This window comes from Dechloromonas sp. CZR5, assembly GCF_008711155.1.
In the GTDB taxonomy this organism is placed as follows: Bacteria; Pseudomonadota; Gammaproteobacteria; order Burkholderiales; family Rhodocyclaceae; genus Azonexus.
Genome location: NZ_VUYQ01000011.1, coordinates 1 through 55,859, shown reverse-complemented (window position 1 = coordinate 55,859; position 55,859 = coordinate 1). Strand labels below are relative to the sequence as shown.

The 55,859-nt window shown below is 63.1% G+C and carries 56 protein-coding genes (1 of these 56 running past the window's edge); 44 read left to right on the top strand and 12 right to left on the bottom strand.

Annotation, left to right across the window (positions count from 1 at the left end):
• The 4 genes in view from F1002_RS19305 to F1002_RS19290 are tightly spaced (at most 11 nt apart) and all read left to right on the top strand, a layout consistent with a single transcriptional unit that may run on beyond the window.
• Positions 1-466, top strand: partial view of a methylamine dehydrogenase light chain gene (locus F1002_RS19305; RefSeq protein WP_150430679.1) — the 3' portion only. It extends 83 nt beyond the left edge of the window; only the last 466 of its 549 coding nucleotides appear in the window; its start codon lies beyond the left edge, outside the window; its stop codon occupies positions 464-466.
• Positions 463-909, top strand: coding sequence for a cytochrome c (locus tag F1002_RS19300; RefSeq protein ID WP_150430678.1), 447 nt, complete (start codon positions 463-465; stop codon positions 907-909). Before F1002_RS19305 ends, F1002_RS19300 begins: the two co-directional genes overlap by 4 nt.
• Positions 910-919: 10 nt before the next feature.
• On the top strand, positions 920-1,366 hold the full coding sequence (locus F1002_RS19295; RefSeq protein WP_150430677.1) for a cytochrome c: 447 nt from the start codon (positions 920-922) through the stop codon (positions 1,364-1,366).
• Positions 1,367-1,377: 11 nt separating this feature from the next.
• Positions 1,378-2,436: a hypothetical protein gene (locus F1002_RS19290; protein WP_150430676.1), complete on the top strand. Its 1,059-nt coding sequence runs from the start codon at positions 1,378-1,380 to the stop codon at positions 2,434-2,436.
• Positions 2,437-2,693: 257 nt separating this feature from the next.
• On the opposite strand, the gene F1002_RS19285 is transcribed toward F1002_RS19290, so the two are convergent.
• The 4 genes from F1002_RS19285 to F1002_RS19270 form a co-directional block, all read right to left on the bottom strand.
• On the bottom strand, positions 2,694-3,158 hold the full coding sequence (locus tag F1002_RS19285; RefSeq protein WP_150430675.1) for a hypothetical protein: 465 nt from the start codon (positions 3,156-3,158) through the stop codon (positions 2,694-2,696).
• Between the two features lie 58 nt (positions 3,159-3,216).
• On the bottom strand, positions 3,217-3,882 hold the full coding sequence (locus F1002_RS19280) for a hypothetical protein (protein ID WP_223879691.1): 666 nt from the start codon (positions 3,880-3,882) through the stop codon (positions 3,217-3,219).
• Complete coding sequence (locus tag F1002_RS19275; protein ID WP_150430674.1) at positions 3,875-4,369, bottom strand: hypothetical protein; 495 nt, start codon at positions 4,367-4,369, stop codon at positions 3,875-3,877. The genes F1002_RS19280 and F1002_RS19275 overlap by 8 nt, the downstream gene beginning before the upstream one ends.
• Positions 4,370-4,622: 253 nt before the next feature.
• Entirely contained in the window at positions 4,623-4,847 is a 225-nt protein-coding gene (locus F1002_RS19270) for a hypothetical protein (protein WP_150430673.1), read from the bottom strand.
• Positions 4,848-5,168: 321 nt separating this feature from the next.
• Between F1002_RS19270 and F1002_RS19265 the strand changes: the two genes are divergently transcribed.
• From F1002_RS19265 to F1002_RS19160, 22 genes are all read left to right on the top strand, one after another.
• Entirely contained in the window at positions 5,169-6,557 is a 1,389-nt protein-coding gene (locus F1002_RS19265; protein ID WP_223879690.1) for a DUF1329 domain-containing protein, read from the top strand.
• 30 nt (positions 6,558-6,587) lie between these two features.
• Positions 6,588-8,225, top strand: a complete 1,638-nt coding sequence (locus tag F1002_RS19260; RefSeq protein ID WP_150430672.1) for a DUF1302 domain-containing protein — start codon at positions 6,588-6,590, stop codon at positions 8,223-8,225.
• An 81-nt stretch (positions 8,226-8,306) separates the two neighbouring features.
• Complete coding sequence (locus F1002_RS19255; RefSeq protein ID WP_150430671.1) at positions 8,307-10,700, top strand: RND family transporter; 2,394 nt, start codon at positions 8,307-8,309, stop codon at positions 10,698-10,700.
• A 13-nt stretch (positions 10,701-10,713) separates the two neighbouring features.
• Positions 10,714-11,712, top strand: coding sequence for a YCF48-related protein (locus F1002_RS19250; protein ID WP_223879689.1), 999 nt, complete (start codon positions 10,714-10,716; stop codon positions 11,710-11,712).
• Between the two features lie 33 nt (positions 11,713-11,745).
• A complete protein-coding gene (locus tag F1002_RS19245; RefSeq protein WP_150430670.1) occupies positions 11,746-13,173 on the top strand; it encodes an aldehyde dehydrogenase family protein in 1,428 nt (475 codons plus the stop codon).
• 80 nt (positions 13,174-13,253) lie between these two features.
• Positions 13,254-13,784, top strand: coding sequence for a GNAT family N-acetyltransferase (locus F1002_RS19240; RefSeq protein ID WP_150430669.1), 531 nt, complete (start codon positions 13,254-13,256; stop codon positions 13,782-13,784).
• Between the two features lie 104 nt (positions 13,785-13,888).
• Positions 13,889-14,908 (top strand): TRAP transporter substrate-binding protein, encoded by a 1,020-nt coding sequence (locus F1002_RS19235; RefSeq protein WP_150430668.1) that lies wholly within the window; start codon positions 13,889-13,891, stop codon positions 14,906-14,908.
• Between the two features lie 22 nt (positions 14,909-14,930).
• Positions 14,931-15,470 (top strand): TRAP transporter small permease, encoded by a 540-nt coding sequence (locus tag F1002_RS19230; protein WP_150430667.1) that lies wholly within the window; start codon positions 14,931-14,933, stop codon positions 15,468-15,470.
• Positions 15,471-16,799, top strand: coding sequence for a TRAP transporter large permease (locus F1002_RS19225; protein WP_150430666.1), 1,329 nt, complete (start codon positions 15,471-15,473; stop codon positions 16,797-16,799).
• Positions 16,800-16,814: 15 nt separating this feature from the next.
• The gene (locus F1002_RS19220) at positions 16,815-17,459 is read left to right on the top strand and encodes a fumarylacetoacetate hydrolase family protein (protein ID WP_150430665.1); all 645 of its coding nucleotides are present in this window, start codon (positions 16,815-16,817) and stop codon (positions 17,457-17,459) included.
• Entirely contained in the window at positions 17,456-18,229 is a 774-nt protein-coding gene (locus tag F1002_RS19215; RefSeq protein ID WP_150430664.1) for a fumarylacetoacetate hydrolase family protein, read from the top strand. The genes F1002_RS19220 and F1002_RS19215 overlap by 4 nt, the downstream gene beginning before the upstream one ends.
• Positions 18,230-18,248: 19 nt before the next feature.
• The gene (hpaE, locus tag F1002_RS19210; protein WP_150430663.1) at positions 18,249-19,703 is read left to right on the top strand and encodes a 5-carboxymethyl-2-hydroxymuconate semialdehyde dehydrogenase; all 1,455 of its coding nucleotides are present in this window, start codon (positions 18,249-18,251) and stop codon (positions 19,701-19,703) included.
• Positions 19,704-19,726: 23 nt separating this feature from the next.
• A complete protein-coding gene (hpaD, locus tag F1002_RS19205; protein ID WP_150430662.1) occupies positions 19,727-20,575 on the top strand; it encodes a 3,4-dihydroxyphenylacetate 2,3-dioxygenase in 849 nt (282 codons plus the stop codon).
• A 70-nt stretch (positions 20,576-20,645) separates the two neighbouring features.
• Positions 20,646-21,542, top strand: coding sequence for a 3,4-dihydroxyphenylacetate 2,3-dioxygenase (hpaD, locus tag F1002_RS19200; protein ID WP_150430661.1), 897 nt, complete (start codon positions 20,646-20,648; stop codon positions 21,540-21,542).
• 19 nt (positions 21,543-21,561) lie between these two features.
• On the top strand, positions 21,562-21,957 hold the full coding sequence (locus F1002_RS19195) for a 5-carboxymethyl-2-hydroxymuconate Delta-isomerase (RefSeq protein WP_150430660.1): 396 nt from the start codon (positions 21,562-21,564) through the stop codon (positions 21,955-21,957).
• Between the two features lie 16 nt (positions 21,958-21,973).
• Positions 21,974-22,777, top strand: coding sequence for a 2-oxo-hept-4-ene-1,7-dioate hydratase (gene hpaH, locus F1002_RS19190; RefSeq protein WP_150430659.1), 804 nt, complete (start codon positions 21,974-21,976; stop codon positions 22,775-22,777).
• Between the two features lie 22 nt (positions 22,778-22,799).
• Positions 22,800-23,591 carry an aldolase/citrate lyase family protein gene (locus F1002_RS19185; protein WP_223879697.1) on the top strand — a complete coding sequence of 264 codons (792 nt, stop codon included), beginning with the start codon at positions 22,800-22,802 and terminating at the stop codon, positions 23,589-23,591.
• A 21-nt stretch (positions 23,592-23,612) separates the two neighbouring features.
• Positions 23,613-25,067: an NAD-dependent succinate-semialdehyde dehydrogenase gene (locus F1002_RS19180; RefSeq protein WP_150430657.1), complete on the top strand. Its 1,455-nt coding sequence runs from the start codon at positions 23,613-23,615 to the stop codon at positions 25,065-25,067.
• A gap of 68 nt (positions 25,068-25,135) precedes the next feature.
• The gene (locus F1002_RS19175) at positions 25,136-26,332 is read left to right on the top strand and encodes a Bcr/CflA family multidrug efflux MFS transporter (RefSeq protein WP_150430656.1); all 1,197 of its coding nucleotides are present in this window, start codon (positions 25,136-25,138) and stop codon (positions 26,330-26,332) included.
• A gap of 24 nt (positions 26,333-26,356) precedes the next feature.
• Positions 26,357-26,749: an MAPEG family protein gene (locus F1002_RS19170; RefSeq protein ID WP_150430655.1), complete on the top strand. Its 393-nt coding sequence runs from the start codon at positions 26,357-26,359 to the stop codon at positions 26,747-26,749.
• 31 nt (positions 26,750-26,780) lie between these two features.
• Entirely contained in the window at positions 26,781-28,046 is a 1,266-nt protein-coding gene (locus tag F1002_RS19165; RefSeq protein WP_150430654.1) for an MFS transporter, read from the top strand.
• Entirely contained in the window at positions 28,036-28,464 is a 429-nt protein-coding gene (locus tag F1002_RS19160) for a heme-binding protein (protein ID WP_150430653.1), read from the top strand. Before F1002_RS19165 ends, F1002_RS19160 begins: the two co-directional genes overlap by 11 nt.
• A gap of 67 nt (positions 28,465-28,531) precedes the next feature.
• Here the strand turns inward: F1002_RS19160 and F1002_RS19155 are convergent, their stop codons facing one another.
• On the bottom strand, positions 28,532-28,750 hold the full coding sequence (locus tag F1002_RS19155; RefSeq protein ID WP_150430652.1) for a hypothetical protein: 219 nt from the start codon (positions 28,748-28,750) through the stop codon (positions 28,532-28,534).
• A gap of 121 nt (positions 28,751-28,871) precedes the next feature.
• Here F1002_RS19155 and F1002_RS21080 point away from each other — a divergent pair, with 121 nt between their 5' ends.
• From F1002_RS21080 to F1002_RS19135, 5 genes are all read left to right on the top strand, one after another.
• The gene (locus tag F1002_RS21080) at positions 28,872-29,036 is read left to right on the top strand and encodes a hypothetical protein (protein WP_191090476.1); all 165 of its coding nucleotides are present in this window, start codon (positions 28,872-28,874) and stop codon (positions 29,034-29,036) included.
• A 232-nt stretch (positions 29,037-29,268) separates the two neighbouring features.
• Positions 29,269-30,600 (top strand): hemolysin family protein, encoded by a 1,332-nt coding sequence (locus F1002_RS19150; protein ID WP_150430651.1) that lies wholly within the window; start codon positions 29,269-29,271, stop codon positions 30,598-30,600.
• Between the two features lie 116 nt (positions 30,601-30,716).
• Positions 30,717-31,898 carry an acetylornithine transaminase gene (locus F1002_RS19145; protein ID WP_150430650.1) on the top strand — a complete coding sequence of 394 codons (1,182 nt, stop codon included), beginning with the start codon at positions 30,717-30,719 and terminating at the stop codon, positions 31,896-31,898.
• A gap of 364 nt (positions 31,899-32,262) precedes the next feature.
• Entirely contained in the window at positions 32,263-33,228 is a 966-nt protein-coding gene (locus tag F1002_RS19140; protein WP_223879688.1) for an ABC transporter substrate-binding protein, read from the top strand.
• A 29-nt stretch (positions 33,229-33,257) separates the two neighbouring features.
• Positions 33,258-35,939 carry a PhnD/SsuA/transferrin family substrate-binding protein gene (locus F1002_RS19135; RefSeq protein WP_191090475.1) on the top strand — a complete coding sequence of 894 codons (2,682 nt, stop codon included), beginning with the start codon at positions 33,258-33,260 and terminating at the stop codon, positions 35,937-35,939.
• A 53-nt stretch (positions 35,940-35,992) separates the two neighbouring features.
• Here the strand turns inward: F1002_RS19135 and F1002_RS19130 are convergent, their stop codons facing one another.
• From F1002_RS19130 to F1002_RS19100, 7 genes are all read right to left on the bottom strand, one after another.
• The gene (locus tag F1002_RS19130) at positions 35,993-36,535 is read right to left on the bottom strand and encodes an isochorismatase family protein (protein ID WP_223879687.1); all 543 of its coding nucleotides are present in this window, start codon (positions 36,533-36,535) and stop codon (positions 35,993-35,995) included.
• A 114-nt stretch (positions 36,536-36,649) separates the two neighbouring features.
• On the bottom strand, positions 36,650-37,969 hold the full coding sequence (locus F1002_RS21550; RefSeq protein ID WP_150430647.1) for an ATP-binding cassette domain-containing protein: 1,320 nt from the start codon (positions 37,967-37,969) through the stop codon (positions 36,650-36,652).
• A 14-nt stretch (positions 37,970-37,983) separates the two neighbouring features.
• On the bottom strand, positions 37,984-38,745 hold the full coding sequence (locus F1002_RS19120) for an ABC transporter ATP-binding protein (protein ID WP_191090474.1): 762 nt from the start codon (positions 38,743-38,745) through the stop codon (positions 37,984-37,986).
• A gap of 2 nt (positions 38,746-38,747) precedes the next feature.
• Entirely contained in the window at positions 38,748-39,680 is a 933-nt protein-coding gene (locus F1002_RS19115; protein WP_150430646.1) for a branched-chain amino acid ABC transporter permease, read from the bottom strand.
• A gap of 2 nt (positions 39,681-39,682) precedes the next feature.
• Positions 39,683-40,558, bottom strand: coding sequence for a branched-chain amino acid ABC transporter permease (locus F1002_RS19110; protein ID WP_150430645.1), 876 nt, complete (start codon positions 40,556-40,558; stop codon positions 39,683-39,685).
• A 268-nt stretch (positions 40,559-40,826) separates the two neighbouring features.
• Entirely contained in the window at positions 40,827-41,876 is a 1,050-nt protein-coding gene (locus F1002_RS19105; RefSeq protein WP_150430644.1) for a 2Fe-2S iron-sulfur cluster-binding protein, read from the bottom strand.
• 96 nt (positions 41,877-41,972) lie between these two features.
• On the bottom strand, positions 41,973-43,001 hold the full coding sequence (locus F1002_RS19100) for a hypothetical protein (protein ID WP_150430643.1): 1,029 nt from the start codon (positions 42,999-43,001) through the stop codon (positions 41,973-41,975).
• A gap of 373 nt (positions 43,002-43,374) precedes the next feature.
• Here F1002_RS19100 and paaN point away from each other — a divergent pair, with 373 nt between their 5' ends.
• The 13 genes from paaN to F1002_RS19035 all read left to right on the top strand — a co-directional run.
• Positions 43,375-45,042 (top strand): phenylacetic acid degradation protein PaaN, encoded by a 1,668-nt coding sequence (gene paaN, locus F1002_RS19095; RefSeq protein ID WP_150430642.1) that lies wholly within the window; start codon positions 43,375-43,377, stop codon positions 45,040-45,042.
• 130 nt (positions 45,043-45,172) lie between these two features.
• The gene (paaG, locus tag F1002_RS19090; RefSeq protein WP_150430641.1) at positions 45,173-45,967 is read left to right on the top strand and encodes a 2-(1,2-epoxy-1,2-dihydrophenyl)acetyl-CoA isomerase PaaG; all 795 of its coding nucleotides are present in this window, start codon (positions 45,173-45,175) and stop codon (positions 45,965-45,967) included.
• A gap of 61 nt (positions 45,968-46,028) precedes the next feature.
• Entirely contained in the window at positions 46,029-47,501 is a 1,473-nt protein-coding gene (paaH, locus tag F1002_RS19085) for a 3-hydroxyacyl-CoA dehydrogenase PaaH (RefSeq protein WP_370452202.1), read from the top strand.
• Positions 47,494-47,958, top strand: coding sequence for a hydroxyphenylacetyl-CoA thioesterase PaaI (gene paaI / locus F1002_RS19080; RefSeq protein WP_150430639.1), 465 nt, complete (start codon positions 47,494-47,496; stop codon positions 47,956-47,958). The genes paaH and paaI overlap by 8 nt, the downstream gene beginning before the upstream one ends.
• Positions 47,959-47,987: 29 nt before the next feature.
• Positions 47,988-49,313 carry a phenylacetate--CoA ligase PaaK gene (gene paaK, locus F1002_RS19075; RefSeq protein ID WP_150430638.1) on the top strand — a complete coding sequence of 442 codons (1,326 nt, stop codon included), beginning with the start codon at positions 47,988-47,990 and terminating at the stop codon, positions 49,311-49,313.
• Between the two features lie 10 nt (positions 49,314-49,323).
• Positions 49,324-50,529, top strand: coding sequence for a 3-oxoadipyl-CoA thiolase (pcaF, locus tag F1002_RS19070; protein ID WP_150430637.1), 1,206 nt, complete (start codon positions 49,324-49,326; stop codon positions 50,527-50,529).
• A 69-nt stretch (positions 50,530-50,598) separates the two neighbouring features.
• Positions 50,599-51,744, top strand: a complete 1,146-nt coding sequence (locus F1002_RS19065; RefSeq protein ID WP_150430636.1) for an ABC transporter substrate-binding protein — start codon at positions 50,599-50,601, stop codon at positions 51,742-51,744.
• Positions 51,745-51,846: 102 nt separating this feature from the next.
• The gene (paaA, locus tag F1002_RS19060) at positions 51,847-52,860 is read left to right on the top strand and encodes a 1,2-phenylacetyl-CoA epoxidase subunit PaaA (RefSeq protein ID WP_150430635.1); all 1,014 of its coding nucleotides are present in this window, start codon (positions 51,847-51,849) and stop codon (positions 52,858-52,860) included.
• Complete coding sequence (gene paaB / locus F1002_RS19055) at positions 52,857-53,150, top strand: 1,2-phenylacetyl-CoA epoxidase subunit PaaB (RefSeq protein ID WP_150430634.1); 294 nt, start codon at positions 52,857-52,859, stop codon at positions 53,148-53,150. The genes paaA and paaB overlap by 4 nt, the downstream gene beginning before the upstream one ends.
• Positions 53,150-53,932, top strand: a complete 783-nt coding sequence (gene paaC / locus F1002_RS19050; protein WP_150430633.1) for a 1,2-phenylacetyl-CoA epoxidase subunit PaaC — start codon at positions 53,150-53,152, stop codon at positions 53,930-53,932. Before paaB ends, paaC begins: the two co-directional genes overlap by 1 nt.
• A 3-nt stretch (positions 53,933-53,935) precedes the next feature.
• On the top strand, positions 53,936-54,436 hold the full coding sequence (gene paaD / locus F1002_RS19045) for a 1,2-phenylacetyl-CoA epoxidase subunit PaaD (protein ID WP_150430632.1): 501 nt from the start codon (positions 53,936-53,938) through the stop codon (positions 54,434-54,436).
• A gap of 13 nt (positions 54,437-54,449) precedes the next feature.
• Positions 54,450-55,547 carry a 2Fe-2S iron-sulfur cluster-binding protein gene (locus F1002_RS19040; RefSeq protein WP_150430631.1) on the top strand — a complete coding sequence of 366 codons (1,098 nt, stop codon included), beginning with the start codon at positions 54,450-54,452 and terminating at the stop codon, positions 55,545-55,547.
• 70 nt (positions 55,548-55,617) lie between these two features.
• The coding region (locus tag F1002_RS19035; protein ID WP_191090473.1) for an enoyl-CoA hydratase-related protein at positions 55,618-55,859 on the top strand (242 nt) is incomplete at its 3' end.

Sequence of the window (55,859 nt, the reverse complement as noted above, 5' to 3'; positions counted from 1 at the left end):
GGTCGGTGTCAGCAAACTGCTGGTGGCCGGCGCCTTCGCGCTGCCGGTGCTGCCCTTCGATCGCACCAACAATGCCCACGCCGCCGGCGGCCACGGCAGCGCCCCGAAAAAGCGCGAACCGACCGAGACCGATTGCGACTACTGGCGTTATTGCAGCGTCGATGGCTTCCTGTGCTCCTGCTGCGGCGGCACGATGACGACCTGCCCGCCGGGCAGCACGCCTTCCGCCGTGTCCTGGGTCGGCACCTGTCACAACCCGGCCGACGGCCGCGACTATCTGGTCAGCTACAACGATTGCTGCGGCAAGACCTCCTGCGGCCGCTGCTTCTGCAATACCAACATCCGCGAACGGCCGGGCTACCGGATGGGCGTGCACAACGACATCAACTGGTGCATGGCCAACCAGAGCAGCCACTACCACTGCACGGTGTCGATCATCGTCGGCCTGGAAGAGGGGCAGTCATGAAGCGCCTGATGGTTGCCGTGGCCTGCGCGCTGCTCGCCGGCATGGCCTCCGCCCAGGATGGCAAGGCGGTCTACGACGCCAACTGCGCCGCCTGCCACCAGCCGGATGGCGTCGGTGCGCTCGGCCTGGCGCCGCCGCTGGCCGGCACGCTGGGCAAGCGCATGGCGGTGCCCGAAGGGCGCAAGTACCTGCCCGGCATCGTCATCGCCGGCCTGGCTGGCAAGATGGAATCGAAGGGCGTGCTCTACGAAGGCATCATGCCGAACTGGCAGCAGTTCTCCGATGCCGAACTGGCCGCCGTGCTCAACTACGTGCTGACCACCTTCAACGCCGCCGAACTGCCGGCCGACTTCAAGGCCATCGACGCCGCCGAACTGGCCGCCGCCCGCGCCAAGAAGCCGACCGCCAAGGAACTGCGCGCCTGGCGCGCCGCGTCCCAGTAAGGAAAACGCCATGCGCCTCGCTTCCATCACCCGCAGCGTCCTCCTGCTCGCCGGCCTGACCGGCTTGCTGTCCGGCGAGGCCATGGCCGATGCCGCCAAGAAGAACTACCGTCTGTACTGCATGGGCTGCCATCAGGCCGACGGCACCGGCTCGCCGGAAAACGGCATCCCCAGCATGCGCGACGAGGTCGGTCATTTCCTGCGCGTGCCGGAAGGCAGGGCCTACCTGTCGCAGGTGCCGGGCACGCTCAACACGCCGCTCGGCGACGGCGAAACGGCCGACCTGCTCAACTGGGTGATGAGCAATATCGGGCGCAGCAGCATCCCGGCTGACTTCAAACCCTATACCGCCGACGACGTCCGCAGTTATCGCGCCAGCGTGCCGCAGGACATTCCCGGCATGCGGGTGCGGCTGGTCAAGCAACTCGAAAGCATCCAACTCGGCGCGGTCCGCTAACCGGAGTTTCCATGAACGCTTTGCAATCCTTGCGCCGTGGCGTCATCGCCACGGCGGGGGCGGTCTTCGCCTCGCTTTTCTTCTGCCTGCAGGTCAGCCCGGAATGGCTGACCGGTTGGGGTACCGTTATCCTCGTCGCCATGGTGCCGGCGCAGATCGTCATCAGCCTCGTGTGGCAGTCCAGCTATCCCAAGCGGCTGGCCGATTTGCCGCAACCGCTGCGCGGCATCGCCTTCACCGGGCTTAATGTGCTGGTCGGCGCTGCCGTCGCCTATCTCGCCTGGCGGACGGTCGGGGGCGGCATGGATCTGCCGACACCCTTCCTGATCATGTACCTGATCTTTTCCGTGGCGGTGATGCTGGTCCTCGTCGTGCCGCTGCAATGCTGGCCCTTCGCTCCGGCAATCCGCCACCCCGGCCTGATGGGCGGGGCGCTGCTGCTCGCCGCCTATGCGCTGGCCTACGCCTTGTTCCGCGGCTTGTTCGATTTCGGTTTCCTGGCCGAAGCACCGTTCTACCGCCCCGAACTCGACCCGCAGGGCCTCTTCATGGCCTGGATTCCGCTGGTCTTCAGTATCGCCATGCTGGTGCCGGTACTCGGGCTGGTGCTGTTCGATTTCTGGCCGGTGAGTGCGCTCGCCGGCAAGGTGGCGTTGCTGGGCAAACAGCCGGTATTCGGCCTGCTCGCCCTGGCCCTGATCGTCGCCGTGGCCGGCGGCCTGTGGACGGTTTTCGTCGGGCAGGGCATGGACCAGGTGCTGTTCATGGTCCGCATTTGCGTCACCGTCAATTTCGGCTACTTCATCCTGCTCGTCATGTTTGATGGCGTGCCGGCACTGAAACTGCCGCAACCGTGGCGCGGCCTGATCCTCAACGGCGCCGCCGTCGGGCTGGCAGTCGCCATGCTGAGCCTGTACGAATCGCTGGCCCAGCGCCACTTTGCGCTGCCGTCAGGCGGCCCGACCTACCCGCTGGAACTATGGCTCGCCTCCGCCATGCTCGCCGTGACCTTTCCGCTGATGGTGGTGGTTGGGAGCTATTTCAAGCGGGTGTCCGCAATTCGTGGTTGATTTGCTTCTGGAGTGCTGTGTCGCGAGAGGGAAATGGAAGTTTTTTGCTCGACTCAGCTAAGTCAAGGGGCCCTGTCTTCGAGCTTTGAAAGACCCGACTCTCAGGAATGCTAGGTGAGGAGCGAGAGCCGACTTACCGCCTGAGCATCCAAACTACTAAAGACCGCGCCTTAGCCTAGATGTTGGGCAGTAGGTAAGGCGCGATGTGAAGAGATATTTTCACGGTGCTAACGTCGGCTGCAACGATGGGGTAGGCCTCAAGGGCGAAAAGGCTCAGCAATTGCCCAGCCCTTATTGAATGCGTATTCGGGCTTGAGCTTCGCGACGACGATTCCCACCCACTGCGAGCGAGGGTCTTTCGCAAGCTCCGCTGTCTCATGCTCAATCGGTTGGCCGGCGTGCCACGCTACGAGATCGCCGGGGTGCAGCGAAGGGCCGTTGGCGGAGAGTGAACCAGCTAGGACAAGGAAACCGCCATCTTTGGAGGCGACGCGCAGAGCGAGCATTTGCGTTCTATTGGGCAGGATGACAACGGGATTTTCGGCTCCCAAGGCCTCGACTGCGTTTAGGACCAACGCAGGGAGCATGGCCTTTGCAAATAACTCGCATTGCAGTGATGTGCAGGCGAACCTGAACGCAGCCGCACCATCCGTGAAGTAGAGCGATTGCGGTGTAGTTGGGCTTGGAGCGTTCGAGAAGAGTTTCTTGAGAAAGCCTGCCATAGGTGCTTGGATGAATGAGGCCTAGTTGTGGAAGTGAGCGGCCTGTGCGACTGCAAGGCTATGCATCAGTGGCATCTGGCTCGATTTTCCATGTCATTCGATTGCGTGTGCCGCCTTCAGCGTTAAACCGCTCAACTCGGCATCTCTTGTCGGCGGGATGTTCAACGATCGCAACATGGTCGAGGTCAATGTCGCGAGCGATGATGTAACAGAACTGCCCCATGTAGGGCCTTCCAACCAAATGCTCACAGCCGTCGTAATCCCGACGACAAATAGAGCACTCCTGGAACCCGACAAGCATTCCCGAACTAACGAATACTTGGCGAGGAAACACCAAGTGTTCAATTGCCTCTAGTCGCTGATGGTGGTGCTCAAGATGGCGGAAACCATCGTGAGCGCGTGCCGCATAGATCGATGCCATCTGAGCGTCCACGAGATGATTCCAAGCTTCGTCGGGCTTCTCTTCTTTCAAGAGAAGCCACATGTTTAGTTCCGCTAAAAGGGCGTGAGCAACAGACTCGCAGCCGAGAAGCAAGTTTGCGTAGTCCTCGTCGAAACGGGCAATGGCTTTCTGCTTTTCGATATGCGTACGTTTAAGAGCATCCTCTAAAGCTGAGCAAGCTGCACGTTGTAGCTCACTATCCCGTGTAATCAAAAGCATATTTTCCGATTCCTTGACCAGTTCATTGAACTCGGCCACGAATGCCGGTAATGAGCTATTCATCGGCAATCTCTCGGATGATTTCTGGAAGGTTTTTTAGCCCGTCAACATCTCCCTGGTATGTAATCTTCTTGCACGTCTTCGACTTGGTCTTTTCTATTACAACTTCGAGTTTGATTGACTTACCACCAGATATTCCCTTGAAGAAGTCAGTGGCGTAATTCGAGATTACGTTCAATGCGACCGAGATGTAGTTTGCGTCTCCAGATATCAGCCCAGCTGAGACAAATATCGTTGGAGCGATCCACTCAAACGAGTTGTTTTGGACGTATGGTGGCTTCTTGGATCTATCGAAAATCTCGCCATATGGGATAGAGGCATTTCGAAGTAGTGTTTTTACTGTCGAAGCCTCTGAAACCTGCTTGAATTCGGCGATTGATGTGGCGGACTCAAAATTTATTGGCAATAGAGCTACGCCCTCTGGATAGGTACATCCGAGATTTGCTAGCAGTTCGGCAACGTTTGGGTAATCAGAGATAGTGGTAGTCATGATGTATAACGGTTATTAAACGGACCCGCTGGGGCCGTATAACGATAAATATTTATCGCCAATTATGCTTTCCGAATTGCGCGTGGCGCAAGGAAGGAGCATCGGTGAGGTTGTAAAAAACAACTCCACCACAATGGATACCGGGAAGGATGCTGGAATGTTCACTTTTTGGGGCAATTTTCAGTAACCGGTTTTGGCTATCGGCGCTGCGTCATTTGGAAGCGGGCGTTCTTGCTGAAGAAATTTCCTCCGCTTAGGTGCCAGCATTCCCGAGCGCAATGCCCATGGTCGCGGCGACGCAGGCTTCCTCGATCCCTTCCAGTTCCGCATGGCGGGGCTTGTTTTCCGAGATGAGCAGCATCAAACCCTCGATCTGCATGGCGATGAGGGCGGCGCGTAGGTGAACCTCCTTTTCCGCCAACGCCGGGTTGGCGGCGGCGATCAGGCGGGCCAGGTTGGCGCGGTGGTGGCTGTACATCCTGTCGAATATTTAGCGGCCGATCGGGTCGCGGGTGGCGAGTGCCCCGATTTCGACGAACAGTTTTTCCGATTCCCCTTTCTTCGTATCAGCCAGCAGCTAGCGAATGGCCGCTTCCAGCTTGTCGTGGCTCGGCTTGGGTCGCGACAAGCCGAGCCGTTCATCCCCCGTGCCGCCAAGCCCGATCTGATCTGGATCAATAAAAGTTGCCGATTTTTGATAACGGGCAGCGGGGGGCAATTTCTACACTGCCTCCAACCAGTGAAATTGGTTGCGGCCGGCCGGAGGGGTTGGTCTCTGTTCACCACACAGGAGGTTGAAATGATCATGTTCAAGAAGGCCGGGGCCGCAGCGATCCTGGCTACCGTATTTTCCGCGTCGTTCTCCGTCCAGGCCGGGACGGACGCCGATGCCGCCAAGCTCGGCAAGGAACTGACCCCGGTCGGTGCCGAGAAGGGCGCCAACAAGGATGGTTCCATTCCCGCCTGGGGCGGTAACGAGCCGCAGGCTTCCGGCTGGAGCTACGGCAAGAGCCGCGCCGACGCCTGGAAGCACAAGGGCGACAAGCCGCTGTATTCGATCGATGCGAGCAACGTCGACAAGTACGCATCGCAACTGTCGCCGGGCCAGGTTCAGCTGATCAAGCAGAACAAGGGCTACAAGATGGATGTCTATCCGTCCCGCCGCACCTGCGGCAATCCCGACTTCGTGGCCGACAACACCAAGAAGAACGTCACCACCGCCAAGATCGGCGCCGACGGCTGGAGCCTGAAGGAAGCCACCGTGCCGGGCATCCCCTTCCCGGTGCCGCACTCCGGTACGGAGGCGATGTGGAACGTGAAGATGAAGTACGCCGGTGTCGGTTTCGAATGGCCGACCTTGTACACCGCGCTGTCGCCGCGCGCCGGTTCCAGCGAGTGGATTGCCGCAACCTCGACGCAGACCTACTTCTTCCCATGGGGCAAGAAGGGTTCGACCCAGTTCTCCAGTATGCCGCCGGTCGAGTACTACACCTACTTCGCCTACAAGTCGCCGACCGCGCTGGCCGGTCAGTCGTTGGCGATCACCGTGTTCACCGACAAGACCAACGAGGTCTTCTACTACTTCCCGGGTCAGCGCCGCGTCCGCCGCATGCCGACCTACGCCTATGACGCACCGCAGATTGGCTTCGAGAACCAGTACACGATGGACGAGCCGCGCATGTTCAACGGCACCATCGATCGCTTCGACTGGAAGCTGGTCGGCAAGAAGGAAATGATCGTCGGCTACAACGCCTTCGGCATGTACGACCCGAACGTGAAGTTCAACGACGTCGCCAAGGAAAATGCCGTCGATAGCACCCATCGTCGTTACGAGCTGCACCGCGTGTGGGTGGTCGAGGCCACCGTCAAGTCGGGCGTCCGCCACGTTGCGCCGAAGCGTACCTTCTACATCGACGAGGACAGCTGGGCCATCGTCGTCGCCGAGGACTACGACGCCCAGGGCAAGCTGTGGAAGCTGCGCGAAGGCTTCGTCATCCCGGTTTACGAGACGGGCAGCTGCGACAACCCCGCATTCGTTCAGTACAACCTGATCGACAACCGCTATCTGGTCGACCAGAGCTCGCTGGGTGGTGGCAAGGACATGAAGTGGTTCGTCGATGCCAGCGATCCGAAGCTGAAGGAAGGGTTCTACACGTCGGACAACCTGCGCGCCATCAGCGAGCGCTAAGCCAACTGAACGGAAATAGAGGGTAAATCCATGCACAATATTTTCAAGAAAACCGTTCTGGCAGCGCTGATCGGCTACGCGGGGGCGGCCTCCGCCTTCACCTTCGAAACGGGGAGCATTTCCGGCAGCTTCGACTCGACCGTCTCGCTGGGCACCGGTATCCGGGCCCAGGGGCCGTCCAGCGACCTGGTCGTTGCCGGTGCTTCCGGCAACGGTGCGCCGACCGGCAATACGACTTATCAGGGCGTCGGCGATCAGGGCAACATCAACTACAAGAAGGGCGACGCTTTCACGACCTACCTGAAGGGCACGCACGAACTGCTGCTCAAGATGCCGGACGACTGGAAGTTCATGGGCCGCTTCAGCTGGCTGCGCGACTTCACGGCGACCAAGACGACCGGCTTCGTCAGCGCGGCGACCGGCCCCAACGGCTACGCCGCCTCGCTGTCCGACGACGCCAGGGACGACCTGGAGTTCAAGACCCGCCTGCTCGACCTGTGGGTGAGCAAGGAATTCTCGGTCGGCGAGCAGCGCGCCCGCGTCCGTGCCGGTAACCAGGTGATCAGCTGGGGCGAGAGCCTGTTCCTGCCGGGCGGCATCAACCAGACCAACGCGCTGGACATCATGCGCCTGTCGCAGCCGGGCACGCAGCTGAAGGAAGTCTTCCTGCCGGCGCCCATTGTCAGTTTCGCGACGGGGCTGGGGCACGGGGTGAACGTCGAGGCCTACTATCAGGCGGCCTGGAACGCCAACTACTTTCCGCCGACCGGCAGCTACTGGTCGCAGGTGAACGGCCTGGGCGTTGGCGACAGCACCTACGGCATCAACCGCGTCAAGGCCAAGGACTCCGGCCAGTACGGCGCGGCCGTGCGCTGGCAGCCGTCGGGCACCCAGCTGAACCTCGGCTTCTATGCCATGGCCTACCACGACAAGGCGCCGCAGCTTTTCATCAACCCGAACCAGTCTACCGACCTGCAGTGGCGATATGCCGAAGACCGCCGGATGTACGGCGTTTCCGCCAACATGCCGCTGGGCGACTGGGCGGTCGGCACCGAGCTGTCCTACCGTCCGAAGGATGCCGTATCGCTCAATCCGGCCCTCGGCTGTGCGTCGAACGACGGCCGCTGCTGGGTGGACGAGAAGAAATTCCAGTGGCACCTGACCGGCCTGCTCAGCATGACGCCGGGCGACTACGGCGGCATCCTGAAGGCGCTGGGCAATGCCTCGACGGCGACGCTGATGATCGAAGGCGTGGCGACCTACTATCCGAAGCTGAAGAAGTTCTACGGCAACGATCCGGTGGGCGCCGGCGTCTGGGCCTGGGGCCAGGAGTTCAACACCAGCAACAGCGCGGAAGCCGTGGGCGACAAGCTGTCCTGGGGCTACAACCTGGACTTCAGCTGGACCTACGACGGCAACCTGATCCCGGGTTGGCAGGTCACGCCGGAGATCTACTACTTCCAGGCGGTGAGCGGGCGGACGCCGAATTCGGCGGCGCTGTTCATGGAGGGGGCGAAGTCGGCCAACTTCATCGTCAGCTTCACGCAGAACCCGGCCAAGTGGCAGGCGGGCGTGAACTACGCCAAGTTCTGGGGCGGTTCGCGCGTCTATGACCAGCCGTACAAGGACCGCGATTTCTTCGGGATGTACGTGTCGCGCAACTTCTAAGGCGATCGATGGCCAGGGGGCGGTTCGCCGCGCCCTGGTCCGCACCATAAGAACAAATCATCTCCCGCAGGACAGCACATCATGCTCAACCTTTTCAGCGTCGACGACGTCGACAAGTATCTGACCCGTACCCTCGGCGGGCTGGAGAATTTCTGTTTCAAATACCGCACGCCCTTCCTGATCTGGCTGGCCGTGTTCACCGCCGTGATGGGCTACTTCGCGCTGCAACTGCGCATGGAGGCCGGTTTCGAGAAGCAGATGCCGACCGGCCACGAATACATCGAGACCTTTCACAAGTACCGCAACGACGTGCTCGGCGCCAACCGCCTGAACGTCGTGGTCAAGGCAAAGAAGGACACCATTTGGACGCAGGCCGGCCTGAAGCGCCTGTACGACGTGACCCAGGCGGTGATCTACCTGCCGGGCGTCGACCGCCTCGGCGTGCAGTCGCTGTGGACGCCGAACAGCTTCGTCAATGAGATCACCGAGGAAGGCTTCCGCGCCGATCCGATCATTTCCGGCACCGTGACGCCGGACCAACTGAATTCCGAAATCATCGCCGGCATCCAGCGCTCGGCCAGCCAGGGCGGCTTCGTCGGCACGCTGGTCTCGCGCGACCAGACCAGCGCGATGATCGTCGCCGAACTGGCCGAGGTGGACAAGGACGGCAACAAGATCGACTACGTGTCGTACAACGACAAGCTGGAAGGCTTGCGCAAGCAGTTCGAGGACGCCGATTTCGAGATCCAGATCATCGGCTTCGCCAAGCAGATCGGCGACATTGCCGACGGGGCCTCGTCGGTGCTCGAATTCTGCGCGGTGGCCCTCTTGCTGACGGCGGGGGCGGTGTATTGGTACTGCCATTCGCTGCGCTTCACCATCCTGCCCATCGTCTGTTCATTCACCTCGCTGGTCTGGCAGTTCGGCGCCCTGCGCCTGCTCGGCTTCGGCCTCGATCCGCTGGCTGTGCTGGTGCCTTTCCTGGTCTTCGCCATCGGTGTCTCGCACGGCGTGCAGCAGATCAACTTCATCGTGCGCGAACTGGCGCACGGCAAGACCACCGAACAGGCCGCCCGCGCCAGCTTCTCCGGCCTGCTCATTCCCGGCGTGCTGGCCCTGGTCACCGCCTTCGTCTCGTTCATCACGCTGATCCTGATCCCCATTCCGATGGTGCGCGAACTGGCGATCACCGCTTCGCTCGGCGTCTTCTTCAAGATCACCACCAACCTGGCGATGCTGCCGATTGCCGCCTCGTACTTTACCTTCACCAAGGAATACGCCGACAAGGCGATGATGAAGCGTGACAAGCGGGCCCGCTGGCTGCGTGCCCTGGCCCGCGTCGCCGAGCCGCGCAATGCCGCCATCGTCATCGCGCTGACCATCGCAGTCTTCGGCGTATCGGTCTGGCAGAGCAGCGACCGCGTCATCGGCACCTTGCAGCCTGGCGCCCCGGAACTGCGTCCGGAAGCCCGCTTCAACCGCGATGCGGTGGCCATTTCGGAAGCCTACGATACCGGCCTCGACTGGCTGACCGTGGTCTTCGAGACGGCACCGGATTCCTGCGAGAACGTCGCGCTCGGCCTTTACCAGGACCAGTTCGTCTGGCACATGCAGAACACCGAGGGCGTGCTGTCGGCCATTTCCTTCTCCGGCCAGTTGCGGACCTATAACGAGGGCTACAACGAGGGCAATCCGAAGATGAACGCCATCCCCATCGATCCGGGCAACTACGCGGCGCTGGCCACCGAAATCGGCCGGATGCGCGGCTACATGCGCAAGGATTGCAGCATGACGGCGGTGCACCTGTTCCTCAACGACCACAAGGCGACGACCATCAATCGCGTCATCGACAAGGTCAAGGACTTCCGCACCGAGCACAAGCTCGATGGCGTCACCATCCGCCTCGCTTCCGGCAACGCCGGCGTGCTGGCCGCGGTGAACGACGAGGTCGAGAAGAGCGAAATGCCGATGATGATGTACGTCTATGCCGCCATCGTCTTCCTGGTCGCCATGGTCTATCGCGATTTCCGCGCCGTGCTCGCCTGCTGCCTGCCGCTCACCGTCGGCACCTTCATCGGCTACTGGTTCATGAAGGAGCTGGAGATCGGCCTGACCGTCGCCACGCTGCCGGTCATGGTGCTCGCCGTCGGCATCGGCGTCGATTACGCCTTCTACATCTACAACCGCCTGCAGCTGCACCTGTCGCAGGGCGAAAACATCGTCAAGGCGCTCGAGCATTCCATCCTCGAAGTCGGCACGGCGACCATCTTCACCGCCATCACGCTGGCCATCGGTGTCGCCACCTGGGCGTTCTCCGACCTCAAGTTCCAGGCCGACATGGGCAAGCTGCTCGCCTTCATGTTCATGGTCAACATGGTGATGGCCATGACCGCGCTGCCGGCCTTTGCGGTGTGGCTTGAAAAACTGTTCCCGCGCAAGACGCCCGTCCGCGCGCCGGGCATCCTCAACCACTAATCGGGAGCCGACCATGAACAAGCAACCCATGACGCTCCGCGCCACCTCCCTGATCGCCGCCTTGCTCGGCAGCCTGATCACTATCCCGGCCATGGCCCAGGCACCGGCTGCTCCGGCACCGCTGCAGGCCCAGCCGGCCAAGAAGAGTGCCGCCGCCACGCTGGCCCCCATCCAGGGCGCCGCCTACGCCGGCAAGCGCCTGGTCACGGTCGGTGACTACGGTACCGTCCTGCTCTCCGACGACGGGGGCAAGACTTTCCGCCAGGCCGCTTCCGTGCCGGTCTCCTCGACCCTGACCGCCGTGCATTTCGCCGACGACAAGAACGGCTGGGCGGTCGGCCAGTGGGGCGCCATCCTTCACACGGCCGACGGCGGCGAGAACTGGAGCATCCAGCGCCTGGAAACCCAAGAGGACCGGCCGTTGTTCTCGGTCCATTTCCTCAACGCGCAGGAAGGGCTGGCTGTCGGCCTGTGGTCGCTGGTGCTGCGTACGCAGGATGGCGGCAAGACCTGGGCTCCGCTCGATCTGCCGGCGCCGCCGGATGGCGGCAAGGCCGACCGCAACCTGTTCAGGATTTTCGCTTCGGCCAAGGGCGAGCTGTTCGTCGCCGCCGAGCGCGGCATGGTCTTGCGCAGCGGTGACCGCGGCCAAAGCTGGCAATATCTGAACACCGGCTACAAGGGTTCGCTGTGGACCGGCGTCGCACTCAAGGATGGTACGCTGCTCGTCGGCGGCCTGCGCGGCACGCTCTATCGCAGCCAGGACGATGGCCGTAGCTGGCAGCCGGTGGTCAGCGGCAGCAAGAGTTCGGTGACCGATCTGCTTGAAGGCGGCGGCCATGTGTACGGCACCAGCCTGGACGGCGTGCTGCTCGACAGCACCGACGGCGGGGCCAGCTTCACCTGGAAGCAGCGCGACGACCGGCTGTCGCTGACCGCGGCGTTATGGACGGGGCAGGGCCTGGTCCGCTTCTCGCGGCACGGCGTGATCACCGACGGGCAGGGCTTGTAAACCGGCAACACGAACAATCAAACAGGAGACGACATGCAAACCATTTCCATGCTGATCGACGGTCAGGCCGTTCAGGCGGCCACCACTTTCCCGGTCATCAACCCGGCCACCGGCGAGGCCTTTGCCCAGGCCCAGGCCGGCAATGCCAGCCACGTCGATGCCGCGGTCAAGGCTGCGCAGGCCGCTTTCCCGGCCTGGAGCCGCAAGCCGGATGCCGAACGGCAACAGCTGCTGCATGCGCTGGGGGCCGCCCTCGAAGCGAACATGCCCGAGCTGATGCGCCTGGTCACGCTGGAAACCGGCAAGCCGCAGGGCGGGCTGAACGGCGTGGGGGCGGGCATGGAAGTCGGCGGTTCGATCGCCTGGACGCATGTCACCGCCGACCTGCAACTGCCGGTCGAAGTCATCCAGGACAACGCCGAGGCACGCGTCGAGGTGCATCGCAAGCCGCTGGGCGTGGTCGGCTCGATCACGCCGTGGAACTGGCCGCTGATGATCGCCATCTGGCACGTCATTCCCGCGCTGCGCGCCGGTAACGCGGTGGTCATCAAGCCCTCCGAGATGACGCCGGTGGCGACCGCCCGCTTCGCCGAGCTGGCCAATGCCATCCTGCCGCCGGGCGTGCTCAACTTCATCACCGGCGCCGCCGGTTCCGATGTCGGCCCGGCCATGACCGGCCATCCGGGTATCGCCAAGATCGTGTTCACCGGCTCGACGGCGACCGGCAAGCGCATCATGGCCAACGCCTCGGGCAACCTGAAGCGCCTGACGCTGGAACTGGGCGGCAACGACGCCGGCATCGTGCTGCCCGATGTCGACGTCAAGGCCGTCGCGCCCAAGCTGTTCGGCGTTACCTTCCACAACAATGGCCAGACCTGCGCCTGCCTGAAGCGCCTGTACGTGCATGACAGCATCTACGACGAACTGTGCGCAGAGCTGGCCAATCTGGCCCGCAATGCGGTGGTCGGCGACGGCATGAATGCCGACACCCAGCTCGGCCCGATCCAGAACGCGATGCAGCTGGCCAAGGTCGAGGAACTGGCCGAGGACGCCCGCGCCCATGGCGCCCGCTTCCTGTGCGGCGGCAAGCGCAAGGCCGGGCCCGGCTATTTTTACGAGCCGACCGTAGTCGCCGACGTGACCGATGGTCTGCGCCTGGTCGATGAGGAGCCGTTTGGCCCCATCCTGCCGGTCATCAAATACAGTGATCTGGATGAAGTGATTGCCCGTGCCAATGCCAATCCGGCGGGGCTGGGTGGCTCGGTTTGGTCCCGCGACCCGGCCAAGGCGGCCGAGGTGGCCCTGCGTCTCGAATGCGGCAGCGCCTGGGTCAACGAGCATGGCGCCATCCAGCCGGATGCCCCGTTCGGCGGCGTCAAGCAGTCGGGTATCGGTGTCGAGTTCGGTCGTTACGGGCTGGAGGAATACACCTCGATCCAGACCCTGAAGATCATGAAGTAATCCCGTTTTTTCTGAGTTCATCTCTCCTTGCGGAGTTTCCCGGCCGCCTCGTGCGGCCGGTTTTTTTTGGTGCCCCTGCCATGAGCGAATTTCAGATACCGACCCGACTCGAAACCGAGCGCCTGGTGCTGCGCATGTTTCGTGAAGACGACTGGCGCCGTATGCATCTCCATTACGGCAACCCCGACTGCACGCGCCATACCCTGGGCCGGGTGCTGAGCGAAGGCGAAAGCTGGCGCCTGACGGCGACGCTGGCCGGGCACTGGCTGCTGCGCGGTTATGGTCCCTATGCGCTGGAGGAAAAGGCGGGCGGCGCAATGATCGGTGCGGTCGGCCTGTGGTACCCCGCCGATTTTCCCGAGCGCGAGATCAAATGGGCGCTGTTGCCTGAATGCCAGGGGAAGGGGTTCGCCAGCGAAGCCGCCCGGGCGGTGCAGGCCATGACCGCCGAGGTGTATCCCGGACAGCAGCCGATCAGCTTTATTCACCGCGACAACGCGGCCTCGATCCGCGTTGCGCGGGCTGTCGGCGCGCATCTCGAAAACGAGATCGATTTTCGCGGCGGCCGCTTCCAGATTTATCGCCATCCGGCCCCGGGAAAAAAAGCGTAAAAAATTCGAAGAGCAGTTGACTCACTAACATCCTAGTGATTTAATTTGATCACTAACATGTTAATAAATGTGGGTCCGACCCACACCCTTCGAGGAGATGTCGAATGAACACACGTCACTTTGCCCTGCTTGGCGCCATGGCCGTTTCCATCCCGGCTTTTGCTCAGGAAGTCACCTTCAAGATCGCCCACTTCCTGCCGTCGGCCGCGCCGACGCAGCAGAAGGTGCTGCAGCCGTGGTGCGAGGAGATGGGCAAGCTGTCCAACGGCCGCATCAAGTGCCAGTTCTACCCGGCCATGCAGCTCGGCGGCACGCCGGCCCAACTGGCTGACCAGGTGAAGAACGGCGTCGCCGACGTGGTGTGGACCGGCCCGGGTTATTCCGCCGGTCGCTTCCCGGCCATCGAGGCCTTCGAACTGCCGTTCATGGTCAAGGATTCAACTTCCAGTTCCAAGGCACTGTGGAAGTACTACCAGCAGCACGCGCAGCAGGAATTCGCGGCCTACAAGGTGCTCGCCTTCCACACCGACGGCGGCCAGGCGGTACATACCGCCAGCAAGCAGATCGCCGGCCTGACCGGTTTTTCCGGCCTCAAGCTGCGCACCTCGACCCGTGTCGGTGCCAAGACCCTGGCTGCGCTGGGCGGCCAGCCGGTGGCCATGCCGCCGGCCCAGGTGACCGAAGCGATTTCCAAGGGCGTTGTCGATGGTTCGCTCGGCGCCTGGGAACTGGTCTATCCGACCAAGCTGTCCGAAGTCACCAAGTTCCACCTGCAGCCGGACAATGGCGTCGCCTATCCGACCGCCACGGTGCTGACCGTGCTGATGAACAAGCAGAAATACGACGGCCTGCCGGCCGACCTGAAGGCCATCGTCGACAAGACCACCGGCGAAGTGATGGTCGGCAAGTTCGGCGCCATGTTCGATGAGGTCGCCGCCGATACCAAGAAGCGCATCGCCGCCCAGGGCAACAAGATCACCACGCTGAGCGCGACCCAGGTGACGGCCATGAAGCAGGCGACGGCCAGCGTCGAGGACGAGTGGGCCAAGCAGGTCGGCGAAAAGGGCCTCGACGGCAAGAGGCTGATCGCCGCGGCCCGCGAGCTGAGCGGCACGACCAAATAAAAAAAGGATCGAGGAGAACAGCATGCAAGATCCGATGGGTATGCCGCATGATCTGGTGGAGCACGACAAGGTCGAGCACTACCTGATCATGGCCGGCAAGGCGATGGCGATTTCGGGCGGTGTCCTGTTCATCGCCCTGATTGCGATGTCGCTGGTGTCGATCATTGGTCGCAAACTGGGCTTCGGCTCGGTGAACGGCGACATCGAGCTGATGCAGGCCGGCACGGCCGTTGCCGCGACGGCCTTCCTGCCGTATTGCACCCTGCTCGGCGAGCACATCAAGGTCGACTTTTTCACCGAGAACATGCGCGATTCGCTGAAGCGTCCGATCGATGGCATTGCCGAAATCCTGTTTGCCGTGGTTTCGGGCTTGCTGGTCTGGCGCACCATCCTGTCGGCCATCGCGACCCGCGAGTCGGAAGAGGTGACGACGCTGGTCTCGTTGCCGCTGTGGATCCCGACGGCCCTGCTCGTGCCGGGGCTGTTCCTGATGATGGTCTGCGCGATCTACCGCGCCTATGCCCACTTTCATCCGACCAAGAACATTCCGGGGAGCAGATAAATGAGCGGTACCTCTATCGGCTTGATCGGTTTCGGCTGTCTGCTGGCCATGCTGGCCGTGCGCGTGCATATCACGATGGCGATGTTCGTCACCGGCGCCGGCATCTATCTGGTCATGAATGCCGGCGAAACGTCCGGCCTGTTGTACACCCTGAACAACCTGGTCTATGCCCGGGTCTCCAACTACGATCTGGCGGTGATCCCGCTGTTCATCCTGATGGGCCAGTTCGCCACGCACGGCGGGCTGTCCAAGGCGCTGTTCAAGGCGGCCGGCACGCTGATCGGCCATTGGCGCGGCGGTCTGGCCATGGCCTCGACGGCGGCTTGCGCGGCATTCGGTGCCATTTGCGGCTCTTCGCTGGCGACGGCGGCCACCATGGGGCAGGTTGCCTTGCCGGAACTGAAGGCCAATGGCTATTCCGGCAAGCTGTCGACCGCCACGCTGGCCGCTTCCGGTACGCTGGGCATCATGATTCCGCCGTCGGTGCCGCTGGTCATCTACGCGGTGCTGACCCAGGAATCCATCGGCAAGCTGTTCGTCGCCGCCGTCGTGCCGGGCATCATCGCGGCGCTCGGTTACATCCTGGTCATCGCCCTGGTGGTCCGGCGCGATCCCAGCGCCGGTCCGGCTGGCAAGAAGGTGCCGTTCGGCGAAATGATCAAGGCCCAGATCAACATCATCCCGGTGCTCTGCGTTTTCCTCGTCGTCATCGTCGGCATCTACGGTGGCTGGGCCAACCCGACCGAAGCCGCCTCGATTGGCGCGGCAGCCTGCGGCATCATCGCGGCGGTGTCGGGCGGCATGCGCACCAAGGATTTCCTGCAGAGCGTCTATGGCACGGCCCACGCCACCGGCATGATCTTCATGGTGCTGATCGGCGCCGACCTGCTGAACTCCAGCCTGGCCCTGTCGCAAATGCCGACCGAGCTGGCCCTGTGGGTGCAGAACAGCGGCCTGCCGGCGCTGGTCGTGCTGTTCTCCATCCTGCTCATCTATATCCTGCTCGGCTGCGTGATGGATTCGCTGGCCATGATCCTCTTGACCATCCCCATCTTTTATCCGATGGTCATGGGGTTGGATTTCTTCGGCATGAGCATCGAGGACAAATCGATCTGGTTCGGTATCCTGGCCCTGATGGTTGTCGAGATCGGCCTGGTCCACCCGCCGGTCGGCATGAATCTCTACGTGATCAACAAGATCGCCAAGGATGTGCCGATGAAGGAAACGGCCTGGGGGGTGATGCCCTTCCTGGCTTCGGATTTCCTGCGCATCATCGCCCTCGTTTTCTTCCCTGTCCTGTGTCTCGGTCTGGTTCATTACCTCGGCTGAGCGGAGTCTAGAAACATGATCAAACAGCAAGTGTGCGGTACGGTTTTCGGCGTCATCCTCAATGACACCGTTTCCGTCCAGAAAATCGGTTCGCTGGAGGAGGCCCCGTACAAGGGTGCTCCCAAGGCGCCGGTGCTCTATCTCAAACCGGCCAATACCCGCGTTGCCTGCGGCGCCGCAGTCAGCCTGCCGGCCGGTGCGGACAGCGTCGAAGTCGCAGCCACCATCGGTCTGGTCATGGGCCGTGCCGCCGGGCGACTGGCAGCGGGCAATGCCCTGGAGGCGGTCGCCGGCGTCGTGCTGGCTGCCGACCTGAGCCTGCCGCATACCAGCTACTACCGTCCCGCCATCCGCGAGAAGTGTTTTGATGGATCGTTGCCGATTTCCTCGGTCAAGCCGCTGGCCGATCTGGCCGGCCTGACGCTGACGACCGAAATCGACGGCCAGGTGGTCGACACCCGTTCATTGAACGATCTGATCCGTTCGCCGGCCAAACTGCTGGCGGATGTGACGGAGTGGATGACCCTGAGCCAGGGCGACGTCCTGCTCGTCGGCGTGCGCTACATGGCGCCGCAGGCCAAGGCCGGCAGCACCGTTCGTATCAGTGCCGAAGGTCTCGGCAGCCTGAATTTCACCATTGCCGAAGGAGTCGCAGCATGAAGCGCGGTCGCATCGCCTACAACGGCGCCGTTCATCAAGTCACCGACGCCGGTGTTGAAAACGCGGGCAAGGTTCGCCTGGCCGATGGCCGCCTGCTCAACGACGGCGACTTCCAGTGGCTGCCGCCGGTCGAAGCCGGCACCGTCTTCGCCCTCGGCCTGAACTACGCCGACCACGCCAAGGAACTGGCTTTCAAGGCACCGGAAGTGCCGCTCGTCTTCCTCAAGGGACCGAACGCCATTACCGGCCACAAGGCCAACACCCGCCGCCCGGCCGACGCCACCTACATGCACTACGAGTGCGAGCTGGCCGTCGTGATCGGCAAGACCGGCAAGAACGTCAAGAAGGCCGACGCCATGGACATGGTTGCCGGCTACACCGTGGCCAACGACTACGCCATCCGCGACTATCTCGAGAACTATTACCGTCCGAACCTGCGCGTCAAGAACCGCGATGCCTGCACGCCGCTCGGTCCCTGGCTGGTCGATGCCGCCGACGTGCCAAACCCGATGGCGCTCAAGCTGACGACGCGGGTCAACGGCAAGACGACGCAGGAAGGCACGACTGCCGACATGATCTTCGACATCCCGACGCTGATCGAATACCTGTCGTCCTTCATGACCCTGAATCCGGGCGACGTCATCCTGACCGGCACGCCGGAAGGCCTGGCCGACGTCAAGGCGGGCGACGTGATCGAAACCGAAGTCGAAAACGTCTGCTGCCTGGTCAACACCATCGTCGACGACGCCACCTATTTCGCCAACGCTTAAGAGAAAGCGAGAACAGCACATGATCCAGCACATCATCAACGGCCAGAAGGTCGGCAGCAAGGAAAGCTTCGAGACCATCAATCCGGCGACCGGCGAGGTGATCGATACCGTCGCCAGCGGTGGCCAGGACGAGGTCAACGCCGCGGTGGCCGCGGCCAAGGCTGCCTTCCCGGGCTGGGCCGCGACGCCGGTCAAGGAGCGCGCCCGTTTGGTGCGCAAGCTGGGCGAACTGATCGCCGCCAACGTCGAGCCGATCGCTGACCTGGAAACCGCCGACACCGGCCAGGTTACCCACCAGACCAAGAAGGTGCTGGTGCCGCGCGCCTCCGACAACTTCAACTACTTCGCCGAGTTGATCCAGCACATGCACGGCGAAACCTACGATTCCGACACCGGCCACCTCAACTACACGCTGTGGCAGCCGGTCGGCGTCTGCGCGCTGATCTCGCCGTGGAACGTGCCGTTCATGACCGCCACCTGGAAGACCGCGCCCTGCCTGGCCTTCGGCAACACGGCCGTGATGAAGATGTCCGAGCTGTCGCCGCTGACCGCCAATCGCCTCGGCGAATTGGCCCTCGAAGCCGGCATTCCTGCGGGCGTGTTCAACGTCGTGCATGGTTTTGGCCACACCGCCGGCGAACCGCTGGTCGCCCACCCGGATGTCCGTTCGATCTCCTTCACCGGCTCGACCGCCACCGGCAACCGCATCGTCAAGTCGGCCGGTCTGAAGAAGTTTTCGATGGAACTGGGCGGCAAGTCGCCGTTCATCATCTTCGACGATGCCGACTACGAACGTGCCCTCGACGCCGCCATCTTCATGATCTTCTCGAACAACGGCGAACGCTGCACTGCGGGGTCGCGGATCATCGTCCAGGCCGGCATCTACGACAAGTTCGTCGCCGATTTCGCCGCCCGCGCTGCGAAAATCAAGGTCGGCGACCCGACCGACATGAGCACCATCATCGGCCCGATGATCTCCAGGGGCCACCAGGAAAAGGTCAATTACTACATCGAACTCGGCAAGCAGGAAGGCGCCGAAGTCGTCTTCGGCGGCGGCACGCCGGTGGTCGACGACAAGTTCAAGAATGGTTTCTGGGTCCAGCCGACCGTCTTCGCCGGCGTCGACAACAAGATGCGCATCGCCCAGGAAGAAATCTTCGGGCCGGTGCCGTGCATCATCCGCTTCAAGACCGAAGAGGAAGCCGTCGCCATCGCCAACGACACCATCTACGGCCTGTCGTCGTACTTGTGGACCAACAACACCGGCCGCGCCATCCGCCTGGCCAAGGCCATCGAGTCCGGCATGACCTTCGTCAACAGCCAGAACGTCCGCGACCTGCGCCAGCCCTTCGGCGGCAGCAAGGCTTCCGGCACCGGCCGCGAAGGCAACCACTACAGCTACGAAGTGTTCTGCGAAGCCAAGAACATCGCCGTGTCTTACGGCAGCCATCACATCCCGCGCTGGGGCATCTGAGGCAGGGAAGGAGGAGACATATCATGGGAAAACTCGTACTTGCCGCCAAGATCACCCACGTTCCGTCGATGTATCTGTCGGAACTGGACGGGCCGCACAAGGGCTGCCGCCAGGCGGCCATCGACGGCCACAAGGAAATCGCCCGCCGCATGCGTGAGTTGAACGTCGACACCATCGTCGTCTTCGACACGCACTGGCTGGTCAATTCCGGTTATCACATCAACTGCGCGCCATCGTGGGAGGGCATCTATACCTCCAACGAACTGCCGCACTTCATCAAGAACATGCCGTTCTCGTATGAAGGCAACCCGGCACTCGGTCACGCCATCGCCGACGTGGCGACCGCCGCCGGCGTGCATACCCGCGCCCACGATGCGACCAGCCTGGCGCTGGAGTACGGCACGCTGGTCCCGATGCGCTACATGAACGAGGACAAGCAGTTCAAGGTCGTCTCGGTTTCCGCGCTGTGCACCGTGCATAACCTGGCCGATTCGATCCAACTGGGCCGCGCCGTGCGCAAGGCCATCGAGGAAAAGTTCGAGGGTAATGTCGCCGTGCTGGCTTCGGGTTCGCTTTCGCACCGCTTCGCCCAGAACGGCGTGTCCGAGCAGTTCCTGCACAAGGTCTGGGACCCGTTCCTGGAAACCATCGATCACCATGTCGTCGAACTCTGGAAGAACGGCGACTGGAAGACCTTCTGCGGCATGTTGCCGGAGTACGCGGTCAAGTGCCACGGCGAAGGCATGATGCACGACACCGCCATGCTGCTTGGCGTACTCGGTGCCGAGGATTACCAGGGCAAGGCGGAAGTGGTCACCCCGTATTTCGGTTCGTCCGGTACCGGCCAGATCAATGTCGTCTTTCCCGTCTAACTAAAGAGCGTAAAGCCACCTTCACCCCCAACCGTGAACACTTTCCACACCATCAAAGGGAGACAGCAACATGGGTGAAATCGTCATGGCCATCAAGTGCACACATGTGCCTTCGATGCTTATTTCCGAACAACCGGGTCCGGCCCACGGCTGCCGCCAGGCCGCCATCGACGCCGAGCGCGAGCTCGGCCGTCGCGCGGTCGAGCTCGGCGTCGACACCTTCATCGTGTTCGACACGCACTGGCTGGTCAACGCCGGCTACCACATCAACAACAACGCGGTGCACAAAGGCAACTACACCAGCCACGAGTTCCCGCACTTCATCCAGGACCTGCCCTACGAATTCCCGGGCAACCCGGAACTCGGGCGGATGATCGCCGAGGAAGCCACGGCCATGGGCGTCAAGACCCGCGCCCACGAAGTCGCTTCCCTCGACCTTGAGTACGGCACCATCCTGCCGATGCGCTACATGAACCCGGAAGGCAAGATCAAGGTTGTCTCGATCGCCGGCTGGAGCACCTTTGGCTCGCTGGAGGAGTCGCGCATTCTCGGTGAGGCGCTGGCCAAGGCCGTCGCCCGTAGCAACTGCCGCGTCGCCATCGTCGCCAGCGGCTCGATGTCGCACCAGATCTGGGAAAACCGCCTGGTCGAGCAGGGCTTCAATACCATCAGCCGCGAATTCAACAAGCAGGTCGACCTGCGCGCCCTGCAACTGTGGGAAGGCGGCGAGTGGGATACCTTCCTGCGCATGCTGCCCGAGTACGCCCAGTACTGCACCGGCGAAGGCAAGATGCACGACACCGCCATGCTGTTCGGCGCCATCGGCTGGGACAAGTACGAAGGCAAGGCCGAGATCGTCTGCCCCTACTTCGAAAGCTCGGGGACCGGCCAGGTCGTCGTCAATCTGCCGGTCGCCGGCATCCCGCCGCTGGCCCGCGGCGTCGGCATGGAAATGCCGGTTTCCTGATTCGCGCAAGGAGCGAGGAATGCCCCATCTGATCTATGAAATCACCGACAACCTCGATGTGGCGGAAGCCGACATCAAGGGTTTGCTCCGGAAATCCAACCAGGTGCTCATTGACCAGGGTGGGGTCTATCCGACCGGGGGCATCCGCTCCCGCGTCATCTGGCTCAAGGACTACTGCGTGGCCGACGGCGCCCAATCGAGCGACGCCTTTGTGCACGCCACGCTGAAGATCGGCGCCGGGCGTTCCGACGAAGCCAGGAAAAAGACCGGCGACGAACTGTTCGCGATGTTGAGCGAACACTTCGCCGCCTTCTTTGAACGCCACGGACTGGCCTTGTCGATGGAAATCGCCGAGTTCAGCGAGGCCGGCACCTGGAAGAAAAACAACATTCACCCCCGCTACAAGAAAAACTGACAGAGGAGAGATAAAGATGCTCAGCCAAGACATCATCGAAGCGGCTGCGCGCCGCCTGCACGAAGCCGAAAAGGCCCGCAAGCCGGTGCGCCAGATTTCGCTGGACCACCCGGAAATCACCATCCCCGACGCCTACGCCATCCAGAAGGCCTGGGTGCAGATGAAGCTGGCCGAGGGCCAGAAGATCGTCGGCCACAAGATCGGCCTGACCTCGCGCGCGATGCAGATGTCGTCGCAGATCAACGAGCCGGACTTCGGCACGCTGCTCGACGAAATGGTCTACAAGGACGCCGCCGAGATTCCCTGTTCCCGCTTCATCGATCCGATGGTCGAGGTCGAGCTGGCCTTCATCCTCAAGGATCGCCTCGAAGGCGAGAACGTCACCATCTTCGACGTGCTGTCGGCCACCGACTACGTGACCCCGGCAGTCGAGATCATCGACGCCCGCTGCCACCGTATCGATCCGGAAAGCAAGCGGCCGCGCAAGGTGATGGACACTATTTCGGACAATGCCGCCAACGTCGGCATCATCCTCGGCGGCCGCCCGATCAAGCCGCTCGACATCGACCTGCGCTGGGCGGCCGCGCTGCTCTACAAGAACGGCATCATCGAGGAAACCGGTGTCGCCGCCGGCGTGCTGAATCACCCGGCCAACGGCATTTCCTGGCTGGCCAAGAAGTTCGCGCCGCACGGTGTCGCGCTGGAACCGGGCCAGATCATCCTGGCCGGCTCGTTCACCCGTCCGGTCAAGGTCGCGCCGGGTGATACCATCCACGTCGATTACGGCCCGCTGGGCAACATCACCGCCCGTTTCGTCTGACAAGGAAGCAAACTCCGTGGACATGCCTCTCAACACCTTCAAGCGCGCCCTGGCAGCCGGTGAAACGCAGATCGGCCTCTTTCTCGGCATGGCCAACGCCTACGCCGCCGAAGTGGTCGGTACGGCCGGTTTCGACTGGCTGCTGATCGACGGCGAGCACGGCCCCAACGACCTGCGCTCCATCATCGAGCAACTGCAGGTGCTGGGTCAGTACCCGGTGCGACCGGTGGTGCGTACCGTCGACCACGACGTCGCCCGCATCAAGCAACTGCTCGACGGCGGCGTCCAGACGCTGATGGTGCCGATGGTCGAAACCGCCGAAGAAGCCGAATCGCTGGTGCGCGCCATGCGCTATCCGCCGCACGGCATCCGCGGCGTCGGCACGGCGCTCGCCCGTGCCGCCCGCTGGAACGGCGTGGACGGCTATTTCGCCAAGGCCGACCAGGAAATGTGCCTGATCGTGCAGATCGAGTCCGTCGCCGGTTTGGCCGGTCTCGCCGACATCCTCAAGGTCGATGGCGTCGACGCCGTGTTCATCGGTCCGTCCGATCTGGCCGCCTCGATGGGGCATCTCGGCAATCCGGGGCATCCGGACGTTAAGGTGGCGGTCGAAGGCGCCATTCGCCAGATCGCTGCTGCCGGCAAGGCCGCCGGTGTTTTCTCGGCCGATCCGACCATCGCGGCCGGGTATCGCGAGATGGGCGCCAGCTTCCTGCTGGTCGGTGTCGATGCCTTGCTGCTGCGCAATGCCTCGGTCGCCCTGGCCGACAAATTCAAGCAGGCCGGCTCCGCCAAGAGCGGCGCGGCTTACTAAAACATTCAAGGAGAACAGTCCATGCTGGCATTGAAGGATCCCAACCTGCTGCGTCAGGCCTGCTATATCGATGGTGCCTGGGTCGGTGCCGACAACGGCGAAACCATCGCCGTCACCAATCCGGCAACGGGCGAAACCATCGCGACCGTGCCGCGCTGCGGCGCCGCCGAAACCGAGCGCGCCATCCAGGCCGCCGACAAGGCGCTCAAGACCTGGCGCGAAACCACAGCAGCCGAGCGCGCGCGCATCCTGCGCCGCTGGTTCGACCTGCTGATGGCCAACCAGGACGACCTCGGCGCGCTGATGACGGCCGAGCAGGGCAAGCCGCTGGCCGAAGCCAAGGGCGAAATCGCCTACGCTGCCGCCTACGTCGAATGGTTCGCCGAGGAAGCCAAGCGCGCCTACGGCGAAGTCATCCCGTCACCGTTCAAGGATCGCCAGATCGTTGTCACCAAGGAGCCGGTCGGCGTTTGTGCCGCCATCACGCCGTGGAACTTCCCCTCGGCGATGATCACCCGCAAGGTCGCTCCGGCGCTCGCCGCCGGTTGTACCATCATCCTCAAGCCGGCCGAGCAGACGCCGCTGTCGGCGCTGGCTCTGGCCGAGCTGGCCGAGCGTGCCGGCGTCCCGGCCGGCGTGTTCAGCGTGGTGACCGGCAAGGCCTCAGCCATCGGCGGCGTGATGACGTCCAGCCCGATCGTCCGCAAGCTGACCTTCACCGGTTCGACCCCGATCGGCCAGTTGCTGATGCAGCAGTGCGCCGGCACGGTCAAGAAGATGTCGCTGGAGCTGGGCGGCAATGCGCCGTTCATCGTCTTCGATGACGCCGATGTCGATGCCGCCGTGGCGGGTGCCCTGGCGTCCAAGTACCGCAACGCCGGCCAGACCTGCGTCTGCTCCAACCGCTTCCTGGTCCAGGACGGCATCTACGATCTGTTCGCCAGCAAGCTGGCTGCTGCCGTCGCCGGTCTGAAGGTCGGCAACGGCATGGAAGAGGGCGTCACGCAAGGCCCGCTGATCGACGATGCGGCGATCAACAAGGTCGAGGAACTGGTCAAGGACGCCACAGACAAGGGTGCCCGCGTGGTGACCGGCGGCAAGCGCCATGCGCTGGGCCGCACCTGGTTCGAACCGACCATCCTGGCCGACGTGACGACCGGCATGGCCGTCGCCAAGGAAGAAATCTTCGGGCCGGTGGCGCCGCTGTTCCGCTTCAAGACCGAAGCCGAGGCCGTGCAGATGGCCAACGACACCGAATTCGGCCTCGCCGCCTACTTCTTCTCCAAGGACCATGGTCGCGTCTGGCGCGTGTCGAAGCAGCTCGAATACGGCATGGTCGGCGTCAACACCGGCCTGATCTCGACCGAAGTCGCCCCGTTCGGCGGCGTCAAGCTGTCGGGCATCGGCCGCGAAGGCTCCAGCCACGGTCTCGACGAGTACATGGAAACCAAGTACCTGGCCTTGGGCGGTCTTTAACATTCACGGCCTTCCAGCCCGGGATATCCTGTCTCGGGTCGGTATGGCGGCCAAACGAAGAATCCCGGATGACACCTGATCCTGTCGAAACGGCCCGCGAGGGCCGTTTCATTTTGCTGCTCGGCGCGCTCGTCGCATTCGGGCCGCTGGCCATCGATCTCTATTTGCCCGCCTTGCCGGCCATCGCGGCTGGGCTGGGAGCTTCGCCCGAGGCTGTTCAGTCGTCGATCACCGTCTTCCTTGCCGGCTTCGCCGTCGGCATGCTGTTCTACGGGCCGATTTCCGATCGCTACGGACGGCGCACCGTGATGTTGACCGGGATCGCGCTGTTTTCGCTGGCCAGCCTGGCCTGCATGCTGGCCTCGGCGGTCGAACAACTGATACTGGCCCGTTTTGTCCAGGCATTGGGGGGCGGGGCCGCCTCGGTTCTGGCGCGGGCCGTCGTGCGAGACGTTTATTCGCCGACCGAGGCGATCCGCAAGCTGTCGCTGATGGCCATGGTCACGGCCATTGCGCCGCTGCTTGCGCCCTTGCTCGGCAGTGCCTTGCTGGCCGGCTTTGGCTGGCGGGGCACCTTCGCGGCCGTGCTGGCCTGGGGCGTGCTCAGCCTGGTAGTCGTCTGGCGCCTGTTGCCCGAAACACTGCCCCCCGAAAAACGCGGGCAGATGTCGCTGGCCGCTGCCTTCGCTGCCTATGGCCGCCTGGCACTCGATCCGGTCGCCATCGGGTTGTTGCTGGCCGGCGGCATGTCGTTCGCCGCGATGTTCGCCTACATCACGGCCAGTCCGTTCTATTTCATCGCCTTGCAGAAACTGTCGCCACTCGCTTACGGCGCCTTGTTCGCGGCCAACGCGCTGGGCATCTTCGCGGCCAACTATGCCAACAGCCGTCTGGTCAAAAGCCGGGGCGCCGCCACGATGGCCAGCATCGGCTGCGCCTGCGGCTTTGCCGGGGCGTTGCTGCTGGCGGCGGCCGTGTTTGGCGGCGACGTGCTGCCGCTGGTGATTGCCGGTCTCTTCGTCGTGGTCAGCATGACCGGTTTGCTCGGCGCCAACTGCGTCGGCTTGCTCATGGCACGCTATCCGCAGAATGCCGGTGCGGCGGCGGCGCTGTTCGGTTCCAGCCAATTCGGATTCGGCATGTGGGCCAGCGCGGCGGTCAGTTACACTCACGATGGCAGCGGCCGGCCGATGGCATGGGCCATCGTGGCGACGATGACCCTGTCTCTGGCGGGCTATCTGCTCTACCGGCGCGTTGCGCGCTGAACGCATCCACAGCGAGGGCCGACTATGAATCCTGTCATCGTGTATTGCATTGGCGCCCTGGGCTGCCTGCTTTTCCTGCTCGGGCTGTCCGTCTCCGTTCTGCGCCGCCGCAGCGGCATCGGCTCCGGTCCGGCGCCGGAAAAGAACGCGCCGCTCAACAGGGCGATTCGGGCGCACGCCAACACGGCCGAGTTCGCGCCTTTCCTCGCCGTCATGTTCCTGTACTTCGGCTGGCGCGGGCCATCCGACCTCGCGCTCTGGCTGATCATCGCGGCCACCATCTGCCGTTTCCTGCTGGTCATCGGGCTGACGGCCTGGCCGAGCATGTCGCGGCCCAATCCGGCACGCTTCATCGGTGCTTTGGGAACCTATCTGTGTGGAGCAGCGTTATCGGTCCTGATGCTGATCGGCGCTTAGGTCGGATGGCCTCGATCGTGAACTGGCTTCGATGACCAAACCATCGCGTTCCAGTCGTTTGCCGGCCGGCATGCGCGCGCTGGCGCATCGCAACTTCCGCCTGTATTTCGCCGGTCAGGCGGTTTCGATCCTTGGCTCGTGGATACAGCAGGTGGCCCTCGCCTGGCTGGTCTATCGCCTGACCGGGTCGGCTGCCTTGCTCGGCGTTACCGCCTTCTGCGGCTTGATCCCGCAGTTGCTGGTCGGGCCGCTGGCCGGTGCCTGGATCGACAAGCAGGACAAGAAGAAATGGCTGGTCGGCGTGCAGGCCCTGATGGCGGTGCAGGCGTTCGTCCTCGCCGGTCTGACCTGGGCCGACTGGATCGGCACGCCCTTCATCGTATTGATGGCCCTCGTGCTCGGCACCCTGAGCAGTTTCGACGCGCCGCTGCGCCAGTCCCTGATCGGCAGTTTCGTCGGCAGTCGTGACGACCTGCCCAACGCGCTGGCCCTCAACGCCATGCTGTTCAATGCCGGGCGCTTCGTCGGTCCGCCCATCGCCGGCCTGTTGCTCGGCACGACGTCGGAGGCCTTCTGCTTCGCCATCAACGGCTTTTCGTTCCTGGCCCTGATCGCCGGCATCCTGCTGGTGCACGGCACGCCGCCGCCACGCGCCAAGGGGTCGATGGGCGAGGTGTTCAAGGAGGGGCTGCAGTACGCGTGGCAGACATGGAGCGTCCGTACCCTGATCCTGACGCTCATTGCCCTGAATCTGACGGCCTCGACTTACGCCGTGCTGCTGCCGGTGTTTGCCCGCGACGTGTTTGCCGGCGATGCGACGACCCTCGGCTGGCTGTGGGGGGCGGCCGGCTGCGGCGCCTTCCTGTCGACCATCTACCTGGCCACCCGCAAGGCGGTGCCGGCCGTGGTGTCGGCCATCGTCGCCGGGGTGGCGATCAGCATGGTATCGATGCTCGCCTTCGCCATGACCACCTGGCTGCCGCTGGCGCTGGCCGGCATGATCGGCCTCGGCTTCGGCATTTCGGTGTGCAATGTCGGCATCAACATGGTGTTGCAGAGCATTGCGCCGGAAACGCTGCGCGGGCGGATCGTCTCCTTCTTCACCTCGGCCCGCTTCGGCTTCGATGCGCTGGGCGGGTTGCTCGCCGGTTTCGTCGCTTCCTGGCTGGGGGCGGGGCATACCCTGTTGGTCGAAGGCGGCGCCCTGCTGCTGTTCGTCGTTTTCCTCTTTACCCGGCGACAGCGCCTGCTGGCCCAGGTCGCCGAGGCTCACGGAGATTCATCGCATGGACATTGAAATGATCGCCTCGCTCGGCCTGGGGAGCGCCGAACAAATTGCCGACGGCGCCCTCGCCGCCGCCCGCGAAGCCGGGGTCAAGATCTGCGTGGCCGTCGTCGACCGCGCCGGCTATCCGCTGGTCTTCAAACGCCACCCGGGGGCGCCTTTCCACTCCATCGACATCGCGCTCGACAAGGCCTACACGGTCGTCAGTTTCGGCCCGGCCACAGCCAAGTGGGACGCCCGCCTGGCCAAAGGCTCGGACATGCTGCGCCACGGCCTGATGCAGCGCGACCGCTTCGTCGGCTTCGGCGGCGGCCTGCCGATCAAGCACGACGGCGTCCTGGTCGGGGCGATCGGCGTTTCAGGCGGCAGCGAGGCGCAGGATATAGCGTTCGCCGAGGCGGCGCTGGCAGGGTTGGCGGCCGGCGCTTAAGCGGTCAACGGGCTGGCTTGGCCGGGATGGTCGTGACTCGGTAGGTGCATCTCAACGACGCGGGCCTTCAGGAATTCGCCTTGCCCTGACCGTCCGGTTCCTCGGCGAGCAACGGTGCTTCCCTCGATTCCGGCGGCGGAGCGCATTTCGACGAACCGCAGCCATGCCGCTTGCAACTCCCCGGTGCAGCAATGTCGACGCCGTCCTCGCTCATCTTCTTCAATATCTGATAAATGACCGCCACGCCGGCGACGAGCAGAACAAGGGCGACGATGACTGCGAACATGAGAAAAGCTCGGAAGAAAGGGGCCACCACTATACCGCGTCGTCCTGCGGCTGCAATGAGGTGAAACCTTGCAAGGGGAATTCTGCCCAACGGAGCACTCCAATCGTTGCAAGGAATGTCCATGCCGACTTTGCCGGGCCGTCAGCCCATCAAACCCGATACCCCCAATCCCAAAGACCCGATCCATCACCCGCACAAGTCGGACCACCCTTTTCGCGATCAACGTGAAGAAGACGGGTTCGACACCGACGACGAAGATACCGGTTCGGAGCCTTGGTGGATGTAGGGCGGCGGCGCTGTCGGAGTGCCGTCAATGCAAGGGTGTCTTGTGTCTCAACCCGAGGCTGCACCCGAACCGTTGCCGACCTTGGCGACTAAAGATTTGACGATCCGCCATCTCACCGAGAGCGGATGCATCGCCTCCGGTGAGCAGACAGGGGCGAAGATGGCAACTGCTATACTGATTTCCCCTTCACACCGAAACCGCGCGCAAGCAACTGCGCAGGGCGGTTTCAAACATGGATATATTTCTTCTAGTCATCCTCATTCTTATCAATGGCGTGTTCGCCATGTCCGAAATAGCCGTCGTCTCCTCGCGCAAAGCGAGGCTGCAAAATCTCTCGGATGACGGAAGCATCGGGGCCGAGGCGGCCCTGAAGCTGCATCAGGAACCTTCCAGCTTTCTCTCAACCATTCAGGTGGGGATAACCTCGGTCGGCATCATGAGCGGTGCGATTGGCGAGGCGGCGCTTGCCGATCCCCTGGCCGAGTGGCTGGCCGGCATCCCGCTCCTCGACTCCCACGCCAAGTCGATTGCCCTGGCCGTAACCGTGATCGCATTGACCTATTTCTCGGTCGTTGTCGGTGAACTCGTTCCGAAACGGCTGGCCATGCTGGCGCCCGAAGGCGTCGCTTCGCTGATTGCTCGGCCCATGATGCTTCTGGCGAAGGTGGCTCATCCGCTGGTGGTCGTCCTGTCCTCATCTTCGACCGCTATCCTGAGTATTCTTGGCGCTCGTCGCAAGGAAGAACCTCCGGTCACCGACGACGAAATCAAGGTGCTGATGGAGCAAGGTGCTGAAGCCGGCGTATTCCACGAGAGCGAGCAGGAAATCGTGTCGAATGTCCTCCGGATGGATGAGCAGAAAATCCCGGCCATCATGACTCCGCGCCGCGAGATGTTTGTCATCGACCTCGACGAAGGGGACGAGGCCGTTCGCCAGCAAATCATCGAAACCGAGTTCTCTCGCGTCGTGGTCTGCCGCGATGGCCTTGAGCACGTCCTGGGTATCCTGCAAACGGGCGACCTGCTCAAGAAGGCCTTGCCTGGCGGGCATTGCATTACCTCTGCCGATATTGAGTCCGTACTCCACGCGCCTTTGTTCGTTCCCGAAACGGTGACGACGACTCAACTGCTGGAGAATTTCAGGCGCGCGCGACAGCAGTTTGCGCTCATCGTCGATGAATACGGCGATGTTCAGGGCGTGGTAACCCTTACCGATGTGATGTCGGCGATTGTGGGCGAACTGTCCGAACCTGAAAGGCCGGAGGAGCGCGACATGCTGCAACGCGAGGACGGCTCGTGGCTGGTCGATGGCGACGTCGGTATCGAGCGTCTGAAGTCGGCACTCGACATTGAAGGTGAGCTACCCGGTGAGGAGGAAAAGGGGTTCCATACCCTGGGTGGATTCATCATGCATGCCCTGGGGCGCATCCCGGCACCAACCGACCATTGCGAAGCTGCCGGTTGGCGTTTTGAAATCATGGACATGGATAAGAACCGCGTGGACAAGGTACTTGTTTCGACAGCCGCGATAGCCGGGGCATCTGCAACTGTCGAGAATCAGTAGCCAGGTATTTTTTGGGTATCGACACTCGGTACGGGAGCCTTCGCTCTGCGCAGGTTCCCGTAATTCGGTAACATCGCGTCTTTACCCTTGCCGCTTCACGCTACGGAAAGTCGACCATGCAATACCACGCTGCCAATACCGATTCCCTGATGACCATCACCAACCGTCCGGAACTCGTCTTCGAGCGCGGCGAGGGGTCCTGGCTGTTCGATCATCAGGGCAAGCGCTATCTCGATTTCATCCAGGGCTGGGCGGTCAATTGTCTTGGCCACTGCCCGCCGGAAATCACCGCCGCGCTGACCGAACAGGCCGGCAAGCTGCTCAATCCCAGCCCGGCCTTCTACAACGGGCCGATGGTCGAACTGGCCGGGTTGTTGACCGACAACTCCTGCTTCGACCGCGTCTTCTTCGCCAATACCGGCGCCGAGGCCAACGAGGGCGCCATCAAGCTTGCTCGCAAATGGGGGCAGCTGAACCGCGACGGGGCTTTCGAGATCATCACCTTCGGCCACTCCTTCCACGGTCGTACGCTGGCTACCATGTCGGCTTCCGGCAAGGCCGGTTGGGACACGATCTTCGCTCCGCAGGTATCCGGCTTCCCGAAGGCGGTTTACAACGACATTGCGTCGGTCGAGGCACTGATCGGGCCGAAGACGGTTGCCGTCATGCTCGAACCGGTGCAGGGTGAGGGCGGCGTGATCCCGGCCGACCTGGAGTTTCTCAAGGCCCTGCGCGCGCTGACCGAAGCGCGCGGCATCCTGCTCATCGTCGACGAGGTGCAGACCGGTGTTGGCCGTACCGGCAAGCTGTTCGCCTATGAACATGCGGGCATCGCCCCGGACATCATGACGCTCGGCAAGGGCATCGGCGGCGGCGTGCCGCTGGCTGCGCTGCTGGCCCGCGAAGCGATCTGCTGCTTCGTGCCGGGCGACCAGGGCGGCACCTACAACGGCAATCCGCTGATGACGGCGGTTGGCGTCGCGGTCGTCCGGCGCATGCTGGCGCCGGGCTTCCTCGCCGAAGTCGAGGCCAGGGGGCAGTACCTGGCCAAGCGCCTGCTCGAACTCTCGGCCAAGCATGGCCTGAAGGGCGAGCGGGGTTCCGGCCTGCTGCGCGCGCTGATTCTCGACGACGAGCGTGGCCCGGAGATCGTCCAGAAGGCTCTGGCGCTGACGCCGTTCGGCCTGCTGCTGAATGCGCCACGCCCCAACCTGCTGCGCTTCATGCCGGCGCTGAACGTCAGCGAAGCAGAGATCGACCAGATGATTGGCTTGCTCGACAGCTTGTTGCAGCGCTAATTGGGCGTCTCACGACGCTGCAGGTCAGGGCAGGCGCCCCGGCTTGCCACGTCATGATGAACGGTTTGTCTGGCTTGGTTTGACCAATTGCCCGGGGGCTGCGTGTGCTCCCGAGGCGGGGGGCCGGGCGTCCTCCTGCACCGCATCGTTCCGATATCGAATCCTGGAAAATTCCGGCGACAGCAGGCGGAAGAACCGTCTTCGCAATTGTTACAAAATACCATTTTCTGTACATGGTTTTTTTGACGGAAGGCGCTCTATGTAAGGGTTTTGTGATTTAGGATGTGGCTTTGGCAGACCTGCTGTACTTTGTGTTATTCGCAGGTTTGTCGATCAAATCTGAACACACATCGCTTTCGCCCCAATGAATCGCCGTCAACTGATCAAGACCATCGCTGCCATGGCCGGCATTTCCGCTTGTGCAAGATTCGACAGCGGGCCAATGACGATTGCCGCGCATACCTGGGTGGGCTACGAGCCGATGTTCATGGCCCGCAACGAGGGGTGGCTGGAAGACCAGACGGCGCGTCTATACCAAACCCAAAACGCGACGGAATCGCTGCAGGCCTTGGCAGAGGGCAAGGTTCACGGAGCCGCATTGACGCTGGACGAGGTATTGCAGGCCAGGCAGCGCGGCCAGAAGCTGACGGCCGTGATGATTTTCAACATCTCGGCCGGAGCGGACATGCTGGTTGTCCGGCCGCAGATCGCTTCGCTGTCGGACCTGCGCGGCAAGCGCCTGGCCTACGAGCAGAGTTCGGTGGGGGCTTTGTTGCTGGCCGAGATATTGAACAAGGCGGGGTTGGCCAGGAGCGACCTGACGCTCGTGCCGCTTGGCGTGGACAAGCAAGTCACGGCATGGCGAGAGAAGGCATTCGATGCCGCCATCACCTACGAGCCGGTGGCGAGCGAACTGCTCGATCTCGGTGCCCGAAAGCTGTTCGACAGCCGCCAGATTCCGAACACCATCGTCGATGTGCTGGTCATTCGCAGCGACCTGGCGAGCGAGTACGCCGAGGCGCTCCGCCATCTCCAGCGCGCGCATTTCCGGGCCCTCGATCATCTGGCGCGCAATCCTCACGATGCCGCCTACCGGATGGCGGGGCACCTGGGGTTGCCGGCGGGTGATGTCCTGTCGGCCTTCAAGGGCCTGGTCTTGCCAGATGCGCCGGCCAATCAGCGTCTGCTGGCCGGCAAGGAGCCTTCGCTATTGCTGACGGCCAAAAGACTCTCGGCGGTGATGGTTGCCAGCGGGCTCCTGCAACAGCCGGATACGCTCCATGAGTTGGTCAACGCCGATTTCATTCCAGGGGACCTGCTCGAACAATGATCCCGGCCACGTCCGCTTCCATGGGAGTCATGATCCGGCGCGTTGCGAGGGATTTGCTCCTGCTCGTCGCCTTGGTCGCCGGTGGCGTGGCCATGGCGGCGGAGCCGGTCAGGATCGGTATCTTGTCCTTTCGTCCCAAGGTAGAGACCTTGAAACAATGGCAGCCATTGGCTGTCCTGTTGAAGCAGTCGATTCCCGATCGGGACTTTAGCATCGAGCCCTTGAACTACGAGGAGCTCAATCTCGCGGTGGCCAGCCGGCAACTCGATTTCGTATTGACCAATCCCGGGCATTTCGTTTATCTCAGTCGCACCGTCGGGGTGTCCGCGCCATTGGCCACGCTGGTGATGAAGGAAAACGGGCAAGCCCTTTCCGTTTTCGGTGGAGTGATTTTCAGCCGTGCGGATCGCGCAGATATTCAGACATTGAGCAATGTTCGCGGAAAGACGGTTGCGACACCCAACCAGGGATCTCTGGGTGCCTACCAGATGCAGGCTTATGAATTGCAGAGTGTAGGCATCAGGCTGGCCGAGGATGTCCGCCTTATGGAAACCGGCTTGCCGCAAAACAGGGTGGTCGATGCCGTTCTGTCGGGAAAGGCGGATATCGGACTGGTGCGTACCGGTTTCCTCGAGAGCCTTGCCCGCGAAGGCAGGCTCGAGATGAATCAGCTCAAGGTGCTCAATCGCCAGTCCCTGCCGGGGTTCCCCGTCAGTGCCTCGACCCGCCTCTATCCGGAATGGCCCATTGTCGCCATGCCGCAGATCAATGAAGCGCTGGCACGCCAGGTTCTGGCTGCCTTGCTCCTGCTGCCGGAAGATGGCGCAAGCGCGCAGGCGATGGGTATCGCCGGTTTTTCCGTGCCGGCCGACTATACGCCGGTGGCCGACCTGCTTCGGGAGATGCGGATGCCGCCGTTCGAGCAGGCTCCGACATTCACCTTGCGCGACGTGTGGGCTCGCTACCAGTGGCCCATGGTGGCCGCCTTCGTCGCGCTGGGGCTGATCCTGGTACTGGGTTTCCGGCTTTTCCTGACCCGGCGGGAGTTGCAGCTTCAGCATGAAACCGTTCTTGACCAGAAGCGACGCCTTGAGCTGAGCGAAACACGTTTTCAGCTGGCGATCGAAGGTGCCGAGGCGGGCGTCTGGGACAATGATCTGGTCTCCGGGGCCCTTTATCATTCGCCCCGGATGTACGAAATGCTGGGTTATACCGCCGAAGAGCTTCCGGCGGAATTCGATGCGTGGAAGGCGGTCATGCATCCCGATGATTGGGAATGCCTCTGGGAGCGCGTGCAGTCTCACCTCGACAAACCCGATGATGAATACGAATTCGTCATGCGCTTGCGCCATCGGGATGGCAATTGGCGCTGGGTGCTGACCCGGGGGCGGGCAACGCGCGATGCGCAGGGAAAACCGGTACGCTTCACCGGGACGCATATGGACATCACCGAGCGCAAGCAGGCTGAAGAGGAGCTGTTGCGTCACCGTGACCATCTTGAGGACTTGGTGGCCGAGCGGACGGTGGCGCTGCAGATCGCCAAGGAGGCTGCCGAAGCGGCGAGCCGCGCAAAAAGCGCATTCCTGGCCAATATGAGCCATGAGTTACGTACCCCGATGAATGCCATCATGGGGATGACGGATCTGGCCCTGCGGCGAACCGTGGATGCCAAACAGGCCGACCAGCTGAACAAGGTGATCGGCGCTTCCAGGCATTTGCTGGGGGTCATCAACGATATTCTGGATATCTCGAAGATCGAGGCGGAACATCTTGAGCTGGAGCATATTCCTTTCGATCTCAAAGCGGTTTTCGGCAAAGTGTCCGGCTTGCTCAACCAGGCTGCCGCCGACAAGGGCTTGCAGCTGTACATGGACATTCCCGATGAACTGGCCAGTCTGCGTTTGTCCGGCGACCCGCTGCGCCTGGGGCAGATATTGATCAATCTCGGCAGCAACGCCATCAAGTTTACCGAGCGGGGCAGTGTTCGCATCCGCGGGCGATTGAGCGAAGAGCCTGGCGATAGCGTGTGTGTCCGCTTTGATGTCGAGGATACCGGGATCGGGATTGGCACCGCCGATCAGGCGCGCCTGTTTTCCGCGTTCGTCCAGGCGGATGACTCAATCACGCGCAAGTACGGTGGCAGCGGCTTGGGGCTGGCGATCAGCAGGCGTCTGGTGGAAATGATGGGCGGCGAGATCGGGGTTCATAGCGAGCCGGGCAAAGGAAGCACTTTCTGGTTTACGGCCCATCTGGCAACGAACGGGGCGGCCGTGGAAGCCGGCGAGGCCGCCGAGACAAGCTCCGCGGAGGCCGAGCTGAAGGCATCGTACGCCGGAACACGGGTGCTGCTGGTCGAGGATGAGCCGATCAATCAGGAGGTTTCGCGTTGCCTTCTGGAGGCCGTTGGCCTGCATGCCGACATCGCAAATGACGGGGTGGAAGCTGTCGATCACGCCTCGGCGACCGGTTATGCGCTCATCCTGATGGACATGATGATGCCCCGCCTGGACGGGCTGGGCGCAACGCGCGCCATTCGCGAAGCGGAGGACGGGCACCGCACACCCATTATCGCAATGACCGCCAATGCGTTTTCCGAAGATCAGGAACGATGCCTGGCGGCCGGCATGGACGATTTCATGTCCAAGCCGGTGGCACCCGACGAGCTCTATGCCAAGCTGCTGAAATGGTTGCGGAAGGGCGACGCAACCTGATCCCGGCGGTTTGAGCAACAGGGCCGGGCCGCATGCGTTTGCCGCGGCACACCCTAGCGGATAAAGCCTTTCAGGATCTCGCGGAAAGCCGGTGAATCGGCGTTTTCCAGCCATTCGAAGGCGACCATTTCGCGGCTCACGATCTCGGCGCCGTTCTGGCGCATGCGCAGCAGGGCGAGTTCCTTGTCGCGGGGGCGGCGCGATCCGACCGCCTCATCGACCACGAAAACCTCCCGCTTGGCAGCCAGCAGATCGAGGACCGTTTGCTGGACGCAGACGTGGCTCTCCATGCCGGTGACGATCCACTGCTGGCGTTCGGCGGATGGTGCCTGCAGCAGATTCCCCTCGGCGACCGCGGAGAACCAGGTTTTTTCGACGATCCTGTCTTCTGCCAGGCGGCTGCGCAAACGGGGTTCGGACAGCCCGATGCGCTGCGGGCAGTGTTCGGTGGCCAGCGCCGGGACGCCGAGCAAGGCGGCGATATCCATGAGCCAGAGCGTATTGGCCAGAACGTCGTCGCCGCCATCGATGGCGGGCAGCAGGGCGCCCTGGATGTCGACGACGAGCAGGACGGAGCGGGACGGAGTGATTTTCACGGTGGGGGCCTCTGGCTGAATGGACGACGGGTCGTCCATCCTCCGCGATATCGCGAAGGGAGACAAGGCGGGCGCCCGAAGGGGAGAATACTCGCCAACAGGCGCCGCCCGGCGTTACATACCGAGATAGGCTGCTCGTACCTGCTCGTTGCTGATCAGCTCCTGGCCGGTACCGGTCAGCGTGATGTTGCCGGTTTCCAGCACGTAGCCGCGGTCGGCGATGGCCAGTGCGGCGAAGGCGTTCTGCTCGACCAGGAAGATGGTCATGCCTTGTGCCTTCAGCGTCTTGACCACGTTGAACACTTCCTCGACCAGCAGCGGGGCGAGGCCCATCGACGGCTCGTCGAGCAGCAGCATCTTCGGACGGCCCATCAGCGCGCGGCCGATGGCCAGCATCTGCTGCTGGCCGCCGGACAGCGTGCCGGCCGGCAAGGCGCGCTTTTCCTTGAGGATGGGGAACATCGAGAACACCTTCTCGAGATCGCCTTCGACCTGGCCTTTCGGTTGGGTATAGGCCCCCAGGCGCAGGTTGTCCTCAATGGAGAGCGGCCCGAACACCTGACGGCCTTCCGGGCTCTGGCAGATGCCGCGGCGCATGCGCAGGTCGGAACGCAGCCTGGAGATGTCTTCGCCGTCGAACATGATCTGTCCGCCGCTCATCGGCTGCACGCCCGACAGGGTGCGCAGGAAGGTGGTCTTGCCGGCACCGTTGGCGCCGACCAGGGCCACCAGTTCGCCCTTGCGGACTTCGAGATCGATGCCCTTGAGCGCCTTGATGCGGCCGTAGCAGCTTTCCATGCCCTTGACCGACAGCAGCACGTCGCCGCCGACGCCGGGGGCGGCGCCCGGTTGCAGGGTGCCGGCGCTATGGGCGCCGAGGCCGATGGATTCAGGGGCCAGACTGGCGATGCGGTGGAACAGTTCGCGGAACTCGGCGCGTGCCTTGCCACCGAACAGCGGGTCATCGTTGTCGAGGAAGGCCTTGTCGATCTCGGCCCAGTCGTCCGCCGTCAGGACCTCTCGGGCGAGCGGCATGGCGTCCTTTTCCTCGCTGCGGATGTGCCCCTTGAGCCCTTGCGTGTAGTTGCGCAGGGCAGTCGTGAAGGCGGCGTTGTTCTCGCCGCCGCTGGCCGCGGCGCCGAGTTTGGCGCGCAGGTCGCGGAGCAGTTCGGGGCCGTTCTTGTGCTCGGCCTGCAGGCGGTCGAGAACAGCCGCTGCCTCGTCGGAGCGCTGGCGCAGCAGGCGGAAGAGGAATTCGTCTTCCTTGGCGTGATGCGAACGGTCCATGAACTGCTCGATGTAGTCGAAGACCGAAGTGAAAAACGGTGCTTCGATCTTGCCGCCGGCGTCGATTTCGTCGGCCACGAGGTCGAGGGTCGTGGCGATGCGCCACAGGTTCTGATGCTCTTCGGTGATGATGCGCAGGGATTCCATGATCTCTCCTCTTCTTATGCGTGAGCGCCGAGATAGGCGGCAATCACATCCGGGTTCTTGCGGATTTCCTCGCCGGTGCCTTCGGCCAGTTTCTTGCCGTAGTCGAGGACGAGGATGCGGTCGGAGAGATTCATGACCATCTTCATGTCGTGCTCGACGAGCACCACGGTGACGCCGGAATCGGCGATCTTGCGGACGAGATGGTCGACTTCGATGGTTTCCTTGGGGTTGAGGCCGGCCGCCGGTTCGTCGAGGAAGATCAGGCGCGGCTTCATGGCCAGGGCGCGGGCGATTTCCAGACGCTTCAGGGCGCCATAGGACATGGCGTCGGCGCGGGTTTCGACATACTGGCTGAGGCCGACGAAGTCCATCAGTTGGGCGGCTTCGTCGCGCAGTTCGCGATCGCCTTTCTTCAGACCCGGGAAACGCAGGGCGGCTTTGACCAGATTACGGTCAAGGCGTAAGTGAGCGCCCACCATCACATTCTCGACGGCGCTCATGTTCATGCAGATCTGCAGGTTCTGGAAGGTGCGGGCAACGCCACGCTCGGCCAACTGGTTGGGCGACTTGCCATGGATGGCTTCGCCGTCCAGCTTGATCTCGCCGGTGGTCGGCTTGTACACCCCGGTGATCAGGTTGAACAGCGTCGTCTTGCCGGCGCCGTTCGGCCCGATGACCGAATAGACAATGCCGGAGTCGATGTTGAAGGTGACGTTCTGGACGGCCTTGACGCCGCCGAAGTGGATGGAGAGGTCTTTGACTTCGAGCATGGACATGATCATTCTCCCTTTCCGAATTTGGCGGCCAGCGTCGGAACGAGGCCCTTGGGCAGGAAGATCATGCAACCCATCAGGATGGCGCCGAAGACCACGGTTTCCCAGCCTTCGAAGGTGGCCAGCGCCTGCGGCAGGGCGGTGAGCAGCACGGCGCCGACCAGCGAGCCATAAACCGAGGCCATGCCGCCGATGACGACCATGGTCACCAGTTCGATGGAATGGAAGAAGTCGGCGAAGTTGGGGCTGACGAAACCGACGTAGTGTGCCGTGACGCTGCCCATCAAGCTGGCGAAGACGGCCGACAGCACGAAAATCGCCACCTTGTAGCGCACGACATCGACGCCGACCACCTGCGAGGCGACTTCCGAGCCATGCAGGGCACGCAGGGCGCGACCGAAGGGCGAGTCGATCAGGTTCAGCGAGGCCCACACCGACACCGACAGCAGCAGGGCGACGACCCAGTACCACTGTTTGTCGCTGCTCAATTCGAAGCCGAACAGGCCCATGGCCGGTACCGGCATGCCGTCAGGGCCGCCGGTCCATTGCGCCTCGTTGCGCAGCGCGATGTTGATGATGATGCCCAGACCGAGGGTGGCCATGGCCAGGTAGTGGCCCTTGAGCTTGAAGATCGGACGGGCGACGAGCGCGGCGAGGATGCCGGTGGCCGCCGCGCCGGCGCCCATGGCGAGCAGCGGATGCCAGCCGAAGTGCGTCGGCAGCACGGCCGAGGCGTAGGCGCCGATGCCGAGGAAGCCGGCATGGCCGAGGCTGATCTGGCCGGCGAAGCCGATCAGCAGGTTGAGACCGAGGACGATCACGGCGTTGATCGCCATGCGGATGACCAGGTCGAGATAGAAGCTGTTGGGGACCACGAAGGGCAGCACCGCGAGCAGCGCGACGACCAGATACAGGCCGAAATAGACACTTTTTTTCATGCTTACACCCGATCCGTCGATTTGCCGCCAAACAGGCCGCGCGGCATGAAGAAGAGAATGAACAGGATCAGCACGAAGGGAATGGCGTCCTTGTAGCTCGACGAAATGTAGCCGGCGCCCATGGCTTCGAGGATGCCGACAAGCAGGCCGCCGAGCACGGCGCCGAGGCCGTTGCCCAGGCCGCCGACGACAGCGGCGACGAAGCCCTTGAGGCCGAGCATGATGCCCACGTCGTAGGAGGTCAGGGTGATCGGGGTGACCAGGATGCCGCCCAGTGCGCCGAGCGCTGCCGACATGGCGAAGCTCATGAACAGCACCCAGCTGGTGTTGATGCCGACCAGTTCGGCCGCCAGGCGGTTGTACGAGGTGGCCAGCATGGCCTTGCCCTGCAGGGTGCGGTTGAAGAAGTACCAGAGCGCGACGACGACCACGGCGGTGACGCCCAGGACCCACAGGCTCTGCGGCAGCAGCGTGGCGCCAAGGATCTGGATTGGCTCGTCGCCGGAGAACGGGGCCAGGCTGAAGGTGTTCTTGCCGAGCCAGACCTGGATCAGGCCGCGGATGACCAGCGAGGCACCGATGGTGATGATGATCAGCGTCACGGTCTCGGCGCCTTTCACCGGCTCGATGGCGAGCTTCTCGACCAGGACGCCGACGATGGCCGGAATCAGGATGGCGAGCATCAGTGCCACCGGCAGGGGCAGGCCGGCCTGGGTGAAGTAAACGGCGAGCATGCCGCCGAGCATGATGAACTCGCCCTGGGCGAAGTTGATCACGTTGCTGGCGTTATAGATCAGCGTGAAGCCGAGGGCTGCCAGTGCATACGTCGCACCGACCGTGATCCCCGAAAAGAGGAATTGGAGGAACTGGGCCAGCATTACGCGCCTCCCGTTCCGTTGGCCGCTTCAACCGTTGGGGGTTGCAGGGCGGAATTCATGATGGCGGATTTCATGTCTTCTCCTGTGATTATTCTGTTCATCTTCCAGGTGCCGGGTTTTCTGTGGTGAGAGGCCCGGCCTGTTGGTTGTTTTACTAATATGCGACCGATTAAATCACTACGATGTTAGTGAGTCAAGTCGAGAGGCTGCTGTCTTTCAGCGGTGGGGACGCCCCTCTTTGCCGGTCGCAACGAAGCTGGAGCGCGCCTCAGCCGGGCAACAGGTGGTCGGCATCGGCGACCACCGGCTGTTGCTGGGCGAAGAAGCCTTCGGTGTGGATCAGTTCATCCTTTGCGCCTTGTTTCTTCACGGCGGCGACACAGGCATCGACGAATTCCGGGCTGCCGGCAGCGAAGATGGTGTGCTTGGACAGGTCGGGGAAGAGTTGCGGCAGCACGGCGTCGATGCGGCCGTTCAGGAAGCCTTCCTGCTGTTCGCGGGTCAGCGTGATCTTGTAGTCGAAGCTGCGGTGCTTGGTCCGCCACCAGGCCATCATGCCCAGGCTGTAGACATCTTCCTTGGTGCGCGCCGAGAAGAGCATGGTTACCGGCTTGCGGAAACCGCGACGCAGGGCGGCCTCGGCCAGCGCCAGCACGGGTGCGAGGCCGGTGCCGGCGGCGATGCACAGCACCGGCGTGTCGACCGACGGGTCGCCGATGAAGGTGCCGTAGGCGCCGGAAACCTTGACGCTTTCGCCAATGTTGAGTTGATCGTGAATCCAGTTGCTGGTCACGCCGCCGTCGGCGCGGGCGACTTGCAGCACCAGTTCGCCATCCGGACGGGGGGCGTTGGAAATCGAATAGGCGCGGGCCGGAATGTCGGCGCGCGGGTTGCCGATGGTGACGTACTGGCCGGGCCAGTAGCGGATTGGCTGGCCGACCGGGCGCAGGCGCAGCTCGACGACGCGGGCGGCGATCTGCTTCTTGTCGGTGACCACGAAGAGGGCGTCTTCGCGCGGGGGGAAGAGCTTGGGCTTGGCGTCCTCGGTGCCCCACTCGATGGTGAGCTCCTCGGAAATCGGCTTGGCCATGCACATCAGCCCGTAGCCCTGCTTGCGTTCGTCCTGCGACAAGGCCATGTCGAGCACCATGCCCTGGTCGAACTGGCCTTGCGTGACCTTGACCTTGCATTCGCCGCAAGCGCCGGCGCGGCAGTTGTTGGGCAGTGCATAGCCTGCCTTTTCGAGTGCCATCAGCACGGTGTCTCCGTAGGCGCAGTCGACCGACTTGCCGGAGGGTTGCATGATGATACGAGCCATTTCGTCTTCCCCTGTTGGTTTTTGTATCTCTGTTGCGGCAAGGCCGACACCCTTGTTCAGGGTGCCGGCCGGAGCATTTTTACAACGGTTTACCGATTAGAACACCGGAATGATGTCTTCCATGTCGATCTCGGACACTTCCTGGCCGGTGATGCCGACTTCCGGAATGGCCGGGAACGGGATGTTGTAGCGGTCGAGCACACCCTTCAGGTTGATCATCGCATTCTTCCAGTTCTGCAGCTTGGCCTCGTAGGTCGGGATGCCGAAGCCGGCACCGCGGGCTACTTCCTCGGCTTCACGCTGGTTGGCGATGAAGTCGGCCGGCAGGTCCCAGAATTCCATCGGCGGCTCGAACAGCACGGCGGACAGGAACAGGTAGCCGGCGCGGATCTGCTTGGTGACGATGGCCTTGGTCGAATCGTCGAGGCCCGGGTAGTCGCGTTCCATGACGGCCATGCAGATGGCCATGTGGCGGCCTTCGTCGCGGCCGATGTTCTTGAAGCCTTCCTTGAACACCGCTTCGCGGGAGTTGTCGTACATCTGTTTGAAGATGGTGGCAGCGGCGATTTCGCCCATCAGGAAGGAGCTGAACAGCACGGCCAGGTCGTACTTCGGCACGGCCTGCTTGTAGCCGGTCCAGTAGCGGCCGCCGTTGAAGTACAGCCACTGCACGTTCTTCTGCAGGCGCTTGCCGAGTTCGGTCTTCGGCTGGTAGGTCAGCGGGTCGGCGTGACCGAGCAGCTTGGTGATGGCCAGGCCGCACATGATTTCGTGGTTCTGTTCGTCGCGGGTGACGGAGAAGAAGCACTTGCGGACCGGATCTTCCTCGTGCACTTCATAGGTCTTGATCAGTGCTTCGGCGAAGACCGGGGGAGCGGAGGCGTCGAACACCGACAGCAGGCTCCACCAGTAGGCGATGGATTCGCGCTCTTCCCAGGAGTAGCTGTCGACGTCCAGCGTATCCCAGGGCAGCTTTTCCGGGTCCCAGTTCTCGCGCAGGGCGGCTTCCCAGACTTCCTGCAGCTTCTTGGTCTTGCTGTTCCAGGACAGCGGATAGATGTTCGGCTGCGGGGTAGCCGGCGGGAATTCCATCTTGTCTGCAAAACGTTCCTTGTTGCTTGCCATGTCTCACTCCTTATAGGGCTTCGTCATCAGTTCGGTAAGCCAGTCCGGTGTCCGGGTGGCGTGAGGTGAATAATGATACGTTGTGATGTTGTAAGTCAACAATTTTTGTATCAAATAACAAAATAATTTTCAGGGAACCAATTCTGGATTTTGAAACTCAAAAGATCAAATGCTTTTTTGTTCTGTAAAATTTGTTGATTAAAAAGACAAATTTTTGCTTTTGGGAATTGATTCTGCAAAATGGAATTGCAAATCGTATCGTTTTTTACGATACTTTCAATTGACTGACTGCAAGATAGTTCGTATCGTGTGTTTGGGTTGGCGTCATCGCTGGCGCCTTCGTTCAAGAATAAGCTTCACCAAGGAGATACCGATGTCCCACCCCCTGCTCGAGAAACACCGCGCTACGCTGGATGGCGCCCTGAATGCCATTCGCACCCGTGGCTACTGGTCGGCCTACAACGAGATGCCGAGCCCGAAGACCTATGGCGAAACGGCAGCCGACGACGGCAAGAAGGCTTTCGAGGCGCATCTGGGCAAGCAGTTCGTGCTCGACCAGCCGGGGCAAAAGGGCTGGGCCGGTGGCGAGCAGTCGCCGTACGGTATCGACATGGCCGTGCAATATCCGGTGTGCGACCACGAGGCGCTGATCGCCGCCGGCCGGCAGGCCATGGTCGGCTGGCAGCAGGCCGGTTGCGACGGTCGCACCGGCATCTGTCTGGAAATCCTCGATCGCCTGAACAAGCAGAGCTTCGAACTGGCTCACGCCGTCATGATGACCACCGGCCAGGGCTGGATGATGGCCTTCCAGGCTGGCGCGCCACACGCCCAGGATCGCGGCCTTGAAACGCTGGCCTATGCCTATCGCGAAATGAGCTTCGTGCCGACCGAAACCGTGTGGGACAAGCCGCAAGGCAAGAACCCGCCGCTGGTCATGAAGAAGCACTTCGAGCTGGTTGGTCAGGGCGTCGGCGTCGTCGTCGGCTGCGGCACCTTCCCGACCTGGAATACCTATCCCGGCCTGTTCGCCGCGCTGTCGACCGGCAACGCCGTGATCGTCAAGCCGCACAGCAACGCCATCCTGCCCGCTGCCGTCACAGTCCGCACCATCCGCGCCGTGTTGGCTGAAAACGGCATCGACCCCAACCTGGTGACCCTGTGCGTGGCCGCCGACCGCGGCACGACGCAGAAGCTGGTCACCCATCCGGCCGTCAAGTCGGTCGACTTCACCGGTGGCAACGTCTTCGGCCAGTGGCTGGTCGACAATTGCCGCCAGGCCCGCGTCTATGCCGAACTGGCCGGGGTGAACAACATCGTCGTCGACTCGACCGACGCCTACAAGCCGATGCTGCGCAACCTGGCCTTCACGCTGTCGCTGTATTCAGGCCAGATGTGCACCACCTCGCAGGCCATCTTCGTGCCGGCCGGCGGTATCGAGACGGAGGACGGCCACAAGTCCTACGACGACGTCTGCGCCGACCTGGCCAAGGCCGTTTCCGGCTTCCTGTCCAAGCCGGAAGTCGCCCATGCCGTGCTCGGCGCCGTGCAGTCGGCCGATACCCTGAAGCGCATCGACATGGCCGACAGCGGCACGCTGGGCAAGGTCGTGCTGGCCTCGACCAAGCTGGAAAATCCGGAGTTCCCGAAAGCCATCGTGCGTACCCCGGTCCTGCTCGCCTGTGACGCCGCCGATGAGCATGCCTACATGGAAGAGCGTTTCGGCCCGATCAGCTTCATCGTCAAGGTCGCCGACACGGCAGCCGCCATCGCCCTTTCCGAGCGCATCGTGTCTACCCACGGCGCACTGACCGCCGGCATCTACTCGACCAAGCCGGAAGTGATCGACGCGATGACCGCCGCCACCCTGCGTTCCAAGGTTGCCCTGTCGATCAACCTGACCAGCGGCGTATTCGTGAACCAGTCGGCAGCCTATTCCGATTACCACGGCACCGGCGGCAACCCGGCCGCCAATGCGTCCTACGCCGATGCCGCCTTCGTCGCCAACCGCTTCGTAGTCGTCCAGCGCCGTTACCACGTCTAAACGCATGCATAAATCTACTGCGCCCGCCCATCCCGGCCCTGCGATGCTCGCCGTACTCCATTACGGCTGCGCTTCTCGGGCCGGCCTGAACGGGGTCGCTACGATTTCTGCACGCGTTTTGGAGAAATGAATGAACTTTCAAACCATTAGTTTCACCGTCGAGGCCGGCATCGCCCGCCTGACCCTGAACCGCCCGGACAAGCTGAACAGCTTCACCGGCGAGATGCACGCCGAACTGCGCACCGCGCTGGATCGGGTGCAGAGCGAGCATTCGATCCGCGTGCTGGTGCTGACCGGTGCCGGCCGCGCCTTCTGTGCCGGCCAGGATCTGGCCGACCCCGACATGGCGAAGATCAATGGCCGCATGCCGGATATCGGCAATGTCGTCGAGCGCAACTACAAGCCGCTGGTCATGCGTCTGCAGAACCTGCGCGTGCCGACCATCGCCGCGGTGAACGGCATCGCGGCCGGTGCCGGCGCCTCGGTGGCGCTGGCCTGCGACCTGGTGGTGGCGACCAAGTCCGCTTCCTTCCTGCAGGCCTTCTCCAAGATCGGCCTGATCCCGGATACCGGCGGCACCTGGTTCCTGCCGCAGCGTGTCGGCATGGCCCGCGCCATGGGCCTTGCCCTGCTCGCCGACAAGCTGTCGGCCGAGAAGGCCGCCGAATGGGGCCTGATCTGGGAATGTGCCGAGGACGCCGATTTTGCCGCCCGCATCGATGCGCTGGCCAAACAGCTGTCCACCCTGCCGACCAAGGCCCTGGTGCGCACCCGTCAGGCCATGCACGCCGCGCCGGGCCATACCCTCGAGCAGCAGCTCTCCTTCGAAGGCAGCTTCATGCGCGAACTGGGCTGGAGCCCCGATTACGCAGAGGGCGTCCAGGCCTTCATGGAAAAGCGTGCGCCGAATTTCACCGGAGAGTGAGCGCGTGAGCCACACACCCCTACCCCAACAGGCCGTCATCGCGGTGGTCGGCACCGGTGCCATGGGCGCCGGCATCGCCCAGGTCGCTGCCCAGGCAGGCCATGTCGTCAAACTGCTCGACAACCGGCCGGGTGCCGCCGCCAAGGCTGTCGACGGTATCCGCAGCCAGTTCGCCAAGCTGGCCGACAAGGGCAAGCTTTCGGCCGAGGCCGCCCAGGCGGCCGGCGAGCGTCTGGTCGCCGTCGAGCAACTCGCCGATCTGGCCGATGCCGCCCTGGTGGTCGAGGCCATCGTCGAGAATCTCGAAGCCAAGCAGAAGCTCTACGCCGACCTCGAAGCTATCGTCGGCGCCGATTGCATCTTCGGCACCAACACCTCGTCGATCTCGGTGACGGCCATCGGTTCCGCCCTGCAGCGCCCCGAGCGCCTGGCCGGCCTGCACTTCTTCAACCCGGCGCCGCTGATGGCGCTGGTCGAGATCGTTTCCGGCCTGGCGACCGATCGTGCCGTGGCCGATACCCTGTTCGCCACGGCCAACGCCTGGGGCAAGACGGCGGTGCACGCCAAGTCGACACCGGGCTTCATCGTCAATCGCGTCGCCCGGCCGTACTACGCCGAAGCGCTGCGCGTCGCCCAGGAAGGCGCTGCCGACTACGCCACCATCGATGCCTGCTGCCGCGAGGCCGGCGGCTTCCGCATGGGGCCGTTCGAGCTGATGGACATGATCGGCCACGATGTCAATTTCGCGGTGACCAATTCGGTCTGGCGCGCCTTCTACAACGACCAGCGTTTCCTCCCGTCGCTGATCCAGCAGGAACTGGTCGACGCAGGTTTCTACGGCAAGAAGACCGGGCGCGGTTTCTACGATTATCGCGAGGGTGCCGTGAAGCCGGTGCCGCAGACCGAGGCGCCGCAAACGCCGGCCGGCAAGATCACCGTCTACGGCGAGTGCGACATTGCCGAAGCCATGGTCGATCGCCTGCAGCACAGCGGCCTGTCTTTCGGGCGGGCGCTGGCTTCCGACGGCCGCCTCCTCGAAATCGGCCGCGCCGTGCTCTACATCACGGACGGGCGCAGCGCCACGCAACGCGCCAGCCAAAGCGGTGTCGCCAACACGGTATTGATCGACCTGGCGCTTGACTACGCCAAGGCCACGCGCCTGGCTGTTGCCGCTGCCGAGCAGTGCGACCCCACCGCCATGTCGGCCGCTGTCGGATTGCTGCAGGCCGCCGGGTTCGCCGTGTCGCGTTTCCTCGATGTGCCCGGGCTGGCCGTCATGCGCACCGTCGCCATGCTCGCCAACGAGGCGGCCGATGCAGTCAATCAGGGCGTCTGTACCGAGAAGGGGGCCGATCAGGCCATGCGTCTCGGCGTCAATTATCCGCAGGGCCCGCTGGCCTGGGCCGATCAGGTCGGCGTCGCGGCGATCCGCGACGTGCTGGCCAATCTCGGTACCAGCTACGGCGAGGACCGTTACCGCATCTCGCCGCTGATTCAGCGCGCCGTCTTTGCCGGAAGGAATATCCATGACTGAACACAAGCTTTCTCCGTCCGAAGCGCAAGCGCTGGCCGACGCCACCGCCGAGGCCATGTACTCGCGCGACCGGGCGGCCCAGGCGCTGGGCATCAAGATCGTCCGCGTCCAGCCGGGCGCTTCGCTGCTCACCATGGCCGTTCGTTCCGACATGGTGAACGGCCATCACATCTGCCATGGCGGCATGATCTTCAGCCTGGCCGATACGGCGTTTGCCTACGCCTGCAACAGCTACAACAGGAACACCGTCGCTTCCGCCTGCCACATCGACTTCCTGGCTCCGGCCAAGGAAGGCGAGATGCTGGAAGCGGAAGCCGTCGAACAATCCGCCTCGGGGCGCACGGGGGTCTACGACATCACCGTGCGTACCACGGGCGGCAAGACCGTCGCCCTGTTCCGGGGCAAGAGCTATCGCATCAACGGCGAAGTCATCGCCGGCCTGCAACAGGCCGACTGAGCCGGCCAGACCTGAGAGAGGAGACAACCATGCCCGTCAAGAAGCCCATGCCCGGCGATCTCGAGCCGATCGAAACCGCCAGTCGCGACGAAATCGCCGCCCTGCAGCTGGAGCGCCTGAAGTGGTCGGTGCGCCACACCTACGACAACGTCGAGCCGTATCGCAAGAAATGCCTCGACAAGGGTGTGCATCCCGACGACCTGAAGACGCTGTCCGATCTGGGCAAGTTCCCGTTCATGACCAAACTGGACCTGCGCGACCATTACCCGTTCGGCCTGTTCGCCGTGCCGCGCAACAAGCTGGCCCGCCTGCACGCCTCGTCCGGCACCACCGGCAAACCGGTCGTCGTCGGCTACACCAAGAACGACCTCGACAACTGGGCCAGCGTGGTTGCCCGTTCGCTGCGCGCGGCCGGCGTCCGTCCCGGCGACATGGTGCATAACGCCTACGGCTACGGCATGTTCACCGGCGGTCTCGGCGCCCACTACGGCATCGAGCGCGCCGGCTGCATCGCCGTGCCGATGTCCGGCGGCCAGACCGAAAAGCAGGTCCAGCAGATCATGGACTTCAGGCCCGACGCCATCATGGTCACGCCGTCGTATTCGCTGGTCATCGCCGAGGAGTTCGAGAAGCAGGGCATCGCGCCCGAGGACATTTCGCTGAAGATCGGCATCTTCGGCGCCGAGCCCTGGGGCGAAGGCATGCGTGCCGAGATCGAGAAGAAACTCGGCATCGACGCCATCGACATCTACGGCCTGACCGAGGTGATGGGGCCGGGTGTCGCCAACGAGTGCATCGAGACCAAGGATGGCCCGGTGATCTGGGAAGACCATTTCTATCCGGAAATCATCGACCCGGAAACCGGCGAAGTGCTGCCCGACGGCGAGGAAGGCGAACTGGTGTTCACCTCGCTGACCAAGGAGGCTTTCCCGGTCATCCGCTACCGCACCCGCGACCTGACCCGCCTGCTGCCGCCGACCGCCCGTTCCTTCCGTCGCATCGGCAAGATCACCGGCCGTTCCGACGACATGCTGATCATCCGCGGCGTCAACGTCTTCCCGACCCAGATCGAGGAAATGATCCTGCGCGACCATCGCCTGGCCGGCAATTACCAGGTTGTCGTCACCCGCGACGGGCACATGGACAACCTCGAGGTGCGCTGCGAGATCCAGCGCGAGCTGTCCGGCAAGCTGGCGACCACCGACATCCAGCAGATCGGCAAGGAGCTGCAGCATCGCATCAAGACCAACATCGGCGTATCGACCAAGGTCACCGTGATGGATTTCGATGCCATCCCGCGTACCCAGGTCGGCAAAGCCAAGCGCGTGCTCGACGAGCGCCCGAAGCAAAACTGAGGAAATCACAATGACCCAAGCCTTTATCTGTGACGCCATCCGCACCCCCATCGGCCGCTACGGCGGTGCCCTGGCCGGCGTCCGTCCCGACGACCTCGGCGCCATCCCGCTCAAGGCGTTGATGGAGCGCAACCCGCAGGTGGACTGGACGGCGGTCGACGACATCATCTACGGCAATGCCAACCAGGCCGGTGAAGACAACCGCAACGTCGCCCGCATGTCCGGCCTGCTCGCGGGCCTGCCGATCGAGGTGCCGGGGACCACTGTAAACCGCCTGTGCGGTTCCGGCATGGACGCCGTCGGGCTGGCTGCCCGCTCGATCAAGTCCGGTGAAACCGGCCTGATGATCGCCGGCGGCGTCGAAAGCATGTCGCGCGCCCCGTTCGTGATGGGCAAGGCCGAGTCGGCCTTCTCCCGTCAGGCAGCGATCTACGACACCACCATCGGCTGGCGCTTCATCAACCCGTTGATGAAAAAGCTGTACGAGACGCATTCGATGCCGCAGACCGCCGACAACGTGGCGGCCGACTTCAACATCAACCGCGCCGATCAGGACGCCTTCGCCGTCCGTTCCCAGCAACGCTGGGGCGCCGCCCATGCCGCCGGCCGCTTTACCGACGAACTGGTGCCGGTGGTCATTCCGCAGAAGAAGGGCGACCCCAGGGTGGTCGATACCGACGAGCACCCGCGTCCGGAAACCACGCTGGAACAGCTGGCCAAGCTGAAGGGCGTCAATGGCCCGGAACTCAGTGTCACCGCCGGCAACGCCTCGGGCGTCAACGACGGTGCCTGCGCCCTGCTGCTGGCTTCGGAATCCGCCGCCGGCAAATATGGCCTCAAGCCGTTGGCTCGCGTCGTCGGCATGGCGACCGCCGGTGTGGCACCGCGCATCATGGGCTTCGGCCCGGCCCCGGCAGTGCGCAAGGTGCTGGCCCAGACCGGCCTGAGCCTGGCCGACATGGATGTCATCGAGCTCAACGAAGCCTTTGCCGCGCAGGCTCTGGCTGTGTTGCGCGATCTCGGCCTGGCCGACGATGCGGCCCACGTGAATCCCAACGGCGGTGCCATCGCGCTCGGCCACCCGCTCGGCATGAGCGGCGCCCGGCTGGTGACTACCGCCGCCTACGAACTCAAGCGCCGTGGCGGCCGCTACGCCCTGTGCACCATGTGCATCGGGGTGGGGCAGGGCATTGCCATGGTGATCGAGCGCATCTGATCTATTGCTTTTTCCGGAATACGTTCCATAATCTGGAACGCTAATATCTTAACAAAGGAGACAAACCGCATGAAGAAGATGATGAAAAAACTGGTCGCCGGCGCTGCCCTGACCATGGCTGCATTCGGTGCTTTCGCCGCCGATCCGATCAAGGTCGGCTCGGTGCTGTCCGTCACCGGTCCCGCAGCCTTCCTGGGCGATCCGGAACTGAAGACGCTGCAGCAGTATGTGGAAGAGGTCAACAAGAAGGGCGGCGTCCTCGGCCGCCCGCTGCAGCTCGTGCATTACGACGACGGCAGCGATGCCAACAAGGCCAACGGCTTCGCCAAGCGCCTGATCGATGACGACAAGGTGGATGTCATCGTCGGCGGCACCACCACGGGGGCCACCATGTCGATGGTCCCGCTGGTGGAAAAGGCCGGCGTTCCGTTCATTTCGCTGGCCGGCGCCGTGGTCATCGTCGATCCGGTCAAGAAGTTCGTCTTCAAGACCCCGCACACCGACCGCATGGCGGCCGAAAAGGTCTTCGAGGACATGAAGAAGCGCGGCATCAGCAAGGTTGCCCTGCTGTCGGAAACCTCCGGCTTCGGCCAGTCCGGCAAGAAGGAAACCGAAGGCGTCGCGGCCAAGTACGGTATCACCCTGGTGGCCAGCGAAACCTACGGCCCGAAGGATACCGACATGAGCCCGCAGCTGACCAAGATCAAGACCACGCCGGGCGTACAGGCCGTCTTCATCTTCGGTCTCGGCCAGGGCCCGGCGATTGCGACCAAGAACTACAAGCAACTGGGTGTCACCTTGCCGCTCTATCACGCGCACGGCGTGGCCTCCGAAGAGTTCATCAAGCTCGCCGGTCCGGCTGCCGAAGGTGTTCGCCTGCCTGCCGCTGCGTTGTTGATCGCCGACAAGCTGCCGGCCAACGATCCGCAGAAGAAGGTTGCCGTCGACTACACCAAGGCCTTCCAGGACAAGTGGAAGACCGACGTGTCCACGTTCGGCGGCCACGCCTACGACGGCCTGATGATCGCGCTCGACGCCTTCAAGCGCGCCGGCTCCACCGACAAGGCCAAGGTCCGCGATGCCATCGAAGCCACCAAGGGCTACGTCGGCACTGGCGGTGTGGTCAATATGTCGGCCACCGATCACATGGGTCTCGACCTGTCGGCTTTCCGCATGCTGGAAATCAAGAACGGCGACTGGAGCCTCGCCCAGTAATCGCTTGATGCAGTACCTGTAGTCAAAAAAATAAAGCACTAGCCGGGTTCGGGTCGCTCCCGATCCGTACCCGGCAACCACTCCAACCCCACGGAGAACATCATGTATACCCAGTCATTCAACGTGCCGGATTCGCCCGGTGCAAAGACCGTCGCCCTCGCGCCGTCCAGCGACGATCCCGCCCTGCAGGCGGCCTTCGATACCCGCATCGATGCCGATGGACGCATCGAGCCGCAGGACTGGATGCCCGAGGCTTACCGCAAGACCCTGGTGCGCCAGATCAGCCAGCATGCCCATAGCGAAATCGTCGGCATGCTGCCCGAGGGCAACTGGATTTCCCGCGCCCCGAGCCTGAAGCGCAAGGCCATCCTGATCGCCAAGGTGCAGGACGAGGGCGGCCACGGCCTCTACCTCTATTCCGCCGCCGAAACGCTCGGTACCAGCCGCGACCAGATGCTCGACGGCCTGCACAGCGGCCGCGCCAAGTACAGCTCCATCTTCAATTACCCGACCCTGACCTGGGCCGACGTCGGCGTGATCGGCTGGCTGGTCGACGGTGCCGCGATCATGAACCAGGTGCCGCTCTGTCGCTGCTCCTATGGTCCCTACGCCCGTGCCATGGTCCGCGTTTGCAAGGAAGAGTCCTTCCACCAGCGCCAGGGCTACGAAGCCCTGCTCGTCATGATGACCGGCACCGAGGAACAGAAGGCGATGGTGCAGGACGCCGTCAACCGCTGGTGGTGGAAGTGCCTGGCGATGTTCGGACCGCCCGATGCCGACAGCCCGAACAGCGCGCAAGGCATGCGCTGGGGCATCAAGCGCGTGTCCAACGACGAACTGCGCCAGAAATTCGTCGACGCCACCGTGCCGCAGGCCAAGGTGCTCGGCGTCACGCTGCCCGATCCCGACCTCAAGTGGAACGCCGAGCGCCAGCACTACGACTATGGCCAGATCGACTGGGCCGAGTTCTGGGAAACCGTGAACGGCAATGGCCCGTGCAACAAGGAACGCCTGGCCACCCGCGTCAAGGCGCACAACGAAGGACAGTGGGTGCGCGATGCCGCGCTGACCCACGCCGCAAAAAAACAAGCCCGCAGCATCAAGGAGGCAGCATGAGCACCCAACTGAAAGAATGGCCCCTCTGGGAAATCTTCGTCCGCAGCAAGCAGGGCCTCGAACACAAGCATTGCGGCAGCCTGCACGCCGCCGATGCCGCCCAGGCGCTGGAAATGGCGCGCGACGTCTACACCCGCCGCCAGGAAGGCGTCAGCATCTGGGTCGTCGAATCAAAGGCGATCACCGCCAGCAATCCGGACGAGAAGGGCGAACTGTTCGACCCGGCGGCCGACAAGATCTACCGCCACCCGACTTTCTACGAAATCCCGGACGAAGTGGGGCACATGTAATGAGCGCGGCCATCGACTACCTGCTGCACCTCGCCGACAATGCCCTGGTTCTTGGCCAGCGCAATGCCGAGTGGTGCGGTCACGGTCCGATCCTCGAAGAAGACATCGCACTGTCGAATGTCAGCCTCGACCTGATCGGCCAGGCCCGCCTCCTGTATCAACTGGTTGCCGCCCTCAAAGGCGGCGACTGCACCGAAGACAAGCTGGCCTACTTCCGCGACACGCACGAATTCCGCAACTACACGCTGCTCGAATTGCCGCACCACGGTCCGCTGTCGGGTTATGCGCAGAGCAGCCTCGACTACGGCACGACCATCGTCCGCAACTTCCTGTACAGCGCGCTGATGGCGCTGCTCTGGGAAGCGCTGGAAAAATCGGCCAATGCCGACCTGGCGGCCATCGCCGCCAAGTCGCTGAAGGAAGTGCGCTACCACCTGCGTCATTCGCGTGACTGGCTGGTCCGTCTTGGCGATGGCACCGACGAGTCGCATGCCCGCGCTCAGGCTTCGCTCGACCATCTGTTCGCCTACACCCAGGAGTTCTGGGCGCACAGTCCGGCCGATGCCGCCGCCATCGCCGCCGGCATCGGTGTCGATGTGACGACGCTGCGTGCCGACTGGGACGCCATCGTCGATGCGGCGCTGAACGAGGCGACCTTGCAGCGTCCGGCGGTCAGCGGTTACGTCACCGAGGGCAAGCAGGGCATCCATTCGGAGCATCTCGGCTTTCTGCTTGCCGAAATGCAAAGCCTGGCCCGCGCCCATCCGAACGGCGTCTGGTAAGCGATGAGTGCGAACGTCGAGGCAGCCTGGGCTGCGCTGGAGGAACTGACCGATCCGGAAATCCCGGTCATTTCCCTGCGCGAGCTCGGCATCCTGCGCGATGTCCGCCCGGCCGCCGACGGCCTGGAGGTGGTCATCACGCCGACCTACAGCGGTTGCCCGGCCATGGAGCAGATCGAGGACGACGTGCGGGCCACCCTGAAGCGCGTGGGCATCGCGGCCCGTGTCGTGACCCAGCTGGCGCCCGCCTGGACCACCGACTGGATGACCGAGGCCGGCAAGGAAAAGCTGCGCGCCTATGGCATCGCACCGCCGCACCAGACGCCGCCCGGCAGCAACGTCGTTCGCTTCATCAGCAAACCGGCCAAAGCCGAGACCGTGCCCTGTCCGCATTGCGGCTCGGGCCATACGGTCGAATCCTCACATTTCGGGTCGACGGCCTGCAAGGCACTCTACAAGTGCCTTGATTGCCAGGAACCGTTCGACTACTTCAAGCCTTACTAGCGAGGCATCTGTCATGTCTGCCCTCCGTTTTCACGAACTCACCATCAAGCGGGTCAACCCCGAGGCCGCCGGTTCGGTGGCCATTACCTTCGACATTCCGGCCGCCGAGCACGAGACCTTCAGCTTCCAACCCGGCCAGTTCCTGACCCTGCGTGCCAAGGTCGAGGGCCAGGAAGTCCGCCGCAGTTACTCGATCAGCAGCCCGAAGAGCCGCCTGGCCAAGGCCGGCGAGCTGGAAATCGGCATCCGCCCGGTCGAAGGTGGCGTCTTTTCCAATTGGGCTGCGCAAACCCTGCAGGCCGGTACCAAGCTCGACGTCATGCCGCCGGACGGGCGCTTCGTCGTCAAGAAGCCGCGTGCCATCCACCGCGTCGGTTTTGCCGCCGGGTCTGGGATTACGCCGATCCTGTCCATCGCCGCCACCACGCTGGAGGAGCAGCCGGAATCGAAATTCACCCTGGTCTATGGCAATCGCCGCATGTCCAGCGTGATGTTCAACGAAGCCCTGCAGGACCTCAAGGACCGCTATCCGGACCGCCTGACGCTGATCCACATCCTGTCGCGCCAGGCACAGGAAGTCGATCTGCTGCAGGGGCGCATCGACGGCGACAAGGTCAAGGCCATCATCAAGGCGCTGCTGCCAGTGGCCAGCATGGACGAAGTGTTTATCTGTGGGCCCGAGGCGATGATCGGCGCTACCGAAACGGCGCTGATCGAAGCCGGTGTGCCGGAAAACCGCGTCCATACCGAGCGCTTTACCTCCGGCCCGGCGCAGGCGGCCAAGATCCAGGCCGATACCGACGCTGCCACAAACCGGAAGTCCGCCAGCAAGGACATCGCACTGACCATCGTGCTGGATGGCAAGCAGCATGAATTGCAAATCGGTGCCGACGAGCACGTGCTCGATGCCGCGATCGAGGCTGGCCTCGACCTGCCGTTCTCCTGCAAGGCAGGGGTGTGCTGTACCTGCCGCGCCAAGGTGCTGTGCGGCGAAGTGGTGATGGACAAGAACTTCACGCTGGAAGCCGACGAGATGCAGCAGGGCTACGTCCTGAGCTGCCAGGCCCGTGCCACGACCCCGCAACTGACGGTCAGTTTCGACGACCGCTGATTTTTTCAAGACACTGCACTTGGGCCGCCCTCTTGTCCCTTTGGGGGTGGCCATTTTTTTGGAGAACCCCATGTCCCCAGTCGTCCTCACCGAAGTCATCGGCAAGGTAGGCCTGATCCGCATCAACCGGCCGGAAGCGATGAATGCCCTGAACAACGACGTCGTCGACGGCATCGGTGCCGCCATCGACCGCTACGAAGCCGATGAGGCGATCGGCTGCATCGTCATCACCGGTAATGAAAAGGCCTTCGCTGCGGGAGCCGATATCGGCTTCATGAAGGACTTCGATTACATGCATGCCTACAAGACCGA

Bases quoted from the DNA above. Each gene is read 5' to 3' on its own strand.
- F1002_RS19300 (WP_150430678.1), top strand. From the start codon at position 463: ATGAAGCGCCTGATGGTTGCCGTGGCCTGCGCGCTGCTCGCCGGCATG.
- F1002_RS19295 (WP_150430677.1), top strand. From the start codon at position 920: ATGCGCCTCGCTTCCATCACCCGCAGCGTCCTCCTGCTCGCCGGCCTG.
- F1002_RS19290 (WP_150430676.1), top strand. From the start codon at position 1,378: ATGAACGCTTTGCAATCCTTGCGCCGTGGCGTCATCGCCACGGCGGGG.
- F1002_RS19285 (WP_150430675.1), bottom strand. From the start codon at position 3,158: ATGGCAGGCTTTCTCAAGAAACTCTTCTCGAACGCTCCAAGCCCAACT.
- F1002_RS19280 (WP_223879691.1), bottom strand. From the start codon at position 3,882: ATGAATAGCTCATTACCGGCATTCGTGGCCGAGTTCAATGAACTGGTC.
- F1002_RS19275 (WP_150430674.1), bottom strand. From the start codon at position 4,369: ATGACTACCACTATCTCTGATTACCCAAACGTTGCCGAACTGCTAGCA.
- F1002_RS19270 (WP_150430673.1), bottom strand. From the start codon at position 4,847: ATGTACAGCCACCACCGCGCCAACCTGGCCCGCCTGATCGCCGCCGCC.
- F1002_RS19265 (WP_223879690.1), top strand. From the start codon at position 5,169: ATGATCATGTTCAAGAAGGCCGGGGCCGCAGCGATCCTGGCTACCGTA.
- F1002_RS19260 (WP_150430672.1), top strand. From the start codon at position 6,588: ATGCACAATATTTTCAAGAAAACCGTTCTGGCAGCGCTGATCGGCTAC.
- F1002_RS19255 (WP_150430671.1), top strand. From the start codon at position 8,307: ATGCTCAACCTTTTCAGCGTCGACGACGTCGACAAGTATCTGACCCGT.
- F1002_RS19250 (WP_223879689.1), top strand. From the start codon at position 10,714: ATGAACAAGCAACCCATGACGCTCCGCGCCACCTCCCTGATCGCCGCC.
- F1002_RS19245 (WP_150430670.1), top strand. From the start codon at position 11,746: ATGCAAACCATTTCCATGCTGATCGACGGTCAGGCCGTTCAGGCGGCC.
- F1002_RS19240 (WP_150430669.1), top strand. From the start codon at position 13,254: ATGAGCGAATTTCAGATACCGACCCGACTCGAAACCGAGCGCCTGGTG.
- F1002_RS19235 (WP_150430668.1), top strand. From the start codon at position 13,889: ATGAACACACGTCACTTTGCCCTGCTTGGCGCCATGGCCGTTTCCATC.
- F1002_RS19230 (WP_150430667.1), top strand. From the start codon at position 14,931: ATGCAAGATCCGATGGGTATGCCGCATGATCTGGTGGAGCACGACAAG.
- F1002_RS19225 (WP_150430666.1), top strand. From the start codon at position 15,471: ATGAGCGGTACCTCTATCGGCTTGATCGGTTTCGGCTGTCTGCTGGCC.
- F1002_RS19220 (WP_150430665.1), top strand. From the start codon at position 16,815: ATGATCAAACAGCAAGTGTGCGGTACGGTTTTCGGCGTCATCCTCAAT.
- F1002_RS19215 (WP_150430664.1), top strand. From the start codon at position 17,456: ATGAAGCGCGGTCGCATCGCCTACAACGGCGCCGTTCATCAAGTCACC.
- hpaE (WP_150430663.1), top strand. From the start codon at position 18,249: ATGATCCAGCACATCATCAACGGCCAGAAGGTCGGCAGCAAGGAAAGC.
- hpaD (WP_150430662.1), top strand. From the start codon at position 19,727: ATGGGAAAACTCGTACTTGCCGCCAAGATCACCCACGTTCCGTCGATG.
- hpaD (WP_150430661.1), top strand. From the start codon at position 20,646: ATGGGTGAAATCGTCATGGCCATCAAGTGCACACATGTGCCTTCGATG.
- F1002_RS19195 (WP_150430660.1), top strand. From the start codon at position 21,562: ATGCCCCATCTGATCTATGAAATCACCGACAACCTCGATGTGGCGGAA.
- hpaH (WP_150430659.1), top strand. From the start codon at position 21,974: ATGCTCAGCCAAGACATCATCGAAGCGGCTGCGCGCCGCCTGCACGAA.
- F1002_RS19185 (WP_223879697.1), top strand. From the start codon at position 22,800: ATGCCTCTCAACACCTTCAAGCGCGCCCTGGCAGCCGGTGAAACGCAG.
- F1002_RS19180 (WP_150430657.1), top strand. From the start codon at position 23,613: ATGCTGGCATTGAAGGATCCCAACCTGCTGCGTCAGGCCTGCTATATC.
- F1002_RS19175 (WP_150430656.1), top strand. From the start codon at position 25,136: ATGACACCTGATCCTGTCGAAACGGCCCGCGAGGGCCGTTTCATTTTG.
- F1002_RS19170 (WP_150430655.1), top strand. From the start codon at position 26,357: ATGAATCCTGTCATCGTGTATTGCATTGGCGCCCTGGGCTGCCTGCTT.
- F1002_RS19165 (WP_150430654.1), top strand. From the start codon at position 26,781: ATGACCAAACCATCGCGTTCCAGTCGTTTGCCGGCCGGCATGCGCGCG.
- F1002_RS19160 (WP_150430653.1), top strand. From the start codon at position 28,036: ATGGACATTGAAATGATCGCCTCGCTCGGCCTGGGGAGCGCCGAACAA.
- F1002_RS19155 (WP_150430652.1), bottom strand. From the start codon at position 28,750: ATGTTCGCAGTCATCGTCGCCCTTGTTCTGCTCGTCGCCGGCGTGGCG.
- F1002_RS21080 (WP_191090476.1), top strand. From the start codon at position 28,872: ATGCCGACTTTGCCGGGCCGTCAGCCCATCAAACCCGATACCCCCAAT.
- F1002_RS19150 (WP_150430651.1), top strand. From the start codon at position 29,269: ATGGATATATTTCTTCTAGTCATCCTCATTCTTATCAATGGCGTGTTC.
- F1002_RS19145 (WP_150430650.1), top strand. From the start codon at position 30,717: ATGCAATACCACGCTGCCAATACCGATTCCCTGATGACCATCACCAAC.
- F1002_RS19140 (WP_223879688.1), top strand. From the start codon at position 32,263: ATGAATCGCCGTCAACTGATCAAGACCATCGCTGCCATGGCCGGCATT.
- F1002_RS19135 (WP_191090475.1), top strand. From the start codon at position 33,258: ATGATCCGGCGCGTTGCGAGGGATTTGCTCCTGCTCGTCGCCTTGGTC.
- F1002_RS21550 (WP_150430647.1), bottom strand. From the start codon at position 37,969: ATGGAATCCCTGCGCATCATCACCGAAGAGCATCAGAACCTGTGGCGC.
- F1002_RS19120 (WP_191090474.1), bottom strand. From the start codon at position 38,745: ATGTCCATGCTCGAAGTCAAAGACCTCTCCATCCACTTCGGCGGCGTC.
- F1002_RS19115 (WP_150430646.1), bottom strand. From the start codon at position 39,680: ATGAAAAAAAGTGTCTATTTCGGCCTGTATCTGGTCGTCGCGCTGCTC.
- F1002_RS19110 (WP_150430645.1), bottom strand. From the start codon at position 40,558: ATGCTGGCCCAGTTCCTCCAATTCCTCTTTTCGGGGATCACGGTCGGT.
- F1002_RS19105 (WP_150430644.1), bottom strand. From the start codon at position 41,876: ATGGCTCGTATCATCATGCAACCCTCCGGCAAGTCGGTCGACTGCGCC.
- F1002_RS19100 (WP_150430643.1), bottom strand. From the start codon at position 43,001: ATGGCAAGCAACAAGGAACGTTTTGCAGACAAGATGGAATTCCCGCCG.
- paaN (WP_150430642.1), top strand. From the start codon at position 43,375: ATGTCCCACCCCCTGCTCGAGAAACACCGCGCTACGCTGGATGGCGCC.
- paaG (WP_150430641.1), top strand. From the start codon at position 45,173: ATGAACTTTCAAACCATTAGTTTCACCGTCGAGGCCGGCATCGCCCGC.
- paaH (WP_370452202.1), top strand. From the start codon at position 46,029: ATGGGCGCCGGCATCGCCCAGGTCGCTGCCCAGGCAGGCCATGTCGTC.
- paaI (WP_150430639.1), top strand. From the start codon at position 47,494: ATGACTGAACACAAGCTTTCTCCGTCCGAAGCGCAAGCGCTGGCCGAC.
- paaK (WP_150430638.1), top strand. From the start codon at position 47,988: ATGCCCGTCAAGAAGCCCATGCCCGGCGATCTCGAGCCGATCGAAACC.
- pcaF (WP_150430637.1), top strand. From the start codon at position 49,324: ATGACCCAAGCCTTTATCTGTGACGCCATCCGCACCCCCATCGGCCGC.
- F1002_RS19065 (WP_150430636.1), top strand. From the start codon at position 50,599: ATGAAGAAGATGATGAAAAAACTGGTCGCCGGCGCTGCCCTGACCATG.
- paaA (WP_150430635.1), top strand. From the start codon at position 51,847: ATGTATACCCAGTCATTCAACGTGCCGGATTCGCCCGGTGCAAAGACC.
- paaB (WP_150430634.1), top strand. From the start codon at position 52,857: ATGAGCACCCAACTGAAAGAATGGCCCCTCTGGGAAATCTTCGTCCGC.
- paaC (WP_150430633.1), top strand. From the start codon at position 53,150: ATGAGCGCGGCCATCGACTACCTGCTGCACCTCGCCGACAATGCCCTG.
- paaD (WP_150430632.1), top strand. From the start codon at position 53,936: ATGAGTGCGAACGTCGAGGCAGCCTGGGCTGCGCTGGAGGAACTGACC.
- F1002_RS19040 (WP_150430631.1), top strand. From the start codon at position 54,450: ATGTCTGCCCTCCGTTTTCACGAACTCACCATCAAGCGGGTCAACCCC.